Source organism: Leeia aquatica (genome assembly GCF_012641365.1).
Classification (GTDB): domain Bacteria; phylum Pseudomonadota; class Gammaproteobacteria; order Burkholderiales; family Leeiaceae; genus Leeia; species Leeia aquatica.
Genome location: NZ_JABAIM010000005.1, coordinates 56,801 through 111,695, shown reverse-complemented (window position 1 = coordinate 111,695; position 54,895 = coordinate 56,801). Strand labels below are relative to the sequence as shown.

62 protein-coding genes (2 of these 62 cut by a window edge) are annotated in these 54,895 nt (G+C 60.4%); 23 read left to right on the top strand and 39 right to left on the bottom strand.

Annotated elements, in window-relative coordinates:
- From hisH to HF682_RS16935, 18 genes are all read right to left on the bottom strand, one after another.
- On the bottom strand, window positions 1-8 hold the start of the coding sequence (hisH, locus tag HF682_RS17020; protein WP_168878542.1) for an imidazole glycerol phosphate synthase subunit HisH. The gene continues 646 nt to the left of window position 1, outside the view; 8 of the gene's 654 nt are visible here — the first part of the coding sequence; the start codon lies at window positions 6-8; its stop codon lies beyond the left edge, outside the window.
- Window positions 5-598, bottom strand: a complete 594-nt coding sequence (hisB, locus tag HF682_RS17015; protein ID WP_168878541.1) for an imidazoleglycerol-phosphate dehydratase HisB — start codon at window positions 596-598, stop codon at window positions 5-7. The genes hisH and hisB overlap by 4 nt, the downstream gene beginning before the upstream one ends.
- Window positions 599-602: 4 nt before the next feature.
- Window positions 603-1,682: a histidinol-phosphate transaminase gene (gene hisC, locus HF682_RS17010; protein ID WP_168878540.1), complete on the bottom strand. Its 1,080-nt coding sequence runs from the start codon at window positions 1,680-1,682 to the stop codon at window positions 603-605.
- A gap of 160 nt (window positions 1,683-1,842) precedes the next feature.
- On the bottom strand, window positions 1,843-3,135 hold the full coding sequence (hisD, locus tag HF682_RS17005) for a histidinol dehydrogenase (RefSeq protein WP_308418758.1): 1,293 nt from the start codon (window positions 3,133-3,135) through the stop codon (window positions 1,843-1,845).
- A gap of 16 nt (window positions 3,136-3,151) precedes the next feature.
- Complete coding sequence (gene hisG / locus HF682_RS17000) at window positions 3,152-3,793, bottom strand: ATP phosphoribosyltransferase (RefSeq protein WP_168878538.1); 642 nt, start codon at window positions 3,791-3,793, stop codon at window positions 3,152-3,154.
- Between the two features lie 6 nt (window positions 3,794-3,799).
- Window positions 3,800-4,177, bottom strand: coding sequence for a hypothetical protein (locus tag HF682_RS16995; protein ID WP_168878537.1), 378 nt, complete (start codon window positions 4,175-4,177; stop codon window positions 3,800-3,802).
- Between the two features lie 5 nt (window positions 4,178-4,182).
- Entirely contained in the window at window positions 4,183-5,436 is a 1,254-nt protein-coding gene (gene murA, locus HF682_RS16990; protein ID WP_168878536.1) for a UDP-N-acetylglucosamine 1-carboxyvinyltransferase, read from the bottom strand.
- Between the two features lie 48 nt (window positions 5,437-5,484).
- Window positions 5,485-5,622 (bottom strand): hypothetical protein, encoded by a 138-nt coding sequence (locus HF682_RS16985; RefSeq protein WP_168878535.1) that lies wholly within the window; start codon window positions 5,620-5,622, stop codon window positions 5,485-5,487.
- On the bottom strand, window positions 5,598-5,843 hold the full coding sequence (locus HF682_RS16980; RefSeq protein ID WP_168878534.1) for a BolA family protein: 246 nt from the start codon (window positions 5,841-5,843) through the stop codon (window positions 5,598-5,600). The genes HF682_RS16985 and HF682_RS16980 overlap by 25 nt, the downstream gene beginning before the upstream one ends.
- Before the next feature lie 20 nt (window positions 5,844-5,863).
- A complete protein-coding gene (locus tag HF682_RS16975) occupies window positions 5,864-6,619 on the bottom strand; it encodes an ABC transporter permease (RefSeq protein ID WP_168878533.1) in 756 nt (251 codons plus the stop codon).
- Window positions 6,616-7,527 carry an ABC transporter ATP-binding protein gene (locus HF682_RS16970; RefSeq protein ID WP_168878532.1) on the bottom strand — a complete coding sequence of 304 codons (912 nt, stop codon included), beginning with the start codon at window positions 7,525-7,527 and terminating at the stop codon, window positions 6,616-6,618. Before HF682_RS16970 ends, HF682_RS16975 begins: the two co-directional genes overlap by 4 nt.
- A 66-nt stretch (window positions 7,528-7,593) precedes the next feature.
- Window positions 7,594-8,346, bottom strand: coding sequence for an MlaA family lipoprotein (locus tag HF682_RS16965; RefSeq protein WP_168878531.1), 753 nt, complete (start codon window positions 8,344-8,346; stop codon window positions 7,594-7,596).
- 48 nt (window positions 8,347-8,394) lie between these two features.
- Window positions 8,395-8,700, bottom strand: a complete 306-nt coding sequence (locus HF682_RS16960) for an STAS domain-containing protein (RefSeq protein ID WP_168878530.1) — start codon at window positions 8,698-8,700, stop codon at window positions 8,395-8,397.
- A 1-nt stretch (window position 8,701) separates the two neighbouring features.
- Window positions 8,702-9,325, bottom strand: a complete 624-nt coding sequence (locus tag HF682_RS16955) for an MlaC/ttg2D family ABC transporter substrate-binding protein (protein ID WP_168878529.1) — start codon at window positions 9,323-9,325, stop codon at window positions 8,702-8,704.
- Between the two features lie 16 nt (window positions 9,326-9,341).
- A complete protein-coding gene (gene mlaD / locus HF682_RS16950; RefSeq protein ID WP_168878528.1) occupies window positions 9,342-9,812 on the bottom strand; it encodes an outer membrane lipid asymmetry maintenance protein MlaD in 471 nt (156 codons plus the stop codon).
- Window positions 9,812-10,603, bottom strand: a complete 792-nt coding sequence (mlaE, locus tag HF682_RS16945) for a lipid asymmetry maintenance ABC transporter permease subunit MlaE (RefSeq protein ID WP_168878527.1) — start codon at window positions 10,601-10,603, stop codon at window positions 9,812-9,814. Before mlaE ends, mlaD begins: the two co-directional genes overlap by 1 nt.
- Entirely contained in the window at window positions 10,600-11,406 is an 807-nt protein-coding gene (locus tag HF682_RS16940; RefSeq protein WP_205882146.1) for an ABC transporter ATP-binding protein, read from the bottom strand. Before HF682_RS16940 ends, mlaE begins: the two co-directional genes overlap by 4 nt.
- A gap of 105 nt (window positions 11,407-11,511) precedes the next feature.
- Window positions 11,512-13,494, bottom strand: a complete 1,983-nt coding sequence (locus tag HF682_RS16935; protein ID WP_168878526.1) for a monovalent cation:proton antiporter family protein — start codon at window positions 13,492-13,494, stop codon at window positions 11,512-11,514.
- Between the two features lie 129 nt (window positions 13,495-13,623).
- Here HF682_RS16935 and HF682_RS16930 point away from each other — a divergent pair, with 129 nt between their 5' ends.
- The 12 genes from HF682_RS16930 to HF682_RS16875 all read left to right on the top strand — a co-directional run bounded on the left by HF682_RS16930 (window position 13,624) and on the right by HF682_RS16875 (window position 22,537).
- Window positions 13,624-14,631: a KpsF/GutQ family sugar-phosphate isomerase gene (locus HF682_RS16930; protein WP_168878525.1), complete on the top strand. Its 1,008-nt coding sequence runs from the start codon at window positions 13,624-13,626 to the stop codon at window positions 14,629-14,631.
- Between the two features lie 11 nt (window positions 14,632-14,642).
- A complete protein-coding gene (locus HF682_RS16925) occupies window positions 14,643-15,179 on the top strand; it encodes a KdsC family phosphatase (RefSeq protein ID WP_168878524.1) in 537 nt (178 codons plus the stop codon).
- Window positions 15,180-15,181: 2 nt separating this feature from the next.
- Window positions 15,182-15,760 carry an LPS export ABC transporter periplasmic protein LptC gene (lptC, locus tag HF682_RS16920; RefSeq protein ID WP_168878523.1) on the top strand — a complete coding sequence of 193 codons (579 nt, stop codon included), beginning with the start codon at window positions 15,182-15,184 and terminating at the stop codon, window positions 15,758-15,760.
- Window positions 15,744-16,310, top strand: coding sequence for a lipopolysaccharide transport periplasmic protein LptA (gene lptA, locus HF682_RS16915; protein ID WP_168878522.1), 567 nt, complete (start codon window positions 15,744-15,746; stop codon window positions 16,308-16,310). The genes lptC and lptA overlap by 17 nt, the downstream gene beginning before the upstream one ends.
- 40 nt (window positions 16,311-16,350) lie before the next feature.
- Window positions 16,351-17,073, top strand: a complete 723-nt coding sequence (gene lptB / locus HF682_RS16910; RefSeq protein WP_168878521.1) for an LPS export ABC transporter ATP-binding protein — start codon at window positions 16,351-16,353, stop codon at window positions 17,071-17,073.
- A 9-nt stretch (window positions 17,074-17,082) separates the two neighbouring features.
- On the top strand, window positions 17,083-18,483 hold the full coding sequence (locus HF682_RS16905; protein ID WP_168878520.1) for an RNA polymerase factor sigma-54: 1,401 nt from the start codon (window positions 17,083-17,085) through the stop codon (window positions 18,481-18,483).
- Window positions 18,484-18,535: 52 nt separating this feature from the next.
- A complete protein-coding gene (gene hpf / locus HF682_RS16900; RefSeq protein WP_168878519.1) occupies window positions 18,536-18,871 on the top strand; it encodes a ribosome hibernation-promoting factor, HPF/YfiA family in 336 nt (111 codons plus the stop codon).
- A gap of 141 nt (window positions 18,872-19,012) precedes the next feature.
- Window positions 19,013-19,465, top strand: coding sequence for a PTS sugar transporter subunit IIA (locus tag HF682_RS16895; RefSeq protein WP_168878518.1), 453 nt, complete (start codon window positions 19,013-19,015; stop codon window positions 19,463-19,465).
- A 3-nt stretch (window positions 19,466-19,468) separates the two neighbouring features.
- Entirely contained in the window at window positions 19,469-20,413 is a 945-nt protein-coding gene (hprK, locus tag HF682_RS16890) for an HPr(Ser) kinase/phosphatase (protein ID WP_168878517.1), read from the top strand.
- On the top strand, window positions 20,410-21,294 hold the full coding sequence (gene rapZ / locus HF682_RS16885; protein WP_308418757.1) for an RNase adapter RapZ: 885 nt from the start codon (window positions 20,410-20,412) through the stop codon (window positions 21,292-21,294). The genes hprK and rapZ overlap by 4 nt, the downstream gene beginning before the upstream one ends.
- A 9-nt stretch (window positions 21,295-21,303) precedes the next feature.
- Window positions 21,304-21,924 (top strand): surface-adhesin E family protein, encoded by a 621-nt coding sequence (locus HF682_RS16880; RefSeq protein WP_168878516.1) that lies wholly within the window; start codon window positions 21,304-21,306, stop codon window positions 21,922-21,924.
- The gene (locus HF682_RS16875) at window positions 21,905-22,537 is read left to right on the top strand and encodes a flavin prenyltransferase UbiX (protein ID WP_168878515.1); all 633 of its coding nucleotides are present in this window, start codon (window positions 21,905-21,907) and stop codon (window positions 22,535-22,537) included. Before HF682_RS16880 ends, HF682_RS16875 begins: the two co-directional genes overlap by 20 nt.
- Before the next feature lie 25 nt (window positions 22,538-22,562).
- Here HF682_RS16875 and HF682_RS16870 read toward each other — a convergent pair whose 3' ends face one another.
- The 6 genes from HF682_RS16870 to flhB all read right to left on the bottom strand — a co-directional run bounded on the left by HF682_RS16870 (window position 22,563) and on the right by flhB (window position 29,833).
- Window positions 22,563-23,351 (bottom strand): flagellar motor protein, encoded by a 789-nt coding sequence (locus HF682_RS16870; protein ID WP_308418756.1) that lies wholly within the window; start codon window positions 23,349-23,351, stop codon window positions 22,563-22,565.
- The gene (locus tag HF682_RS16865) at window positions 23,324-24,055 is read right to left on the bottom strand and encodes an RNA polymerase sigma factor FliA (protein WP_168878514.1); all 732 of its coding nucleotides are present in this window, start codon (window positions 24,053-24,055) and stop codon (window positions 23,324-23,326) included. The genes HF682_RS16870 and HF682_RS16865 overlap by 28 nt, the downstream gene beginning before the upstream one ends.
- Before the next feature lie 16 nt (window positions 24,056-24,071).
- Window positions 24,072-24,956 (bottom strand): cellulose synthase operon protein YhjQ/BcsQ, encoded by an 885-nt coding sequence (locus HF682_RS16860; protein ID WP_168878513.1) that lies wholly within the window; start codon window positions 24,954-24,956, stop codon window positions 24,072-24,074.
- Window positions 24,949-26,472: a flagellar biosynthesis GTPase FlhF gene (gene flhF / locus HF682_RS16855; protein WP_168878512.1), complete on the bottom strand. Its 1,524-nt coding sequence runs from the start codon at window positions 26,470-26,472 to the stop codon at window positions 24,949-24,951. The genes HF682_RS16860 and flhF overlap by 8 nt, the downstream gene beginning before the upstream one ends.
- 81 nt (window positions 26,473-26,553) lie before the next feature.
- Complete coding sequence (gene flhA, locus HF682_RS16850; protein WP_240947328.1) at window positions 26,554-28,629, bottom strand: flagellar biosynthesis protein FlhA; 2,076 nt, start codon at window positions 28,627-28,629, stop codon at window positions 26,554-26,556.
- Between the two features lie 67 nt (window positions 28,630-28,696).
- Window positions 28,697-29,833: a flagellar biosynthesis protein FlhB gene (gene flhB, locus HF682_RS16845; RefSeq protein ID WP_168878510.1), complete on the bottom strand. Its 1,137-nt coding sequence runs from the start codon at window positions 29,831-29,833 to the stop codon at window positions 28,697-28,699.
- A 541-nt stretch (window positions 29,834-30,374) separates the two neighbouring features.
- Here flhB and HF682_RS16840 point away from each other — a divergent pair.
- Genes HF682_RS16840 through HF682_RS16825 form a run of 4 tightly spaced genes read left to right on the top strand, consistent with a single transcriptional unit; the run spans window position 30,375 to window position 34,063 of the window.
- Window positions 30,375-31,316, top strand: a complete 942-nt coding sequence (locus tag HF682_RS16840) for a branched-chain amino acid ABC transporter permease (protein ID WP_168878509.1) — start codon at window positions 30,375-30,377, stop codon at window positions 31,314-31,316.
- Window positions 31,317-31,335: 19 nt separating this feature from the next.
- The gene (locus HF682_RS16835; RefSeq protein WP_168878508.1) at window positions 31,336-32,565 is read left to right on the top strand and encodes an ABC transporter permease subunit; all 1,230 of its coding nucleotides are present in this window, start codon (window positions 31,336-31,338) and stop codon (window positions 32,563-32,565) included.
- A 2-nt stretch (window positions 32,566-32,567) separates the two neighbouring features.
- Window positions 32,568-33,350 carry an ABC transporter ATP-binding protein gene (locus tag HF682_RS16830; protein ID WP_168878507.1) on the top strand — a complete coding sequence of 261 codons (783 nt, stop codon included), beginning with the start codon at window positions 32,568-32,570 and terminating at the stop codon, window positions 33,348-33,350.
- Window positions 33,347-34,063, top strand: a complete 717-nt coding sequence (locus HF682_RS16825) for an ABC transporter ATP-binding protein (protein ID WP_168878506.1) — start codon at window positions 33,347-33,349, stop codon at window positions 34,061-34,063. The genes HF682_RS16830 and HF682_RS16825 overlap by 4 nt, the downstream gene beginning before the upstream one ends.
- 62 nt (window positions 34,064-34,125) lie before the next feature.
- Here HF682_RS16825 and aroG read toward each other — a convergent pair whose 3' ends face one another.
- The 4 genes from aroG to HF682_RS16805 form a co-directional block, all read right to left on the bottom strand.
- A complete protein-coding gene (gene aroG / locus HF682_RS16820; protein ID WP_205882151.1) occupies window positions 34,126-35,211 on the bottom strand; it encodes a 3-deoxy-7-phosphoheptulonate synthase AroG in 1,086 nt (361 codons plus the stop codon).
- 405 nt (window positions 35,212-35,616) lie between these two features.
- Entirely contained in the window at window positions 35,617-37,020 is a 1,404-nt protein-coding gene (hemN, locus tag HF682_RS16815; protein ID WP_168878504.1) for an oxygen-independent coproporphyrinogen III oxidase, read from the bottom strand.
- Window positions 37,021-37,125: 105 nt separating this feature from the next.
- Window positions 37,126-37,434 carry an Rdx family protein gene (locus HF682_RS16810; protein WP_308418755.1) on the bottom strand — a complete coding sequence of 103 codons (309 nt, stop codon included), beginning with the start codon at window positions 37,432-37,434 and terminating at the stop codon, window positions 37,126-37,128.
- A complete protein-coding gene (locus HF682_RS16805; protein WP_168878502.1) occupies window positions 37,424-37,819 on the bottom strand; it encodes an RNA-binding S4 domain-containing protein in 396 nt (131 codons plus the stop codon). The genes HF682_RS16810 and HF682_RS16805 overlap by 11 nt, the downstream gene beginning before the upstream one ends.
- A 53-nt stretch (window positions 37,820-37,872) precedes the next feature.
- Here HF682_RS16805 and HF682_RS16800 point away from each other — a divergent pair, with 53 nt between their 5' ends.
- Together HF682_RS16800 and HF682_RS16795 are read left to right on the top strand one after the other, a co-directional pair.
- The gene (locus tag HF682_RS16800) at window positions 37,873-38,412 is read left to right on the top strand and encodes a LemA family protein (protein ID WP_168878501.1); all 540 of its coding nucleotides are present in this window, start codon (window positions 37,873-37,875) and stop codon (window positions 38,410-38,412) included.
- A 66-nt stretch (window positions 38,413-38,478) separates the two neighbouring features.
- Entirely contained in the window at window positions 38,479-39,858 is a 1,380-nt protein-coding gene (locus HF682_RS16795; protein ID WP_168878500.1) for an esterase-like activity of phytase family protein, read from the top strand.
- Between the two features lie 65 nt (window positions 39,859-39,923).
- On the opposite strand, the gene HF682_RS16790 is transcribed toward HF682_RS16795, so the two are convergent.
- The 3 genes from HF682_RS16790 to creD all read right to left on the bottom strand — a co-directional run bounded on the left by HF682_RS16790 (window position 39,924) and on the right by creD (window position 42,296).
- Entirely contained in the window at window positions 39,924-40,511 is a 588-nt protein-coding gene (locus HF682_RS16790; protein WP_168878499.1) for an LURP-one-related family protein, read from the bottom strand.
- An 87-nt stretch (window positions 40,512-40,598) separates the two neighbouring features.
- Window positions 40,599-40,901, bottom strand: coding sequence for a hypothetical protein (locus tag HF682_RS16785; protein WP_168878498.1), 303 nt, complete (start codon window positions 40,899-40,901; stop codon window positions 40,599-40,601).
- 12 nt (window positions 40,902-40,913) lie between these two features.
- A complete protein-coding gene (gene creD, locus HF682_RS16780) occupies window positions 40,914-42,296 on the bottom strand; it encodes a cell envelope integrity protein CreD (RefSeq protein WP_168878497.1) in 1,383 nt (460 codons plus the stop codon).
- A gap of 141 nt (window positions 42,297-42,437) precedes the next feature.
- Between creD and HF682_RS16775 the strand changes: the two genes are divergently transcribed.
- Complete coding sequence (locus HF682_RS16775) at window positions 42,438-43,574, top strand: methyltransferase (RefSeq protein ID WP_168878496.1); 1,137 nt, start codon at window positions 42,438-42,440, stop codon at window positions 43,572-43,574.
- A 6-nt stretch (window positions 43,575-43,580) separates the two neighbouring features.
- On the opposite strand, the gene creC is transcribed toward HF682_RS16775, so the two are convergent.
- Entirely contained in the window at window positions 43,581-45,017 is a 1,437-nt protein-coding gene (creC, locus tag HF682_RS16770) for a two-component system sensor histidine kinase CreC (RefSeq protein WP_168878495.1), read from the bottom strand.
- A 1-nt stretch (window position 45,018) separates the two neighbouring features.
- On the bottom strand, window positions 45,019-45,690 hold the full coding sequence (gene creB / locus HF682_RS16765; RefSeq protein WP_168878494.1) for a two-component system response regulator CreB: 672 nt from the start codon (window positions 45,688-45,690) through the stop codon (window positions 45,019-45,021).
- A gap of 350 nt (window positions 45,691-46,040) precedes the next feature.
- On the opposite strand from creB, the gene HF682_RS16760 reads away from it, so the two are divergent.
- The gene (locus tag HF682_RS16760) at window positions 46,041-47,327 is read left to right on the top strand and encodes a WD40/YVTN/BNR-like repeat-containing protein (protein ID WP_168878493.1); all 1,287 of its coding nucleotides are present in this window, start codon (window positions 46,041-46,043) and stop codon (window positions 47,325-47,327) included.
- A 61-nt stretch (window positions 47,328-47,388) separates the two neighbouring features.
- Here HF682_RS16760 and HF682_RS16755 read toward each other — a convergent pair whose 3' ends face one another.
- From HF682_RS16755 to hppD, 3 genes are all read right to left on the bottom strand, one after another.
- The gene (locus HF682_RS16755) at window positions 47,389-48,375 is read right to left on the bottom strand and encodes a fumarylacetoacetate hydrolase family protein (protein WP_168878492.1); all 987 of its coding nucleotides are present in this window, start codon (window positions 48,373-48,375) and stop codon (window positions 47,389-47,391) included.
- A gap of 7 nt (window positions 48,376-48,382) precedes the next feature.
- A complete protein-coding gene (locus tag HF682_RS16750; protein ID WP_168878631.1) occupies window positions 48,383-49,525 on the bottom strand; it encodes a homogentisate 1,2-dioxygenase in 1,143 nt (380 codons plus the stop codon).
- Window positions 49,526-49,725: 200 nt separating this feature from the next.
- Window positions 49,726-50,835, bottom strand: coding sequence for a 4-hydroxyphenylpyruvate dioxygenase (gene hppD, locus HF682_RS16745; RefSeq protein WP_168878491.1), 1,110 nt, complete (start codon window positions 50,833-50,835; stop codon window positions 49,726-49,728).
- Window positions 50,836-50,990: 155 nt separating this feature from the next.
- Here hppD and HF682_RS16740 point away from each other — a divergent pair, with 155 nt between their 5' ends.
- Entirely contained in the window at window positions 50,991-51,482 is a 492-nt protein-coding gene (locus HF682_RS16740; RefSeq protein WP_168878490.1) for an Lrp/AsnC family transcriptional regulator, read from the top strand.
- A gap of 53 nt (window positions 51,483-51,535) precedes the next feature.
- On the opposite strand, the gene HF682_RS16735 is transcribed toward HF682_RS16740, so the two are convergent.
- Complete coding sequence (locus HF682_RS16735) at window positions 51,536-52,054, bottom strand: MarR family winged helix-turn-helix transcriptional regulator (RefSeq protein ID WP_168878489.1); 519 nt, start codon at window positions 52,052-52,054, stop codon at window positions 51,536-51,538.
- A gap of 66 nt (window positions 52,055-52,120) precedes the next feature.
- Here HF682_RS16735 and HF682_RS16730 point away from each other — a divergent pair, with 66 nt between their 5' ends.
- Both HF682_RS16730 and HF682_RS16725 read left to right on the top strand, forming a co-directional pair.
- A complete protein-coding gene (locus HF682_RS16730; RefSeq protein ID WP_168878488.1) occupies window positions 52,121-52,987 on the top strand; it encodes an EamA family transporter in 867 nt (288 codons plus the stop codon).
- A 33-nt stretch (window positions 52,988-53,020) separates the two neighbouring features.
- Complete coding sequence (locus HF682_RS16725; RefSeq protein WP_168878487.1) at window positions 53,021-53,635, top strand: nitroreductase family protein; 615 nt, start codon at window positions 53,021-53,023, stop codon at window positions 53,633-53,635.
- A 9-nt stretch (window positions 53,636-53,644) separates the two neighbouring features.
- On the opposite strand, the gene HF682_RS16720 is transcribed toward HF682_RS16725, so the two are convergent.
- Both HF682_RS16720 and maiA read right to left on the bottom strand, forming a co-directional pair.
- On the bottom strand, window positions 53,645-54,304 hold the full coding sequence (locus HF682_RS16720; protein ID WP_168878486.1) for a hypothetical protein: 660 nt from the start codon (window positions 54,302-54,304) through the stop codon (window positions 53,645-53,647).
- Window positions 54,294-54,895: the 3' portion of a maleylacetoacetate isomerase gene (gene maiA / locus HF682_RS16715; RefSeq protein ID WP_168878485.1), read on the bottom strand. The gene runs 40 nt beyond the window's last position; the window shows 602 of its 642 coding nt (coding positions 41-642); its start codon lies off the right edge, out of view; its stop codon occupies window positions 54,294-54,296. The genes HF682_RS16720 and maiA overlap by 11 nt, the downstream gene beginning before the upstream one ends.

Here is a 54,895-nt window from a genome sequence, read left to right as displayed (position 1 = left end):
GTGCTCATCCGACCAGCGTCCCCTTGGTCGACGGGGTTTGCCCGGCCATGCGCTCGTCCACCGCCACGGCCATGCGCAGCGCCCGGCCAAATGCCTTGAATACCGTCTCGGCCTGATGGTGGCTGTTGGTGCCGCGCAGGTTGTCAATGTGCAGGGTGACGGCAGCGTGGTTGACGAAGCCGCGGAAAAATTCCAGCAACAGGTCGACGTCAAACTGGCCGATGGTCGCCCGCGTAAACGGGATGTGGTACTCGATGCCGGGGCGGCCGGACAGATCCACCACCACACGGGACAAGGCCTCATCCAGCGGCACATAGCTGTGACCGTAGCGGACGATGCCTTTCTTGTCACCCACCGCCTGGGCAAAGGCTTGCCCCAACGTGATGCCAACATCCTCCACGGTGTGGTGGGCATCGACTTCCAGATCTCCCCTGGCCTGAATGTCCAGGTCGAACAGGCCATGGCGGGCGATCTGGTCCAGCATGTGATCGAAAAAGGCGACGCCGGTATCGAGCTGGCTCTGGCCTGTCCCGTCCAGGTTGAGGCTGACGGTGATCTGGGTTTCCAGGGTGTTGCGGGTGACGGTGGCTTGACGCATGGTTTCAGGCTTGTCGGGTCGCAAAAAAGTCACGGACGGCGGCCAGCAGGCTGGCGTTCTCTTCCGGGATGCCGGTTGAAATACGGATGCAGTGCTTCAGCAGCGGGTGCCAGTTGGTCAGGCGCACCAGGATGCGGCGCTCGTGCAGATAGTGATACAGCGCCTCGGCGTGTTCACTGCGCACCAGAAACATATTGGCCTGGCTGGGCAAAACCTTGAGCGACGGGAAGGTGGCGAGGTCGGCCATCAGCTGGTCACGGTCGCGGCGAATCTGCTGGACCTGCTGTTCAATGGCGTCATGGTGCTCCAGCAGGAAGCAGGCAGCGGTCTGCGTCAGGCTGTTGATGTTGTACGGCATGCGCAGCTTGTCGAGCTCGGTCAGCCAGGCGCGGCGACCAATCACATAGCCCAGGCGCAGCCCGGCGGCACCAATCTTGGAGAAGGTGCGCATCAGCAGCAGGTTGGGGTAGTCGTCCAGCAGATGGAGCATCGGCGCTTTGGCAAAGGCGATGTAGGCCTCATCCAGCACCACCAGCCCCGGCGCCGCTGCAATCAGGCGGCGCAGGTCTGCCTCGTCAAGCACATCGCCGCTTGGATTATTGGGCGAGGTGAGAAACAGTAGTTGCGGCTGGTGGGTGGCGATGGCGTCCAGCATGCGCTCGACATCCACTGTCAGGTCCGCCCGGCGTTCTACGCCGACAAACGTAACCCGACAGGCTTGTGCGGCCATGCGGTAGACCACAAAGGTAGGCTCAGCGGCCATCACCTTCACACCGTCTGCCGCGATGGCCTGCACCAGCAGCTGGATGCATTCGTCCGAGCCATTGCCAAACAGGATGTCGTACTCGTCCGCCAGTTGCAGATGTGCGCGCAGTCGTTGTTTTACTGCGCCGACGCTGCCATCCGGATAATGATGCAGGGCGACCTCGGCCAGACGCGCGGCCAAGGCTGTGCGTAGAGGCTGGGGCAAAGCATGCGGGTTTTCATTGGCATCAAGTTTAATGCAGCCGCTGCTGTCGTGGACCTGATAGGCGCGCATGGCGCGCACATCGTCGCGAATCAAGGCTTCCGGTGAAATAGGCATAACCAAGGCGAGGCGCGGTGAAAGAGTCGTTGAATCAGGCCATTGTAGCAGCCTGTCATCGCCTTGTGCCGTCCGAGGCTTAGATTTTGCGGCGCCATGCTTAGTCTGTGTCACCACCCGGCGGGTTGCCGGGTATGGCAGAGGCGGTGAAGCCGCTGGCTTAGCGACGCGTCCGGTAACGGGCGGCCAGCGCGTGCGCCATCAGGCCTTCGCCTTGCGCCAGCAGGTCGGCCACCTGTCCCAGTTGGTCCGCCCCCTTGGGGCTGACCTGGATCAGGCTGCTGCGCTTCTGGAAGTCGTAGACCCCCAGCGGCGAGGAGAAGCGGGCGCTGCGTGAGGTGGGCAGCACATGATTGGGCCCGGCACAGTAGTCACCGAGCGACTCGGTAGTATGTGCCCCCATGAAGATGGCACCGGCGTGGCGAATCTGCGGCAACAGCGCCTGTGGGTCGGCCACCGACAGTTCCAGATGCTCTGGGGCGATCTGATTGGCGATCAGGCAGGCCTCGGCCAGATCGGCCACTTCAATCAACGCGCCCCGGTTGGCCAGTGACTGACGGATGATATCCGCGCGCGGCAGGGAGGGCAGCAGGCGGGCAATGCTGGCCTCCACCGCGTTCAGATAAGCGGCATCCGGGCACAGCAGGATGGACTGAGCCACTTCATCATGCTCAGCCTGGCTGAACAGGTCCATCGCCACCCAGTCTGCCGGGGTTTGACCGTCGGCAATCACCAGAATTTCCGAGGGACCGGCGATCATGTCGATGCCCACCTGACCAAACACCTGCCGCTTGGCAGCCGCGACCCAGGCATTGCCCGGGCCGGTGATCTTGTCCACAGCGGGAATGGTGGCGGTACCATAGGCCAGTGCGGCGACGGCCTGGGCACCGCCTATGCTGAAGAAGCGGTGCACCCCGGCCAGCCAGGCTGCCGCCAGCACCCTATCCTGCTCGGCACCGCCACGCAGTGGCGAGACCATGATGATCTCACTCACCCCGGCAACCTGGGCCGGAATGGCATTCATCAACACCGAAGACGGGTAGGCGGCTTTGCCGCCGGGTACGTAGATACCGACCCGATCCAGCGCGGTGACTTGCTGGCCCAGCAAAGTGCCATCGTCATCGGTGTATTGCCAGGAGTCCTGCTTCTGTCGCTCATGAAACCGGCGGATGCGCTCTGCCGCGATGCGCAGCGCCTCTTGCTCTGCTTGTGGCAAACGCTGGTAAGCCGCTTCCAGCTCCGCAGCGGGCCATTCCAGTTCGCCGACATGCGCTACCTCGCGCTGGTCAAAGCGGCGGGTGTATTCCAGCAGCGCTTCATCACCCCGGCTGCGGATGGCGGTAATGATGTCGCGTGCTCCTTGTTCAACGGCAGGTGACAAGGCGGCGTCAAACGCCAGCAGTTGCGCCAGTTGGTCGGCAAAGTCGGCTTGGCGGGCGGAGAGGCGGCGAATGAGGGTCATGGTGGTATCAGGCGGCTGAGGTGACAGAGGCAAAGGCGTCGATGATTGGTTGCAGGCGATTGCGGCGAAGCTTCATGGCCGCCTGGTTGACGATCAGGCGGGAGCTGACCTCATAAATATGCTCGACTGCTTCCAGGCTGTTGGCCTTGAGGGTGCCACCGGTACTGACCAGATCGACAATGGCATCGGCCAGCCCGACCAGCGGGGCCAGTTCCATTGAGCCATACAGCTTGATCAAATCCACATGCACGCCTTTGGCGGCAAAATGGCGGCGGGCGGATTCGGTGTACTTGGTAGCGACCCGCAGGCGCGCGCCGCGTTGCACCGAGCCGTTGTAGTCAAAGCCTTTGGCCACCGCCACCATCAGCCGACAGCGGGCAATCTGCAGGTCGAGCGGCATGTACAGCCGATTGCCGCCATGCTCTTGCAGCACGTCCGACCCGGCAATGCCAAGGTCGGCCGCGCCATGCTCCACATAGGTGGGTACGTCGGACGCGCGCACGATCACCAGCTGCACATCGTCGCGGTTGGTGCCGATGATCAGCTTGCGCGACTTGTCCGGGTCGTCCAGTGGGGTAATGCCGGCTGCCGCCAGCAGCGGCAGGGTTTCTTCAAAGATGCGTCCTTTGGACAGCGCAAGCGTAATCATGGCGATCTACCACAGGGTCATCACGGCACCGATCAGGATCAGCACCGCAAACATTACAAAAGGCAGGGTCACGGCGTACAGGCTGCGTTGCAGGCCATGGCGCAATTGCGCGACCTGGGCCAGCTCACCAGCGGTGCGAGCGTGCGTGGCTAGCGCGTCCAGCAAGTGTTCTGCGGCTTCCCGGTTGCGGAACTTGGCGAGCGAGGCATGCTTGCCGACCAGCTGATACAGCTGGCTTTCCGCCTGCATGGTACGCAGGCGAAAGGCGGAGCGGCGAAATTTTTCCCGGTCGGTCGCATTGTCGCAACCCTCTGCATCATGATCCATGCGCTGGATCTGTTCAGAGAGCTGTGCCAGCAAGCGGCTATCTTCTGCTTGGGCCACGGTGTTTACTTCACCCGCTCGATCAGGCCGCCGACCCCACCCAGCTTGGCCTCGATGTGTTCGTAGCCACGGTCGAGGTGGTAGATGCGGTCCACGGTGGTGACACCGTCGGCGATCAGCCCAGCGATCACCAGTGAGGCGGAGGCGCGCAGGTCGGTTGCCATCACGGTGGCACCGGACAGACGTTCAACCCCCTGGATGATGGCGGTATTGCCTTCCACTTCGATATTGGCCCCCATGCGGCACAGCTCGGAGACGTGCATGAAGCGGTTCTCGAAAATGGTTTCGGTCACCTTGCTGGTGCCTTCGGCGATGGTGTTCATCGCCATGAACTGGGCTTGCATGTCGGTAGGGAAGGCCGGGTAAGGCGCGGTACGCAGGCTGACAGCCTTGGGACGCTGCTTCATGACGATGCGGATCCAGTCGTCGCCACAGCTCAGTTCGGCCCCGGCTTCCTTCAGCTTGTCCAGTACGGCATCGAGGGTATCCGGGCGCGCATGGGTGAGGGTGACATCGCCGCCAGCCATGGCGACGGCGCACAGGAAGGTGCCGGTTTCAATCCGGTCGGCCATCACCGCATGCTCGGCACCATGCAGGCGTTCCACCCCTTCAATGGTCAGGGTATTGGTGCCGATGCCACTGATTTTGGCTCCCATCTTCACCAGGCATTCGGCCAGATCGGTGACTTCCGGTTCTTGCGCGGCGTTCTCCAGGATGGTGGTGCCCTCAGCCAGCACCGCAGCCATCAGCAGGTTTTCGGTGCCGGTGACGGTGACCATGTCGGTGACGATGCGGGCACCTTGCAAGCGTGGGGCGCGAGCGTGGATGTAGCCGTGCTCGATGGTGATGGTGGCTCCCATCGCCTCCAGCCCCTTGATGTGTTGCTCAACCGGGCGCTGGCCAATGGCACAGCCACCCGGCAGCGAGACCCGTGCCTCACCAAAGCGGGCCAGCATCGGGCCCAGCACCAGAATGGATGCGCGCATGGTCTTGACCAGCTCGTAGGGGGCTTCCAGCTTGTCGAGGTGGGCGCAGGTCAGCTCGAATTCGTGTACGTTGTCGGTCATCACCCGCGCGCCCATGCCTTGCAGCAGCTTCTGGATGGTGTGTACATCCTTGAGCTGCGGCACATTGGTCAGGCGCAGGGTCTCTGGCGTCAGCAGCGCGGCACAGAGAATCGGCAGGGCGGCGTTTTTGGCACCGGAGATGCGGATCTGGCCGTTGAGCGGGCCATTGCCCGTGATATTCAGTTTGTCCATATTGCGTGGCCTGTAGGTCAAGCGTTGTATCAATGCGGAGGGTGTGGCTCAGCCGTATCGCCACAGCAACCAGGCCACCACGGCGATCAGCAGTGGCAGGTTGCTGAGCAAGACCAGTCCGGCCAGACCGGGTTCGCGTTTTTTCCGTCCCCGCTCCGGGGTCAGTTCGGGTTCTGTTTTTGCCATTCTTCCGGGCTGAAGGTTTGCATCGAAAGGGCATGAATCTCGGCGCGCATGCGATCGCCCAGGGCCTGATAGACGCGCTGGTGCTGGCGTACCCGGTTGAGGCCGGCAAATTCCGGTGACACGATCAGGGCTTCAAAGTGATGGCCATCACCGCGTACTTCCAGCCGGTCACAGGGCAGGCCAGCTTCAATATAGGCATGCAGTTGTTCGGGTGTCAGCATGAATCTCTCCAGTATCCGGCTCAGCGGCGCAGCTTGTAGCCGGACTTCAGCAGTTGCAAGGCCAGCACCGTCAACAGGGCGGTACTGGCAAGAATGATGGTAAAGCTGGTGGTCGGCGCGATGTCCGATGCGCCGATGAAACCAAAGCGGAAACCGTCAATCAGGTAGAAAAAGGGGTTGAGTCGCGACAGGGTCATCCATGCGCCCGGTAGGCTGTGGGTTGAGTAGAACACCCCGGCCAGGAAGGTGAGCGGCATGATGATGAAATTCTGAAAACCGGCCAGCTGGTCGAACTTGTCGGCCCAGATACCGGCGATCAACCCCAGGGTTCCCAGCATCAGACAGCCCATCAGCGCAAACAGCAGCGCCCACAGCGGGTGGGGCAGGGCGAACGGGAAGAACCAGATGGTGGCGACAAACACACCAGCACCGACTGCCAGCCCGCGCACCACGGCGGCCAGCACATAGGCGGCAAAGAATTCATGGTGTGCCAGTGGCGGCAACAGGATGAACACCAGATTGCCGGTGATTTTGCTCTGGATCAGGCTGCTAGAGGTGTTGGCAAAGGCATTTTGCAGCATGGCCATCATCACCAGCCCTGGCACCAGAAAGCTGGCATAGGGGATCTTGCCGTAGACCTGAACATGCTGACCGATGGCGTGCGCAAAAATGGTCAGATACAGCAGCGAGGTCACCACCGGGGCGAGGATGGTCTGGGTGCTGACTTTCCAGAAGCGCAGCACTTCCTTGTAGAACAGGGTGAGGAAGCCGGTCATGCTGCCACCTGCTGTGTCTGCATCATTTGCACGAATACCTGCTCCAGCGAGGGCTGGGTGATGCTGAGGTCTTGTATGGTCAGCGCGGCTTCACGCAGGTTGTGCAGCAGGGGTTCGAGCTGAGCCACATCGTTGAGCTCAAATGCCCAGTAGCCATCGGGCTGCTGCCCCAGGCTGCGCTGACGCAAGGCTTCCGGCAAGGGCTGTGCCAGCCGCAGCAAGACCTGACGCGGTGCGGCGCGGGACAGCAGCTTTTGCTTGTCTTCCAGTGCGAGTACCCGCCCTTGCTTCAACAGGGCGATGCGGCTGCACAGGGCTTCCGCTTCTTCCAGGTAATGGGTGGTCAGCACAATGGCGTGGCCCTGCCGGTTCAGGCGCTGGATGAATTCCCACAACGACTGCCGCAATTCCACATCCACTCCAGCGGTGGGCTCGTCCAGTACGATGACCGGTGGCTTGTGTACCAAGGCCTGCGCCACCAGCACCCGCCGCTTCATGCCGCCGGACAGGCTGCGCATATTGTGGTTGGCCTTGCTGTCCAGCCCGAGGTTGACCAGCAGCTCGTCAATCCAGGCCTCATTCTGTCGCAAGCCAAAATAACCGGACTGGAACTGCAGGGTTTCCCGCACGGTAAAGAAGGGGTCGAACACCAGCTCTTGCGGCACAATTCCCAGCTTGCGGCGGGCAGCACGGTAGTCACCCCGTACATCGTGCCCCATGACGTGGATGGTGCCGCTGTCTGCGCGGGTCAGGCCGGCCAGGATGGAAATCAGGGTGGTTTTGCCAGCGCCGTTAGGGCCGAGCAGGGCAAAGAATTCGCCTTCCTGTACGGTCAGGCTGACCTGGTCGAGCGCCTGCAACGCGCCAAAGCGCTTGCTGACGGACTGGATATCAATGGCGGCAGACATGGGGTGAAGGAAAGGCAAAAACCGATTCTACCCCATTTCTGCCCCAGCGGAACGGAGGATATCTACTCAGGGTGTTGCCGGTGTGGTGGTGGCAGGTTCCGGGGTCGGGCCGGGATCATCCTCGTCTGCCGTTGCGGGTGTGGCACCATCCGCAGCCAGACTGGCGCGGCGCTGCAGGTAGGCGTCACGGATGAAAGCGTATTCATCCAGCCCGCCCGCCTCGCTGATCACGTGGTCGACCCCCAGCAACTGGGCGCGAACATCCAGAATACGCAAAGCCGTGACGCCGTCACGGGTGGAGTGGTCCGGAATCATGTCTTGGTGCAGGGCATGCTCGGCGATCAGGTCGGTGCTGTCCCGCAAGGTGGTACTGCCCAAGAACGGCAGCACCAGATAGGGGCCATTGCCCACGCCCCAGACCGCCAGTGTCTGGCCCAGGTCTTCGTCGTGCTTTTCCAGGTCCATTTTGCTGGCGACATCCACCAGACCAGCGACGCCCACCGTGCTGTTGATCAGCACCCGCCCCCAATCAGACACAGCCGCCTTGGGCTTGCCTTGCAGCAGGTTGTTGATGCCGATCCAGATGTCGTTCAGGTTACCAAAGAAGTTATGCACGCCATGACGGGCAGGAGCGGGGACGACCGCGGTGTAGGCTTGGGACAGCGGGCGCAGCAAGGCTTGATCAACCGCCGTATTGAAGCGATAGATGGGGCGATTGATGCCCTCCAGCGGGTCATTCTGGTTTTGTGGGGTGGCACACCCGGCAAGGGCGGTGACCAGGATCAGGCTGGAGAGTGGTAAGCGGGCTGACATAGACATGATGAAGCAAATGGGGGTTATGTATTTACTTTAGCAGGGTTTGCAGGATCAGTCGCTGGGGCCTGGCTGGGGACTGTGCTGCAAGTCCGGCAGGTGGTAGAGGCTGATCAGCTGGGCCAGATTGCTCGGGATATGTATGATGGTCAAGGTGGTGCGTGCTTCATTGGCCAACCGATGCGCATGCAGCAGCAGGCTGACCGCAGACGAATCCACTTCCGTGACCTGCGCACAATCCAGCACCAGCGCATCTTGGTGATGGCGCAGGGCTTCCGCAAAAGCCGAGCCGAGCGCGGTTACCGTACTGAGGGTAACCCGCTCGGGCAGAAACAAGGTCTGGCCTTCGCGCTTGAGCATGTCAGCTACCCGTGGCCCCTTTGGCCAATTGCTGATTACGGTCTGTCAGCTGCTTGATCAGGCCATCCACGCCATGTTGCGCGATGGACTGGTTGAAGCTGTTGCGGTAAGTGGTGACGATGGACGCGCCAGCCACCATCACATCAAACACTTTCCAGCTATTCCCGCTGGGGGACAGACGGTAGTCAAGGGTAATCGGTTTCTTGCCACTGACCATCACCTCGGTCAGCACCGTGACCTCACCGTTGTCACCGGCGGCGGTGACCGGTTTGACGTTGATGGCATCGACCTTGTTGGCCGTCAGGGCGTTGGCGTAGCTGTAGATCAGTAGGGTTTTGAACTCCTGGGTCAATGCCTGCTGTTGCTGCGGGCTGGCACTGCGCCAGTGCTTGCCGACGGCAAGCCCGGTCATCCGGGTAAAGTCGAAGTGGGGCAGTACCCGGGCCATGATCTGGTCGCGCACGGCTTTCTCGTTGCCGGCACGGCTTTCACGCTTGAGGATGGCCAGCACGTCATTGCTGGTGGATTCCACAAAGGTCTCGGCCGGATGAGCGGCGAAGGCCAGGGAACTGCACAGCAACATGCAAACGGCAAAATACTTTCTGAGTGCGGCAAACAACATCATGAAACGTCCTGTTCGGTCAAGGCGACGGTTTGGCGTCCGCTGCCTTGTTCATTATAAGTTGGCTGATCAATTGTTCCAGTACCAGTGCATCACTGACATACTGGATGCGACCACCCGATTTCAGATTAGTTGCCTCGGCTCCGGTCGCCAGACCGATGTACTGCTCACCGAGCAGGCCAGAGGTCAGGATCTCGGCCGAGGTGTCGGTGCTGAAAGCGGCGGTGGTATTCAGGGTTAGGGTGACATCGGCCTGATGGGTTTTGGGGTTGAACTGGATGCGGTTCACCCGGCCGATGACCACGCCCGAGCTTTTGACGGGGGCGTTGACCTTGAGGCCCCCAATGTTATTGAACGATGCGTTCAGTATCAAGCTGGGTTCATCGCCAAAACCTGCCGGATTGCTTACCTTAAGGGCAAGAAACAGCATGGCACCCAGCCCGGCTGCCACCAGCAGGCCCACCCAAGTATCCATCACGGATTTGTTCATCAGGCATTTCCTTGAAACATGAATGCAGTCAGGATGAAGTCCAGCATCAGGATGACCAGTGAAGAGGTCACCACGGTGCGGGTTGTCGCAGCGGACACCCCTTCTGCGGTGGGGTGCGCATCATAGCCTTCAAACACGGCAATGAAAGAGACCGCAATCCCGAAAACTGTACTTTTGATCAGGCCATTGAGCAGGTCATGCTGCCAGTCGACATTGGCTTGCATCTGCCCCCAGAAGGCGCCGGCATCAATGCCGATGACCGGCACGGCAATCAGATAGCCGCCAAGGATGCCGATCATGTTGAACAGGCTGGCCAGCAGCGGCATGGTCAAGACACCCGCCCAGAAACGTGGCGCGACCACCCGTGCGACGGGTTCTACTGCCATCATCTCCATGGCCCGCAGCTGCTCCGTGGCTTTCATCAGGCCGATTTCTGCGGTCATGGCAGAGCCCGCGCGGCTGGCGAACAGCAAGGCGGCCAGTACCGGCCCGAGCTCTCGGGTCAGGGCCAAGGCTACCACGGTGCCAACGCCATCGCCGGAACCAAATCGCTTCAGGGTTTCGTACATCTGCAGGCCCAGTACCATGCCGACAAACAAGGCAGAGACGCTGATGATGACCAGCGACAGCACGCCACTGAAATACATTTCACGCACGGTGAGCGAGAAGCGGCGCAGGCTGGTACCAGACTGGCGCAACAGAAACAGCATGAAGCGAGTGGCAAAGCCCAGGCGCTCAATCATGCGCCGGGTGCGGCCGCCCAGCAAGGTCAACGGTTTGAGCGGGTTCATGGACGCAGCCCCAGTTCACTGAGGTAGTCCCCCGCCGGGACATGAAAGGGAACCGGGCCGTCAGGTTCGGCGTGGATGAACTGGTGCACGAAGGGGTCGTTCTCCTGCAGGATGTCAGCGGGCTTGCCTGCGGCCACAATGCGTCCCCGTGACAGGAAGTAAACATGGTCCACCAGCTGCAGGGATTCCTGCACATTATGGGTCACCAGAATGGCGCCGGTGCCCAAGGCATCGTTCAATTCGCGGATCAGTTTGGCAACGGTACCCAGGGAAATGGGGTCCAGCCCGGTAAACGGCTCATCATACAGCATCAGCAGCGGGTCAAGGGCGATGGCACGGGCCAGCGCTACCCGTCGTGCCATGCCGCCGGACAGCTCGTGCGGCATCTGGCGGGCAGCGCCCCGCAAACCGACCGCATGCAACTTCATCAGGACCAGGTCACGCACCATGACTTCGGGTAAATCAAAGTGCTCGCGTAAAGGGAACGCGATGTTGTCGTAGACCGAGAGGTCGGTGAACAGGGCGCCAAACTGGAACAGCATACCAATCTGTTTGCGCATCGCGTACAGCTGGCGATGGTTGAAACCGAGCGTGCTCTCGCCATTGAAGCGGATTTGCCCCTGCGACGGCTGCAGTTGCCCACCAATCAGACGCAGCAGCGTGGTCTTGCCGCTGCCGCTGCCACCCATCAGCGCGATCATCTGACCTCGCTCAAGACGCAGGCTGACCCCTTGCAGAACAGGGGTGGGGCCATAGCTGAAGCTGACGTCGTTCAAATCCAGAAGCGGAGCGGAAGGGCGCAAAGGTATTACCTGATCGTGGGGTCGGCTGCAATTCTAACGCAGAAAGCCGCGGCATAGCCTAAATGCGCGTCAGGCAAAATGGTAAAAAAGGGTAACCAAAGATGCTTACGGCCCTTGCAGCAGATAGCGCTCGGCGGCGGCCAGATTGTCAGCGCGGCCCAATAGGACCAGCGTGTCCTCAGCCACAATGCACAGGTCGGGTGCCGGGGTGAGTTGGCCGCCTTGCCGACGCCGCACTGTCCGGATGGACACTTCGAAAGGACTCAAATCCAGCTCGGCCAATGGTTTGCCCGTTGCATGCGCATGCTCGGGCAGGGTGACGGAATGCAGCTGTGCTTCACGCCAGTCCAGGCCGTCATGGCTGTCGCTCTCACCGACGAATATGCCCCGGAACAAAGCATACTGTTGCTCCCGCGTGTCGCGGATGCGGCGCAGTACGCGGGAGAGGGGCGTGCCCAGCAGCATCAGGGTGTGGCTGGCCAGCATCAGGCTGCCTTCGAGGACTTCGGCCACCACTTCGGCAGCACCGGCCTCGCGCAAGTGCTCGACTTCCCCTTGCCCCTGGGTGCGGACGATCACCGGCAGGCCAGGTTGCAGACTGTGTACATGGCTGATGATCTTGCGGGCCTGGTGGGTGTCATCAAAGGTCACCACCACTGCCCGGGCGCGTTTCAGCCCGGCGGCCAGCAGGGCTTCACGCTTGCCGGCGTCACCAAACACCACGGTTTCGCCCGCGGCAGTCGCTTCTGCTACCCGCTCCGGATCAAGGTCCAGCGCCATGAAGGGGACGTCTTCCTGACTGAGAATGCGGGACAGGTACTGCCCACTGCGGCCATAGCCACACAGGATGACATGACCGTCGTGTTCCATGCTCTGCATGGCAATGCGCGTGAGCTGCAGCGACTGGCTCATCCATTCCGAACGCACCAGCCGCAGCACCAGCTTGTCGCTACGCTGGATCAATAGCGGCGCGGTGAACATGCTGAGCACCATGGCGGCCAGCAAGCCCTGCTGGATGGCGGGGGGCAAGAGGCTGTGCCCCTCGGGTGTGGCCAGTGCCAGCAACACAAAGCCGAACTCGCCCGCCTGGGCCAGGTGCAAACCAGTGCGCAACGCTACGCCACTCGGGTGTCGGAAGAGTCGGGACAGGCCGCTGATGATCAAGAGTTTGCCCGGCTGCAGCAGGGCGAAGAACAGTAGCACCCATGGCCAGACATGCCACAGCTGGCGCAGGTCCAGCCGCATGCCAATGGTGACAAAGAACAGCCCCAGCAGCACATCGCGGAACGGGCGAATGCTGTCCTCCACCTCAAAACGATACTCGGTTTCCGAGATCAGCATGCCGGCAAGGAAGGCCCCCAGCGCCAGCGATAGTTGCGCCAGCGATGTCAGCCAGGCAATGCCCAGTGTGACCAGCAAGACATTGAGGATGAACAGTTCACTGGAGTGTTGCCGTGCCACCAAGTGAAACCAGCGTCGCAGCAGCTTGTCGCCAAAATAGAAAATAGCGGCCAGCACCACCACGGCCTGCAGGGCTGCAATACCCAGCTGCTTGAGCAGGGCGGGTCCGCTGGGTGCCAGGGTCAGTGCCGGCACCAGGATCAGCAAGGGCACCACGGACAAGTCCTGGAACAGCAACACCCCAAACACTTGCCGGCCATGGGGACTGTCCAGCTCACGGCGCTCACTCAGTAATTTGCTGACAATGGCGGTGGAGGACATCGCCAGGATACCCCCCAGCGCCAGTCCGGCTTTCCAGTCCAGCTGTAGCAGCATGGCCAGCAGCGGGGTGATCGCGAGGCTGAGCAGGACCTGTGCGCCGCCCAGCCCGAGCACACTGCTGCGCATGCTTTTCAGACTCGACAAGCTGAATTCCAGTCCGATGGAGAACATCAGAAACAGGACGCCCACCTCGCCGAGGATTTCGGTGCCTTCGCTTTCCGGCATCCAGTGCAGCAAGTGCGGGCCGATCAATACCCCAACCAGCAGATAGCCCAGAATCGGCGGCTGCTTCAGCAAACGGCAGGCCACCACTACCAGCACCGCAATGGCCAAGAGCAGCAGGACGGGTTGCAGGGCACCACTCATGGATCAGGCCAAGGGTCAGGTTGCAGACCATTTCAGCTTAACACAGCTCATGCGACGGCCAAGCAATAATCCGGCCAGATGCCGTGTGCACATTGGGAGGGCGCGCGCATGCTGCTATACTGTGTACCCATGAGTGATTATTCCTCCCTGTCCGCCATGCCGGCGGATGACGATTCCTTGCTGGCGACGACGCGGCGCGTACTGCGGGTCGAGGCCGAGGCGCTGACCGCACTGGCCGATCGGCTGGATGGTCAGGTACTGCGAGCTTTGCAGGTGCTGCGGGATTGTCGTGGTCGAGTGGTGGTCAGTGGCATGGGCAAGTCCGGCCATATCGCGGGCAAGATTGCGGCGACCTTGGCGAGTACCGGTACGCCCGCATTTTTCCTGCACCCGGCAGAGGCCTGCCATGGCGACCTGGGGATGCTGACCCAGGATGACGTGCTGCTGGCGCTGTCCTACTCCGGCGAGAGTGATGAACTGCTGGCCCTGTTGCCCTATCTGAGACGGCAGAAGATTCCGCTGGTGGTGCTCACCGGTAATCCCGGCTCCAGTCTGGCCAAGGCCGCCGAGGTGGTGCTGGATGCCGGGGTACGGGAGGAGGCCTGTCCATTGGGATTGGCGCCCACCACCAGCACCACGGCTGCACTGGCGCTGGGTGATGCGCTGGCGGTGGCGCTGCTGGAATGGCGCGGGTTTGGCGTCGATGATTTCGCCCTGTCGCACCCCGGTGGACGGCTGGGGCGGCGGCTGTTGATTCAGGTGGCCGACCTGATGCACGCGGGTGAGCACTTGCCGATGGTGCGCATCAGCGATGTGTTGCCGCAGGCGCTGGAAGTGGTCACCCGCAAGCGTCTGGGGTTTGCCGCGGTGCTGGATGATGCGGAAGCCCTGGTAGGCATCTTTACCGATGGCGACCTGCGGCGGGCGGTCTCCCGCTTTGCGGATTTGCGCAGCGTGACCGTGGGGGAAGTCATGACCCCGAGGCCGCGCTGTGTGCAGGCGGATACCCTGGCCGTCGAGGCGATAGCCTTGATGGAACAGGCACCCAAAATCACCAGCTTGCTGGTGCTGGATGAACAACAACAGCTGGTCGGCGCCATACACCTGCACGACCTGCTGAATGCGGGCTTGCTGTGAGCCGGAACACGATGACTGATTTTTCCCCAGAACTGCGTAGCAGAGCCCAGGCCATACGGCTGATGGCGTTTGATGTTGATGGCGTGTTGACCGATGGCAAGCTCTATCTGAACGACGCTGGCGAAGAAATGAAAGCGTTCAATACGCTGGACGGGCATGGGCTGAAGATGCTGCAGGCCAGCGGTGTGGCGGTGGCCATCATCACCGGACGTCGCTCGCGCACGGTGGAACTGCGGGCGACGAATCTCGGAATACAGCACGTGTTTCAGGGCGTGGAAGACAAGCGCAGCTGTTTTCTGGCGCTGTTGGCAGAGTTGCAGCTAAGCCCGGCACAGGCCGGTTTCATGGGGGACGATGTAGTGGATTTGCCGCCCATGCGTAGCAGTGGGCTGGCGGTGTCTGTGCCGGCAGCCCCGGCGGTGGTGCAACAGCATGCCCACTGGGTGACCCGGCGGGCGGGCGGCGAGGGCGCGGCGCGGGAACTGTGTGAGCTGATCATGGCCGCGCAAGGCACGCTGGATGCGCAACTGGCGCGGTATCTGGACTGAGCATGCCACAGTTCCTCAAGGGTGCGCCCTGGTTTCTGGTGCTGGTGCTGGCCTTGCTGTCCGGGCTGGCTGCCTGGCTCGAACGCGTGGTCAACGCGCCTGCCGCGGCACGGGATGGCAGCAGCCGGCATGACCCGGATTACATCATTGAGCAGTTTGAAGCACAGCGCTACGGACCCGCTGGCAATCTGGAGTACCGGCTTGCTGCTGCGCATCTGGAGCACTACCCGGATACCGACAGCAGCGAGCTGCGCGATGCGCGCCTGGTGCAGATGCTGCCGAATCAGCCACAGCTGGTGATTGTGGCCAGCCGGGCGACGCTGGACCGGAGCCAGAAGCGGGTCATCTTCAATGAAGGTGTGATCATTACCCAGGCCGCCTGGCAAAAGCAGCTTCCCATTACCCTGACGACGCGCAACCTGACGGTATGGACAGACCGCAAGCTGGCACAGACGGAAGCACCGCTGCAGCTGGTGCAGGGCAGCAGCAGGGTGGATGCCGTAGGGATGGTGATGGATCAGCAGGCGCGCAAGATCACCTTGAAACATCATGTGAGGGCAAATTATGTACAAGCGAAGTAAGGGGGGGCTGGCGTCCGCCTGTGGCCTGATGTTGCTGTCGCTATGGGCGCACGCCGAGACGGCGGACCGGGACAAACCCATCAATATCCAGGCAGATACCGTGACGCTGGACATGAACAAGGGTACCCGGCAGTTTATTGGCAATGTCCTGATCGTGCAGGGCACCCTGCGGGTGCAGGCCGAGCGGATTGATGTGACCACCAATGATGTGGGCGACATGAAAGCCGTTGGCGTGGGCCGGCCGGTGCAGTTCCGCCAGAAGCAGGACAACGTGGATGAGTATGTGGAAGGGTATGGCGACCGGATGGAGTACGACAGCGCCAAGAACCAGCTGCAATTGCTGGGCAATGCCCGAGTGAAGCGGGGTCTGGATGAGGTGAAAGGGGCCAGTATCTTTTATGACTCGGTCACGCAGCAATATTCCGTCAAAGGCGGCGCCAGTACCACCACCAGCCCTGAAGGGGGCGGCCGGGTCACGGTGACCATCACGCCGAAGCCGCGCCCCGCTGCACCTGCTGCGACCCCGGCACCCGCTCCGGCTCCTCAATGACAGCCGGGCGCAGGGGCCCGCATACTGGTATGATGATTTCATGAGCAAGCTGCGCGCAGAACAATTGCAGAAACGCTACCGCGGACGCACCGTGGTGCATGATGTCAGCCTCTCGGTAGAGAGTGGCGAGGTGGTCGGTCTGCTGGGCCCCAATGGGGCAGGCAAAACCACCAGCTTCTACATGATCATCGGTCTGGTGCCCGCCAATGGTGGGGCGGTGTATTTGGACGACAAGGACATGCGCCACTGGCCGATTCACCGCCGGGCGCGTGCCGGGCTGGGCTATTTGCCGCAGGAGGCTTCCATTTTCCGCCGCATGACGGTGGCGGAAAACGTGCTGTCCATTCTGGAACTGCACGAGCCTAACGAAAAAAAGCGTATGGCGCGGCTGGAAACCCTGCTCGGCGAGCTGCATGTCACCCACTTGCGTGACCAGATGCCGCAGAGCCTGTCGGGCGGGGAACGACGACGGGTGGAGATTGTGCGGGCACTGGCCAGCAACCCCAAGTTCATCTTGCTGGATGAGCCGTTCAACGGTGTGGACCCGATCGCCGTGGCCGATGTGCAGCGGATGATCGGCTTCCTCAAGGATCGCGGCATTGGCGTGCTGATCACCGACCACAAGGTGCGTGAAACGCTGGATATCTGCGACCGGGCTTACATCATCGCCGAAGGCAAGGTGCTGGCCGATGGTCACCCGGAACAGCTGGTCGCCAATGAGGCGGTCCGCAAGGTGTATCTGGGTGAAAGCTTCACCCTGTAGCGGGCAGCAATGAAACCGACCCTGCAACTCAAGCTGTCACAACAGCTGACCCTGACACCGCAGCTGCAACAGGCCATCCGCTTGCTGCAGCTCTCCACGCTGGACATGCAGCAGGAGCTCGATCAGTTCATCGAACTCAACCCGATGCTGGAACGGGCTGATGGGCCGGATGATGTTGCGGAGCCTGTGGCGGAAGGCGATTCGGTCGAGCTGAATGACGCCTGGCAAGCCGCAGGCGAGGCACTGGGCGAGCTGAGCTGGGCCGCTGCGGGCAATGGCAGCCCGGACGATGAGGATGAAGAGCGGGACTGGATGCAGCAAACGCCGGAGTCCATCTCCCTGCGCGAGCATCTGCTGGCCCAGCTGGGGGAGATGAAGCTGCCCCAGCGCGATGCAGTATTGGCCAGCCTGATCGTGGAGGCGCTGGATGAGGACGGCTACCTGCTGGGCGGGCTGGAGGAGCTGATCGACCTGGGTCCGGACGAATGGGAGGTCGACGAAGAGGAATGGCGCATCGCACTGCGCTATGTGCAGCATTGTGAGCCCGCAGGAGTCGCCGCCCGCGCATTGCCTGAATGTCTGCAACTGCAACTGCTGCGTCTGCCGGATTCCGACGTACGGCAGATGGCCCTGACCTTGGTACTTGATCATCTGGACTTGCTAGGCGCGCGAGACTATACCAAACTGAAGAAACGGCTACAGTGCGATGAAGACATGCTGCGGCAGGTGCAACAGCTGATCGGCAGCCTGGATCCGAAGCCGGGGCGCCCCTTTTCGACGGAGAAGCCACGCTATGTGGTGCCGGATGTGGTGGTGGTCAAGCAAAAAGGTAAATGGGTGGCGCATTTGAATGCTGATGCCGTCCCCAAGCTGAAAGTGAACCAGTTGTACGCCAGTATCCTGACCCAACATCGCGGTGCCGACGGCAAGGGCTTGCAGGAGCAACTGCAGGAAGCGCGCTGGATGGTGAAAAACGTGCAGCAGCGTTTTGCCACCATATTGCGTGTGTCACGAGCCATCGTAGAGCGGCAATGGCGATTCTTTGAGCATGGCGAGGTGGGCATGGTCCCCTTGGTGCTGCGCGAGATCGCAGACGAGCTGGACTTGCACGAATCTACCGTCTCCCGTGTCACCAACCAGAAATATTTGCTCTCCCCCCGCGGAATTTTTGAACTCAAGTACTTCTTTGGCAGTCGATTAGAGACAGATACCGGTGGTGCCTGTTCGGCCACAGCCATACGGGCGCTGATCAAGCAATTGATACAAGCGGAGGACCCAGCCAGACCCTTGAGTGATAGTCAGTTGTCGGACATGTTGGCAAATCAGGGGGTAGTGGTTGCTCGCCGCACGGTGGCGAAATACCGTGAAGCGATGCACATTGCACCCGTCAATCTGCGCAAGGCGCTATAGGGCAGAGCCGGTTGAGCGGTGTCTGACCCGAGTTTTCCCCAGGAGGTAAACCATGAATCTGACCATGAGCGGACACCATCTTGAGATCACCCCGGCCATCCGGGAATACATGACCTCCAAGCTGACGCGGGTGACGCGCCACTTTGATCATGTGCTGGACGTGAATGTGATCATGTCGGTGGACAAACTGGTCCAGAAAGTGGAGGCCACGCTCCATGTGCGCGGTAACGACATCTTTGCCGAATCAAGCGACAGTGATCTGTACGCAGCCATTGACGCCCTGATCGACAAGCTGGACCGTCAGGTCCTGAAACACAAGGAAAAGCGGGCTGATCGTCGCCATGATGGCGGTTCGTTGAAGCATCTCCATGGTGAGGCGGCTGAATAAGCGTCGCGCCGAAGCGGTGCAAACAGGAGTACAATGCCACGGCGAGGCAGGGGTTCCCTGCCTCGCCGTTTTGTTTTGCACCGTACCCGGGGAGAATGTGCTCCCGAGGTTGAGCGTGCCGCCCACAGGCGAGCTTAATTCATGAGTTTTTTACACAAGATATTACGTCCCGGCCATGTTGTGCTGGATCTGGATGTCAGCAGCAAGAAGCGGGTGTTTGAGCAGGTTGGTCTGCTGGCCGAGAATGACTATCAGATTGCCCGCAGCAAGGTGACAGACAGCCTGTTTGACCGGGAAAAACTGGGCTCAACCGGCCTCGGACAAGGCGTGGCCATTCCGCATGGACGGATCAAGGGTCTGAAAGAGGCGGTCGGCATTTTCGTGCGTCTGAAGGCGGCCATCCCGTTCGATGCGCCGGATGGCAAGCCGGTGCAACTGCTGTTTGTGCTGCTGGTGCCGGATCATGCCAGCGAGCTGCATTTGCAGATCCTGGGCGAGCTGGCTGAGCTGTTCTGTAGCCGTGCGCTGCGCGAGCAATTGCTGCAGTCGGCGGACCCGGGCCAGGTTTACCGCATGCTCAGTGGACAGGAATGATCCATGCCCCGTATCAGCGTTGCCCAACTGTATGACGACAATCGTGAAAAGCTGGATCTCAGCTGGGTTGCGGGGCGATCCGCCACCGATAGCAACCTGTCGAATGACGACGTAGACCGTGCTTCGCTGGCCCTGGTGGGCCACCTGAACTTCATTCACCCCAACCGCATCCAGGTGCTGGGTCTGGCGGAGATGAACTACCTGCGCAGCCTGAACTTTCCCTCGCTGCATGCTTCCATTACCCGCTTGTTTGCCAACCCGATGGCGGCGATGATCGTCGCCAATGGCGAACAGGTACCGCCCATCCTGATTGAATTCTGCGAAAAGCATCAGATCCCGCTGCTGTCCTCCCCGGAGCACAGCCCCTACCTGATGGATGTCTTGCGGGCCTATCTGGCCAAGGCCCTGGCGGTGTCGACGACCCTGCACGGCGTATTCCTGGATGTGCTGGAAGTCGGCGTGCTGATCACCGGTGAATCGGCCATGGGCAAGAGCGAGCTGGCGCTGGATCTGATCAGTCGCGGCCATGGTCTGGTGGCGGATGACATTGTCGAGGTCTACCGGGTGGCGCCGGAGCTGCTGGAAGGACGCTGCCCGCAGCTGCTCAAGGATTTTCTGGAGGTGCGCGGTCTCGGCATCCTCAATATCCGTACCGTGTTTGGTGAAACCGCCATCCGTCCACGCAAGACCCTCAAGCTGATCATTCATTTGCAAAAAGCCAGCGGTGAGAACCTGGCCGCGCTGGACCGGTTGGAAATGGATGCGCAGACGCAGGATGTGCTGGATGTGCCGGTGCGCAAGGTGGTGCTGCCGGTGGCGGCCGGACGTAACCTGGCGGTACTGGTGGAAACCGCCGTGCGTGCCTATATCCTGCAATTACGGGGCATTGACAGCACCCGTGAATTTATCGAACGGCAGCAGCGCCTGCTGGAAGCGGGAGGGGAGTGACTGTGGTCGAGCTGCAGAACAAGGACTTCCAGCTGGTACTGCTGTCCGGGCTGTCTGGGTCCGGCAAGAGTGTGGCGCTGGCGGTGCTGGAGGACTCCGGTTACTACTGCATCGACAACCTGCCGGCGCATTTCCTGCCGCAAGTGGCCGAGTTTCTGGCGGCGCAAGGCTACCAGCGCGCTGCGATCAGCATTGATGTCCGCAGCGGCCACAGCGTCTCATCCTTGCCGCAATACCTGCAGGCTTTGCGTATCGGTGGGCTGGATGTGCGCCTGCTGTTTCTCGAGGCGCGCACGGAGACGCTGGTCAAACGCTTTTCGGAAACCCGGCGGCGGCACCCGCTGTCGGAAGGGCAGCGTACCGTGGCCGAGTGCATTGAGCTGGAGCGCGAAGAGCTGTCTGATGTGGTGGATTTTGCCCACCACATTGACACCAGTGACATGCGGGCCAATACCTTGCGGGCCTGGATCAAGCTGCTGGTGGGGGTGTCGCGCAGTGAGCAGTTGACGCTGGCCTTCCAGTCCTTTGGCTTCAAACATGGTATTCCGCTGGATGCCGATCTGGTGTTCGATGCCCGCGCCTTGCCCAACCCGCATTACGATCCGCAATTGCGCCCGCTGACCGGCAAGGACCAGCCCGTCGCGGCGTTTCTGCAGGCCGCGCCTGCGGTGCAGACCATGTATGAAGACATCCGGTCGCTGGTCGAGAAATGGCTGCCCGCCTATCGTGAAGAGAATCGCAGCTATCTGACGGTGGCGGTAGGCTGTACCGGTGGTCAGCATCGCTCGGTCTACCTGGTGGAAATGCTGGGGGCCTGGTTCCGTGCCCAGCAGACCGTACTGGTGCGGCATCGGGAGCTGCACGATAGCCGTTTGCTCTAGGGGCCTGTGATGGTCTCCCATGGCTTGGCACGCTGCAAAACCCTGCTTACGGCCATGGCGCTGGCTGGACTGACAACTTCCGCCCATGCGGCAGACTGGCAGCGGCTGCCGGTGGGGGGCGATACCGCGATACACAGTTTTGATGCCAGCAAGCTGGTGTTTGAGCTGGACGAGGTCAGCTACTGGCGGCGGGTACAGTTTGCCACGCCGGTAGAGACGGCCAAGGGCAGCGTGGTGACCGCCTTGTTTCGCGAGCGCATTCAGTGCAAGGTACACACCATTCTGCAGCTGAACTGGCTGCTGTATGACGGACAAGGACGCTTGCTGGATCAATTGCCCGCCAGTGAAACCGATCCTCATTCGATTGTGCCGGATTCGATAGGGGATGCCTTTGCCGAGAAGCTGTGCCCGATGCGACCGGTCAGCCCCAACGCGCCGGGTGCCTCGGATGATACGGGATTGACCGTGGTACCCCGCAAGCCGTTGACCCCGGTACCTGCACCCAAAGCACCGCTTGCGCCGAGCAAGCCGCAACTGACACCTGCCAAACCGGCGACACCCCCTGCGCCTGCCCCGAATGGGGCCGATAACCTGATTGTGATTCCTGGCAATGGCGAACCCAAACCCTGACCCGCAGCCGCCCTATACCGTGTGTGTTGCGCTGACCGGTGCGTCCGGCATGCCGTATGCACTGCGACTGATTGAATGCCTGGCCGAGCTGAAGGTCCGCCAGTACGTCCTGACCTCACAGGCTGCCCAGGTGGTGCTGCGGCAAGAGCTGCCCGACCTGGCGATCCCGGGGCGAGCCGCGGAGCTGGCGGACTGGCTGCGACAGCGCTATGCGGTAGATGAGGCCTTGCTGCAGGTCTTCGGGCGGGAGGAGTGGTTTGCCCCGGTGGCCAGTGGCTCCAACCCGGCGGACGCCATGGTGGTGTGCCCGTGCAGCATGGGCACGCTGGCGGCCATCGCCATGGGCAGCAGTGATAACCTGATTGAACGTGCGGCGGATGTGATGATCAAGGAGCAGCGCAAGCTGATCCTGCTGCCACGTGAAGCGCCGCTCTCTGCCATTCATCTGGAAAACATGCTGAAGCTGGCGCGGCTGGGGGTGGTGATCATGCCACCGGCCCCGGGCTTCTACCATCATCCCAAAACGATTGAGGACCTGGTGGATTTCATGGTCGCCCGCCTGCTGGATCATATGGGCTTGTCTCACCCGATGATCCGCCGCTGGGGCCACTGACGACGGTGTGCTGGAGGTCGGCCACTCAGCGGGGGCTGCCGAGGTAGCCACGCAGCTTGGCCTCAATGATGCGCGGGTTCTCGCCATTGGCAATGGCGCACAGCCCTTCGATATACATTTCCCGCTGTACGCTTTCTTCCTGCACCAGTTGCTTCAGTTTGTTGGCGATAGGCAGGAACAACAGGTTGGCTGAGCCGACGCCATAGATGGTCGCCACGAAGGCCACGGCAATGCCTGCGCCCAGTTTGGACGGGTCCGACAGGTTTTCCATCACGTGGATCAGACCCATCACCGCGCCGAGAATGCCGATGGTCGGGGCATAGCCGCCTGCAGACTCCCACACCCGTGCTGCGCGTTTGGCGTTGTCCTGCCGGGTCTCCAGTTCGATCCACAAGGTCGAGCGCAAGGCATTCGGCTCCACGCCGTCGACCAGCAGTTGCAGGCCTTTGCGGTTGAAATCATCCTTTTGGTCGGTGATGCGGGGTTCCAGTGCCAGCAGGCCGCCGCGACGTGCCAGCTGGCTCCAGGTCACCAGATTATTGAGCAGGGCAGGCAAATCGTATTGCGGTGGGCGTACGATCCAGCGCAGCATGCGCACGCCCTGCCAGAAAATGGGCAAGGGATATTGCAGCATCACGGCGCCGGTGGTGCCCCCCAGGACGATCAGAAAGGCGGTCAGCTGCAGCAAGGAGCCAATATGACCGCCTTCGAGCAACTGGCCGCCCAGGATGGCGACAAAAGAGAGAAGGATGCCGGTGAGGCTGAGGTAGTCAAAGCGCATGGGGGTCAGTTCCGGCGGGGTTCGCTCAGCCACTCGCGCATGCAGGCCCGTAAACGACTGATGGCCTGGGTGTGCAGCTGGCTGACGCGTGATTCGGTTACGCCCAATACCTCGCCGATTTCCTTGAGGTTGAGTTCCTGTTCGTAATAGAGGCTCATCAGCAATTGCTCCCGTTCCGGCAGGCGGCGGATGGCATCGATCAGCGTCTGGCGGAAGCCGTCCTCTTCCAGCAGGGTATGCGGGTTGGCGGCATGGTCGGGCAGCAGGCGGTCGATCAGCGGGTTGTCATCGTCCACCGCAAAATCATCCAGATACAGCAACTGATGCCCGCGCCCATCATCCAGTGTTCTTTGCAAATCGGCAAGGGGCATGCCGAGATGGCGGGCCAGCTCCGACTCGCCTGCCGGGCGACCCAGCTGGTGTTCCAGCTGGGTCATCGCGGATTCCACTTCCTTTAACTGGCGGCGAACCTGGCGTGGTAGCCAGTCGAGCTGTCGCAGTTCATCGAGCATGGCGCCGCGGATGCGCTGGCCTGCAAAGGTTTCGAACTGCACGCCCAGTGTCTCGTCAAAATGCTGTGCGGCCTCCATCAAACCCATCAAACCCACCTGGATCAGGTCATCCACTTCTACATTGGCAGGCAGCCGTACCATCAAATGGTGTGCGATCCGCTTGACCAGCGGGGCCAGAGCGGTGACCCGTTGTGCAATCAGATCCTGTGGGCTGGGTTTGTACATGGCGGGATAAGGCGTTTCACGGCTGCTGTGACGGGAGGAAGGCGCGGTTGCATTCGATCCAGCGGTGTACAAAGGCATCGGGCGGTGTCAGGCTCACCGGCACCAGCCGCTCCAGTACCTCGGCCAGCTGCAGGCAGGCATGGCTGGCCTCGGCATCCGCAAAGGCAGGCATGAGTGGTTGCAGCAGGTGATTGGCACGATGCAAGGTTTCATCCTCCGGCACAAAGCCCAACAAGCGCACGTCGGCCTGGGTATGGCGGCGTGCCACGCGGGCCACCCGTTCGAACAGTTGTTTGGCTGCAGTGTAGTCCGGCGCACGGTTGACCAGCAGCAGGAAATCCCGCTTGGCAAAATCGCGGCTCAATAACTTGATGAAAGTATAGGCATCGGTAATGGCTTCTGCCCGGTCTGCCAGCACAATCAAGCGTTCATCGGTTGCCAGTGCCATGCTGGGCTGGTCGGGGCTGTGTATGGGTGCGGCATCGACCAGCAGAAAATCCACATCCGCTAGCAGGTCGGCAAACTGTTGGGCAAAGCGCGCTTCGCTGTCGGCGTCCAGTCGTGCCAGCTGGCTGGGTTGCACCGAGAGCGGCAGAATCTGCAAATCGGTCGCGGCATCCAGGACCAGGCTCTCCAGTGGTGCGTCGCCTCGCAACACGTCGCCCAGACGTTGGCGGGCACGCATGCCCAGCCGCGCCGCGACATTGCCGGAGCTGTTGAACTCGTCGATCACCAGCACCCGGTTGCCACGATGTACCAGCGAGGTGGCCAGGTTGATGACCAGACTGGTTTTGCCAATGCGTCCCCGGCCTCCGATCAGGCTGATGCTGCGCTGGCTGCGCGCTTGCATCAACTGGCGCAGGCCGGTGGCCTGATCCTGCCGCCACCGAGCTTCAGCCAAGCGACGGGCCTTTGCGATTGGAGCGCAGCACCTGGGCCAGTGGCGTCATGGGTGCGGCGGGTGCGGTCGCTGGGGCAGGTGCAGCCGGCATCGCTTGATGGTTGCTGGGCTGTGCCGCCATGTACAGCGGGTATTCTTCTTGCCGCAGGGCAAAGGTGTCGCTGTCGGCCTGATTCTTGAAGGCGCGGTCGATCAGGTAGAGCGGATTGGGCAGGTGCAGGTCTTCCGGCACGCGCTGACCATTGGTGACATAGTGCAGGGGCAGGCGGTAGCGCAGAATGGCGTCCAGGCTGGCACCCAGGCTGAGTGACTCATCAATCTTGGTCAGCACGCAGCCGATCAGGCCGTGCGCATGCTCGCCGCTATAGCGCCGCACCACATCGTCCAGCGTACCGGCCTGGGTGTTGGCTGCCATCAGCAGCAGTCGCTGGATGCGCTCACCCTGGCCGCTGAGCATGGCAATCTGCTCCACCAGCCGCTGGTCGCGCTGACTCATGCCGACGGTGTCGATCAGGATCAGGTGGCGGTTGGTGAGGTCGGCCAGGGTCAGTTGCAGGTCGTCCTCATCCTTGACCGAATACACCGGTACATTGAGGATCTTGCCGTAAATGCGCAACTGATCGTGGGCACCGATCCGGTAGCTGTCGGTCGAAATCAGCGCAACATGCTGCGCGCCGTATTTCAGGGTATATCGTGCGGCCAGTTTGGCCACGGTGGTGGTTTTCCCCACCCCGGTCGGGCCGACCAGCGCCAAAACACCGCCCCGATCCACCAGCTCGTCTGCGGCGGTGCTGACCTGCAGCTGCTGCTGTAAGGATTGGCGCAACCATTTGTTGATCTGGCTGCCGTTGAGCCCCGGAGGCAGGGGCTCCATCAATTCTCGAGCCAGCCGGGGGCTGAAGCCAGCCGCCAGCATCTGCCGCAGCGCATCCAGCCGTTCCGGATGCTTCTGGCTGAACTCGCCCCAGGCAAAACCGGCCAGCTGGCCTTCCAGCAGCGCGCGCAGCATGCGCACTTCATTGAGCACGTCTTCCTGTGCCGGGTCGGGCCGGGCGCTGGCCGCCGGTGCGGAAGCGGGCGGTGCCTCAACAGACTCAGGGGTGACCTCGTGGTTATCCAGCCATTCCGGTGCGACGTAGCGCTTGGGGGCGGGCGGGGGCGCTGCGCGCGGGGGGGCGGAGTGGCTGATCAGGAAGGGTTCTTCCCGATCCAGGGCCGGAGAAGGCTCGCGGCCACGGCGGCGGGTCACCTGCGGCCAATCAGGCTCGCGTGCCTGCAAGGCGGCATCTGCCTGTGGGGCATGTACCTGGGCTGTGCGGTCCTGTGGTGTCGCCGGGGCCAGCTGCCCTGGGCCGCTGGTCAATTGCGCCACATCGGTGTCGGCGACAGCCATGATCTCGATCCCGCCCCCCGGTACTTGCCGGTTGGAAAGGATGAGCGCATCCGGGCCCAGTGCATCACGCACCTGGCGCAGCGCCTCACGGGTATTGTTGCCGTAGAACTTTTTGACCACCATGGTGCGCACTCTAGCCGATGGCTGCCAGAACGGGAAGGGCGGCGCGCAGATTCAACGCGTAATATGTTGTGTGAATGCGCATCAGCTGCGTCCGCCTATCACGGCCACCACCTGGATGGCTTTGTTATCGGGGATTTCGGCATGCGCCAGAATCTTCAGTTGCGGGATGGAGCGCCGCAGGAAACGCGACAGGATGTTGCGCAAAGGGCCGGGCACCATCAGCACCGAAGGTTGACCTTGCTGCTCACGCTGCTGCACCAGTTCACTCGTCTGCTGCAGCAGGTTTTCAGCCAGGCCAGGCTCAAATCCGGCGCCTTCACCGCCACGGGTTTGCGTCGCTTGCAGCAGCAGGGTTTCCAGATTGGGATCAAGCGCCAGTACCGGCAGGGCGTCCTGCTCTTTGTAGCCGAAGCCGCTATAGGCTTGCTGCACGATGGAGCGTGCCAGCGCGATGCGCACTTGCGCAGTCAGCTCTTCCACATCCTGAGTGCGGGGTACCCATTCGGCCAGGGTTTCAATGATGCTGCGCATGTCGCGGATCGACACATCCTCGCGCAGCAAGGCTTGCAGTACCCGGTGCAGTACCCCGATCGGGATGACCTTGGGCACCAGCTCTTCCACCAGTTTGGGGAACTCCTTGGCCACATGATCGACCAGCTGTTGCACTTCCTCGCGACCCAGCAGCTCGGCCGCATTGGCCTGGATGATGCTGGAGAGGTGGGTGCCAATTACCGTGCTGGCATCGACTACGGTATAACCCAGTGCCTGCGCTTCGTCGCGGCGGCTGGCCTCAATCCAGACCGCGGGCAGGCCAAAAGCTGGATCGCGTGTCTCGTTGCCCGGCAGTGGGCCTAAGACACGACCTGGATTGATGGCCAGATACTGGTTGGCATAAGCCTCACCCTCCGCCACATCGACACCCTTCAGGGCGAGGCGATAGACATTGGGCTTGAGCTCGAGGTTGTCCCGGATATGCACGGCGGGCACCAGAAAGCCGACATCCTGCGCCATTTTCTTGCGGATACCTCGAATGCGCTTGAGCAATTCGCCATCCTGATTACGGTCTACCAGTGAAATCAGCCGGTAGCCAACTTCCAGCCCGATCATGTCAACCGGCTGCACGTCCGCCCAGCTGACCTCAGGCGCCGCAGCGGGCGCGGGTGCGGCTTGCTCTGCCGCTTGTGCTGCCTGCTGGGCCTGCTCTTGCCGTTGGTCCAGCATATAGCCGAGGCCTGCTGCCAGCGCAGCAAAGCTGAGAAAAGCGACATGCGGCATATTGGGGATGACACCAAACAAGGCCAGCAAAACTGCGGTGATGTACAGCACCTGGCCGCGGCGGAACAGCTGGCCGATTAACTGGGTGGAAATGTCTTCATTGGTATCGACACGGGTCACCACAATGCCGGCGGCGGTGGAGATGATCAGCGCCGGTATCTGCGCCACCAGACCATCGCCAATGGTCAGCAGTGTGTAGGTCTTGGCGGAGTCGGCAAAGCTGAGGTCATGCTGCAACATGCCGACGAACAGACCGCCGCCGACATTGAGCAGCATGATGATGATGCCGGCGACAGCATCACCGCGTACAAACTTGGAGGCACCATCCATGGATCCGAAAAATTCGGCTTCCTGCGAAATGGTGGTACGCCGTTTGCGGGCCTCTTCCTCACCGATCAGGCCCGCATTCAGATCTGCATCGATGGCCATCTGTTTGCCGGGCATGGCGTCCAGCGTGAAGCGGGCGCTCACTTCTGCAATGCGCCCGGCGCCCTTGGTCACCACCGTGAAGTTGATCACCACCAGAATGATGAAGACCAGAATACCGATGGCGTAGTTGCCGCCTACCAGAAAGTGACCGAAAGCCTCGATCACCTTGCCAGCGGCGTCCCCCCCGGTATGCCCTTCCAGCAGGATCACCCGGGTGGACGCCACATTCAGTGACAACCTCAGCAGGGTGGTCAGCAGCAAGACCGTGGGAAAGGCCGAGAATTCCAGTGGCTTCTGGGTGTACAGCGCCACCAGCAGCACAATCAGCGACAGCGCAATATTGAAGGTGAAGAACATGTCCAGCAGAATCGCCGGCAATGGCAGGATCATCATCATCAGAATCATGATGATGAGTACCGGTCCGGCCAGTCGGTTCAGGTTGAACTTCTGCATGGTGCTCATGGGCGTGGGGCTTGACCCGTCATTGTAGCGGATTCTGTCGCATCAGGCCTGCGCGGGCTCAGGCATCCATTGCGGGAGGCACCATATCGGCCGGAACGGACAGCTCTTCCGGAAACACGGGCGCTACGCCGCCCACCTGCTGGTAAGTTTTCAACTGGTAGACATAGGCCAGTACTTCCGCCGCTGCGGTATACAAGGGCGCTGGGATGTCCTGCTCCAGTTCGGCGTGCTGATAAAGTGCACGGGCAAAGGGCGGGGTGCGCAGGGTAGGGATGCGGTGCTCGCGACCGATTTCCATGATCCGCTCGGCAATGATGCCCATGCCCTTGGCGATAACGCGTGGGGCACTCATGCCTTCCTGATACTGCAAGGCCACCGCGTAGTGCGTCGGGTTGGTGACAATCACGTCGGCCTTGGGGATGGCGCTCATCATGCGGCGCCGAGCGGCCTCGCGCTGCAAGGCGCGGATGCGTCCCTTGATTTGTGGATCGCCTTCCGACTCTTTGGCCTCATCCTTGATTTCCTGCTTGGTCATGCGCAGGCTCTTGGCGTACTGCCACAACTGGTAGGGCACGTCGACAGCGGCGACCAGCAGCATGCCGCCCAGTGCATACAGCAGCACCTTGATGCCCAGCGTCCAGACGATGCCGATCCCGGTGTTGAGCTCCACACTCAGCAAACCCACCAGCGTTTCTTTTTGTCGCCACAACACCCACAGCGCCGCGCCACCGATCAGTACTGACTTTAATACCGCCTTGAGCAGCTCTACCGCGCTTTGTGCCGAGAACAAGCGTTTGAGCCCATTGAGCGGGCTGACCCGGCTGAAGTCTGGTGCAATGCTTTGCCAGGTAAACAGCCAGCCATGCAGCAGCAAGGGTGCCAGGACTGCTGCAACCGCCACCAGCGCTAGCCAGGGCAGGCTGGCGATCAGCATGTCCAGTGACATCCGGTAGAGCTGCTCCAGCATGGCTTGCGGTGTGCTGTTCTGCGACCATTCAAAGTCCAGCCCTTTCTGCAGCACGGTGGAGAGGGCATGCAACAAACCGGGGCCCAGCATCATCAACCCGGCGACGCCCGAGGCCAGGCTGACCAGGGTGGCCAGCTCCCGCGAGTTGGGCACTTGCCCTCGCTCGCGGGCTTCGCTGATGCGTCTGCCGGTGGCAGGTTCGGTACGTTCGAGGTCTTCTTCAGCCATGGCGTGCCAGGGTCAACAAAGGAGGGGCAAATCCAGCATGGGGCGTAGTTTTGCTACAGCATGTTGGACCAGTAGCTGACAAAATACGACACAAGTCATGAAACTGCACTTTTTTATGCGGACAAGGCTACGTAATACTACGTAGGCAAATAAAATTGCTGCATTGCAATATCAAATTTAAGTTATTTAAAACAATGTTTTTGAGCATATGAATGTTGCAAGGCCGCAATTTTGGTCATCATTGACACACCTATGGGTGCTCCGGATAATCGCCCGTCACACAGGGGTGCCCCCCATGCTTCTCTGTGTGTTTTGCCTTTGTAATCAAAATAATATATGAGGAGCAACATGTTTTGTAACCGTGGCAAACCTCACCGGCATCGCCTGATGCCGCAGTCGGACTGAGTCGCCTGGCGCACAACGCTGGCCCGAACGGATCCGCTTATTATTAGGTAAACCTGATATCGCCGCCTATACATAAGAAAACGGGATCACCATGCATGGCTTGCCATGCAGTAATCGCTAGTGAGGAAACAAATCCGTGGATGAACTCTTACATCAGATTCCCCAGCAGGTCGCCAATGGCCTGGTCAAAGGGAGTCTTTACGCACTGGTCGCCCTGGGTTACACCATGGTGTACGGCATTATTGGCTTGATCAACTTTGCCCATGGCGAAGTGGTGATGATCGGTGCCATGCTGACCATTACCCTCTTGAACCTGTTTGTCAGCATGGGCATTCACCTGCCGGGCGCCGTGCTGGTGCTGATGGCGCTGCTGATCGCCATGCCATGCTGCATGTTGCTCGCCTTTGGCATGGAACGTATCGCCTACCGCCCGCTGCGCAAGGCCCCGCGCTTGGCACCGCTGATTACCGCCATCGGCATCTCGTTGATGATGCAGTATGGCGCCGTGATGTTCTGGACCAGTACCCCCAAAACCTTCCCGCTGGTCATCGACATCCAGAGCGTGACCATTCTGGGCGCTGCGCTGGACAATGTGAAAGTCACCATCATCGTGACCGCATTCGCCATGATGCTGGGCCTGTGGTATCTGGTGGAACGTACCAAGCTGGGTAAAGCCATGCGCGCGACGTCGCTGAATCAGGAAGTGGCCGGGCTGATGGGCATCAACATCAACTATGTGATCTCCATGACTTTTGTGATTGGCGCTGCCCTGGCTGCCATCGCTGGGGTGATGCAGTCTGCCAACTATGGTCAGGCCAGCCCGTTCATGGGGGTGGAGCTGGGTCTGGCAGCGTTCTCAGCTGCCGTGCTGGGCGGTATCGGTAACATCTTTGGTGCCATGGCCGGCGGTATCCTGCTGGGGTTGATTGAAACCCTGGGCATCATGACCCTGTCGATTTTGACCAATGGTGCCATCGGCTCGCATTACGAGCGTGTGTTGTCCTTTGTCGTGCTGATCATGGTGCTGGTGTTCCGCCCGAATGGTTTGTTGGGCGAACGCGTCGCCGAGCGCGCTTGAGTTACCGGAGAGACAACAGATGAACAACAAGATTTTGCGGGTCTCCGCGCTGCTGGCTGCGCTGGCCATCCTCCCCTTCATTGTCAATATCCTGCCCTTCATGGGTACCGGCTGGGTGCGCATTCTGGGCAACACCATGCTGTACGTGATGCTGGCGCTGGGCCTGAACATCGTGATCGGCTACGCCGGTCTGCTGGATCTGGGCTATATCGGCTTCTATGCCGTGGGTGCTTACATCTATGCGTGGGTGTCTTCACCACAGCTGCAAAACATCGGGTTGATGTCCTCAGTGCCGCAATGGTCGATCTGGGTCATCATCCCGTTGGCCGCGGTGCTGGCCGGGGTGGCTGGAGCCTTGCTGGGTGCGCCAACGCTGAAGTTGCGTGGTGACTATCTGGCCATTGTGACCCTGGGGTTTGGTGAAATCATCCGTATTGTGATGAACAACAACCCTGGTGGCGTGACCAGTGGCCCGCAAGGGATTCTGGGCATTGAGCCTATCCACCTGTTTGGCTGGTCCTTGAGTACCAACTGGACCCTGTTCGAGTTTGCCAAGTCGGATGGCTCTACTTTGACAGTCGGCGGTAACAACGTCATCAACCATTACCTGTTTTTCCTGGCGGTGACCGCGTTTGTGGTGCTGTTGATCAGCCGTCTGGAAAACTCCCGTGCTGGCCGCGCCTGGATGGCTTTGCGTGAAGATGAAATTGCCGCTGAGGCGATGGGTCTGAACAAGCGCAATGTGAAGCTGCTGGCTTTCGGTATGGGTGCGTCCTTTGCCGGTATCGCCGGTGCGCTGTTTGCCAGCTACCAAGGCTTTATCAGCCCGGAATCCTTTGTGCTGAACGAGTCGATCATGGTCCTGGCCATGGTGGTGCTGGGTGGCATGGGTTCCATCCGTGGCGTGATTCTGGGTGCCGTGATGCTGCAGGTACTGCCGGAATTGCTGCGCTACTTCCTCGGCTGGGTGCAACCGAAAATCATCGAAAACGTTTCCTTCATCCCGGAAGAGGTGGTTCGCAGCTTCCTGGACCCGAACACCCTGCGCATGTTCCTGTTTGGTCTGGCGCTGGTGCTGGTGATGCGTTTCCGTCAGGAAGGTCTGTGGCCGTCGGTTCGCCGTCGCCAGGAATTGCATGACAATGATGACTCCCCGTTCCCGAGTGCGCATCATCTGAACCAGACCGCGCATGCCAAGATCTCGGAAGATGAACCGAATAACCGAGCCAATACCGGGGAAGGACGCTAATCATGTCAGACGTATTGCTGGAAATCAGTGGCATCAACAAGCGCTTCGGCGGCTTGCAAGCCCTCTCTGACGTGGCCTTGACCATCAAGAAGGGTGAAATTCGTGGTTTGATCGGTCCGAACGGGGCAGGCAAGACCACCCTGTTCAACGTGATGACCGGTTTGTATCAGGCCGACTCCGGGGTGATGACCTTCAATGGCAAGCCGCTGGAAGCCACCAAGCCGCACAAGGTGGTACAGGCAGGTATCGCGCGGACCTTCCAGAACATCCGTCTGTTCCACAACATGACGGCGCTGGAAAACGTGATGGTAGGTCGCCATGTGCGGACCAGTGCGACGGTGATTGGCGCCATGCTGCGCCTGCCTTCCACCTTGCGCGAAGAAAAAGAGATCCGCGAGCAAGCCGAATACTGGCTGGAGTATGTGGGTATTCGCCGCTTTGCCAATGAATCGGCCAAGAACCTGTCTTATGGCGATCAGCGCCGACTGGAAATTGCCCGTGCCCTCGCGACCGATCCCATGCTGGTGGCGCTGGATGAGCCAGCTGCCGGCATGAACGCGTCAGAAACCGAAGGTCTGCGCGCCTTGATGGCCAAGATGCAGAAGGACAACAAGGCCGTGCTGCTGATCGAGCACGATGTGAAGCTGGTGATGGGGCTGTGTGATCGGGTGGCGGTGCTGGAGTTTGGCAAGAAGATTGCCGATGGCGTACCGGCCGAAGTACAAAGCAACCCGCGTGTGATTGAAGCCTATCTGGGCTCCGAAGCAGGAGACGCAGCCGCATGAGCAACATTCTCGAAGTCAAAGACCTGAAGGTGGCTTACGGTGCCATTCAGGCCATCAAGGGCATGTCCTTCCACATCAAGCAAGGCGAAATGGTGGCCTTGATCGGGGCCAATGGTGCTGGCAAGACCACCACGCTGAAGACGCTGGCAGGCATGCTGCGTCCGGCCGCCGGTGAGATCCTGTATCAGGGCCGCCCGCTGTCCAGCATCAAGAACTATGATCTGGTGCGGCATGGTCTGGCGCTGGTACCGGAAGGCCGTGGCATTTTCAGTCGCCTGACCGTGACTGAAAACCTGGAAATGGGTGCCTACTCTCGTACGGACGACAAGGCTGCCATCCAGGCGGACATGGACCGCATGTTCAACATCTTCCCGCGTCTGAAAGAGCGGGCCAAACAGTTGGCCGGCACCCTTTCCGGTGGTGAGCAGCAGATGCTGGCGATTTCACGTGCCTTGATGAGCCGCCCCAAGCTGCTGCTGCTGGATGAGCCGTCGATGGGCTTGGCCCCGATCATCGTGCAGAAGATTTTTGAAACCATCCGTGAGGTGGCCAAGGAGGGCGTGACCCTGCTGCTGGTAGAGCAGAATGCCAAACTGGCACTGCAAACCTGCCAGCGCGCCTACGTGATGGATGGTGGCAAGATCACGCTGGAAGGGGAAGCGCAGAAGCTGCTGCACGACGAAGCCGTGCAGAAGGCCTACCTCGGCGAGTAAGCGCAGCAGTATCAAACAAAAAGGGATGCCTCGGCATCCCTTTTTGTTTGGCGGGGGAAGGATTACTCGCCGCGCGTACGCTTCAGCCGCCGCGCACGCACCCCTTCTGCCAGCAGGGTCATCAGTTCACGGCTATTGTCCCAGTCGATGCAGGCATCGGTAATGCTTTGGCCATAGGTCAGCGGCTGGCCGGGGATCAGGTCCTGGCGGCCGGCACACAGATGGCTTTCCACCATCACGCCGAAGATACGTTCGTCACCCGAGGCCAGCTGGTTGCTGACATCCGCGCCGACGTCCATCTGACGCTGGTACTGCTTGCTGCTGTTGGCATGCGAGAAGTCGATCATCACTTTCTGCGCCAGACCGGCGGCCGAGAGCTGCTGGCAGGAGGCATCCACGCTGGCAGCATCGTAGTTCGGTGTTTTGCCGCCACGCAGGATGACGTGGCAATCCTCGTTGCCCATGGTCGAAACGATGGCGGAGTGCCCCGCCTTGGTCACCGACAGAAAGTGGTGTGGCGCATTGGCAGCCTTGATGGCATCCACTGCAATGCGAATATTGCCGTCGGTACCATTCTTGAAGCCTACCGGGCAGGATAGCCCGCTGGCCAGCTCGCGGTGTACCTGGCTCTCGGTGGTGCGAGCGCCGATGGCGCCCCAGCTGATCAGGTCAGACAGGTATTGCGGGGTGATCATGTCCAGGTATTCTGTCGCCGCTGGCACACCGGCATCGTTGATGTCGTGCAGCAGCTTGCGCGCCAGACGAATGCCTTCATTGATGCGGTAGCTACCGTCCAGCATCGGATCGTTGATCAGGCCCTTCCAGCCGACGGTAGTGCGCGGCTTTTCGAAGTAGACCCGCATCACCACCAGCAGGTCCTGCTCATGGCGCACCTTCTCTTCCTGCAGGCGGCGGGCGTACTCCATGGCGGCGTCGTAGTCATGGATGGAGCAGGGGCCGATGATGACCAGCAGCCGGTCGTCCGCACCGTGCAAGATACGGTGGATGGCCTGTCGGGTTTCCAGGGTCAGCTGCGCGGCGCCTTCGGTGATGGGGTACTCACGCAGCACATGGGAGGGCGGGGCCAGCTCCTTGATTTCCTTGATGCGGGTGTCGTCAGTTTTGGCGATATGGCGTGTCTGGTTCATGGCAGGATGTCCAATCAGATGTTGAATGCGTTGTGTGGCCGCGTGCGGGTCCAGCGGCAGCCCGATCTGGGGCTGGTCCAGCCAGAACGGGGGCAATCCGCAGGCGATTTCGATCTTGCGTGACAGTTCCTCGCCCAGATTGCGCCCGCCGCTGCCGTCCGTCGACAGCAGGCGCGACACATAAGAAGATTGAGCGATGCCCACCGTGCGGGCGAAATCCACCTGGCGACCACCAAAGCGGTGCGCTATCAGGAGCCGCAGATTCTGGCGGCGAATATCAGGGATGGCTTGCATACCTGTATTACACCACAGACATTACCTTATTGGTAATTTTTTTTGAAAGATGGTTGATGTGGTGAAAACCATCATTATTACCTATATGGTAACAATGATGGCTTTGCCGGGCTAAATGGTCTTGGAGTAGCGCTGCAGCACCTGACCCTGACCCAGATAGTGGTCAAACAGCATGGCAATATTCCGTACCAGCAGGCGGCCACGCGGCAGAATGCGCAGGCTATCCTCATCCATGTGCAGCAAGCCTTCCTGCTGGTAGTGCGCGAGCTTGGGCAGAATATCGGAAAAGTATTGCTGGAACTCGATCTGCCACTGTGCCCGGATCTGGCTAAAGTCGAGCGCAAATTCGCACATCAACTGCTGGATCAGGTCGCGGCGGATCACGTCATCCTGCTGCAGGGCAAAGCCACGAAACTGGGGCAGGCGGCCTTCATCCAGCGCGGCGTAGTATTCCTCGGTGGTGCGCACATTCTGGCTATAGCTGTGGCCGATCTTGCCGATGCCGGATACCCCCAGCGCCAACAGATCAATATCGTCATGGGTGGAGTAACCCTGGAAGTTGCGGTGCAGGGTGCCTGCGCGCTGGGCAATGGCCAGTTCATCATCCGGCAGCGCAAAGTGGTCCATGCCGATATAGCAGTAACCTGCTGCCTGCAGCTTGTCGATACACAAGCTGAGCAGGTCCAGCTTTTCACTGGCGCTGGGCAGGTCCGCCTCATTGATGCGGCGCTGCGGCTTGAACAGGTGAGGCAGGTGGGCGTAGTTATAGATGGAGAGCCGGTCGGGCCGGGCGGCGATGACTTTGTCCAGCGTGGCGGTAAAGCCGGCTACGGTTTGCTTCGGCAGCCCATAAATCAGGTCGATGGAGATGGAGTGAAAACCACACTCACGCGCCGCTTTCAGGACAGACAAAGTCTCCGCTTCACTCTGGATGCGGTTGACCGCCTGTTGTACCTCCGGGTCAAAATCCTGTACCCCAAGGCTCATCCGGTTGAAGCCCAGCTCTCGCAGCAGCTGGATGGTTTGCGGCTGCACCTTGCGCGGGTCGATCTCGATCGAAAACTCACCCTCATCATCCGGTGCGAACGGAAAGGCGGCGCGTAGGCGCTCCACCAGCCAGCGCAACTGCTCATCGCTCAGGAAGGTGGGGGTGCCGCCGCCGAAGTGCAGCTGCTCGACCCGTGCGCCGGCAAACAGGGGGCGCTGCAAGGCCAGTTCCTTCTCCAGATACTGCAGATAGACTTCGGCCTTGCCGGTATCTTTGGTAATGATCTTGTTGCAACCACAGTAGTAGCAAATGGTGTTGCAGAACGGAATATGCACGTACAGTGACAGTGGCCGATTGACGCCCGGTACAAAACAGGACGATGCCACCTGGCGGTAGTCCTGCTCGGTAAAACCGGCGTGGAAACGGTCTGCCGTCGGGTAAGAGGTATAGCGTGGACCGTTGCCGGCCAGCCGCTCAATCAGCGCGCGGTCAAACTGGAGGTTCTGTACATCAAGGTGGGCAGACATGGTCGTTAGCGTCCGGGGCAAACAGGATACCCGGAGACTAGCAGTGAACTGCAGCGTGGGCTTTGATGCCCATCAAAGGCCTATGGGGTGGCCCGGTATCAAGTGTCAGTGGTTTGACGGGGCGTCCGTCTGGCGGTCGCTATGACCCAAGGAACGCTCCGGTGCCACCCGGTCACGGATGCGCTGCTTGATCTCTTTAGCCTCGGGAAAACGGTCTTCCTGCTTGCGGTCCCAGATCACCTCGCCGTCCAGCGTTAGCCGGAAAATGCCGCCGCTGGAAGGCACCAGCGCGACTTCAGTCAGCTCGTCCGTATCAAAGGTGGTCAGGACTTCCTGCGCCAGCCAGGCGGCACGCAGCAGCCAGCGGCACAAGGTGCAATATTCAATGCGCAGGATGTGGGAATCAGTAGCCACGGAGTTTTCCGATCTGTCTGCGGTCGCGTTTGCTGGGGCGGCCGCTGTCTTCATGCTGGGCCTCATAACGCGGTGCCAGGCTTTGCTGCAACTGGACCGCTTCACGTGCCTGCACGCTCTCAGGGGTTTCCTGATAGAGCGATTGTGCCAGTGTCGCACTGCCGCGCTGTTCGGCCAGGGCCTGTACCACCACTTCAAACAGGCCATGCGCCACCTGAATATGCAGGGTGTCGCCCACTTTGACGCTACGAGCGGGTTTGCTGCGCTGGCCATTCAGGCGCACGTGTCCGGCATCAACAGCCTGGCTGGCGAGGCTACGGGTCTTGAAGAAACGGGCCGCCCACACCCATTTGTCGAGGCGAACTTCGGTGAGCAAGTCAGGCATGATATGGTTTAATGCTGAATTCATACGGCAGGCGAGAGATGAAGGAGATTGTAATGCGAATCCGGGCAATGCGGGGTGTTGCGCTGGCCTTGTTGCTGTCGCTGGGCTTGGCAGGGTGTGGCTTTGGTGAGCTGCGCTCGCAACATGCCGCAACGGAGCGTGCCTGGCGCGATGTGGTGGAGCAGGATCAGCGCTGGCTGGCGGTGTTGCCCAAGTTGCTGCAATTCTGTCAGGGCAAGGGCAGCATGGCACCCGCACTGGTACAGCTGCAGGCGTATCTGGGGCGGGTACCCAATGCAGACAAAGCAAAAGGTTTGCTCGACGATGCCGTTGCCTTCCAGCAGTACCAGGCCCTGAAGCAGGCCCTGCACGGTACGGTGCTTCAGCTGGGTCAGCAAGTGCAGCAGCAATCCCCTGATTTGTTGATTGACCCGCATTATCGTGACTGGATGTGGCAGGCCCGGCAGATGCAGCAAGAGCAGCAAATGGCCTGGCAGCATTACCGCAGCGAAGCCGATCAATTCAACCAGACGGCGGATCATTTCCCGAAGAGCTGGAGCGCGACCTTGCTTGGTTTGTCCAAGCGCCCCTGAACGGTGTGTCACGCAGGCGTCACATCGGGCCACTAAGCTGCAGCTTTTTCTGCTGGAGTTCCTCGCATGAAGCTGCATCGTGCCTTGCTGGCGCTGTCCTTGGGGTATGCCTCGACCCTGTCTGCCGCACCGCTGACCGCTGAAGAGGTGACCGTACGCCGCCTGCAGGTGCAGGTACCGTCCACCTTTGCCGTGAAGTCTGATGCCATGTCGGCCGAGGTCAAGGCGGCCTTTCCTGGGGGCTTCCCGCAAAGTCTGGGTTCCGGCCTGGCATTGAAAGTGGCCAAGGCAGGCAAGCTGCAATTCTGGGTGCTGAATGACCGTGGCCCGAATGGTGACTCTCCGCTGTGGCAAGACGGTACGCAGCGTATGTCGAGCAAGGTGTTCCCGGTGCCGGACTTCGCTCCTGCTTTCGGTGTGGTGGAAGTCAGCGAGGAAGGCGCACGCCTGCTGGAGATGCAGCCCCTGCGCGATGCGCAAGGCAAGGCCCTGAGTGGCCGCCCCTTGCCACCGGGCAGCGTAGGCAGTTCACTGGAAATGCCCTTGACCGATCGCCTGCAGGCCCTCAGTTATGATGCGCAAGGTGTGGATCCGGAGGGCATCGTGGATGCCGGTGACGGCACCCTGTGGCTGTGCGATGAGTATGGCCCCTTCCTGCTGCAGGTCGAAGCCAAGACCGGGCGCGTGCTGCAACGGCTGGCGCCGGGCAGTGGCTTGCCGGACATTCTGCGCTATCGTCGTCCCAATCGCGGTTTTGAAGGTGTCGCGTTTGACCATGGCAAGGTCTATGGTTTGGTGCAAAGTACGCTGGACATCGAGGGCAAGACGGAGGACGCGACCTTTGTCCGCCTCGTGGAATACGATGCCCGCAGCAAGCAAACCCGTAACTTTGCCGTCCCGATTGAGCCGGTGTACAAAAAAAACCGTGATGCCAAAATGGGTGACCTGCTGGCACTGGGGCAGGGTCGTTTCCTGATGGTGGAGCAGGGCAAGGGTGCGGACGGGGTGATGCGCAACAGCGTGTTCCTGCTCGACCTGAATGGTGCCAGCGACCTGCAACAACGCACGGTGGAGGGCAAACCGCTGGAGAGCATCAATAGCCGCCAGGGCCTGCTGAGCCAGGGTATCCAGCTGGTGCGCAAGGAAAAGCTGCTGGAAATGCGCGATCTGGGCTGGATGGAAGAAAAGCTGGAGGGGATCACCCTGCTGCCGGATCGTCAGACGCTGGCAGTGGCCAACGACAACGACTTTGGCTTGAAGGCCAGCCTCGGCAAGCAGAAAGACTGGGAAAAGGTGGTAGCCGACAGCAGCGGCCAGGTGAAAGACCTGAGCGGCAAGGTGCTGGAAGAGCGCTACAAGATCGAAGCCCAGGCCGCTTCTGACAGTCGCAGCCGCCTGTGGCTGGTGAAGCTGCCGAAGAAAGTGGATCAGTACTTCGGCTTCTAAACAAGGTGACCGGGGCAGCATCCTGCCCCGGTCGCTGGCCTAATACCGCACAAGGGGCCGAGCGCTTATTCCTTCAGCACCATGTCGATGCACATCACCGCCGCCATGATCAGCAGGCGTACCGGATCTTCCTTGCTAACCCCATCACTGATGCGCAGCATGTAGTTGTCCGCACTGGTGAACAATTCCTTGCCTGCCCCCGCCCACTTTTTACTGACGTGGGCCAGTTCACGTTCACCCTGCATGAAGCGGAAATCCCAGCCGGTCCATTTGCCTTTCAGGGTGCAGATTGGCTCACCCATCGGGTTGAGGATGGTGAACTTTCCGCCGATGGTAAGCAGTCGCTGCCGAAATAGCCCCACCTCACGGCCTTGCTCATCCAGTACGGCCACTTTGGAGCGCAACAGGCTGATACCGCGTTTGACGGTCAGGATGGGCTGGCCTTCCGGCGTGCGCAGCACCACCTCAAACGGCGTCATGCGCTTGTAATCGGTAAAGCGGAACAGTTTGGTCATGAACCCCAGATGGGGTTCCCGGCACTCGATCAGTTTCTGCCCGTTTTCCGGGCAGTAAACGTCAAAATTGTTGGCCGCCTTGAACATGCCAACGTGTTCTTTGACCAGAAACAGATTGCGCTGCAGTACAGCATGCATGGGGATGATCCTCTCGGTATGCGGGGCAGCCCACGCGGGCTGCCCCATTGTTTATACCTGAGCCGGATGACAGCCGCAAATCATGGGCTATGGGTGGTGCAAGGTGTGCGGCGGCTCGGCAGGGGTATCACTGCGCAACACCCAGCGCACCGCCAGCCCGACCAGATGAGCGATGCTGTAGATCACCAGCACCTCCCGCCCCAGCTGGCTGAGCAGGGGGCTGACGCGGAACAGGGTGATGCTGTGCTGCAGGGTGAATTCCAGCCAGCTGAGCAGCAGCAGGGTGCTGATGGTGACTGCATAGACCCGGAAGGGCCCTCGCCACACCAGCATTGGGCAGATCAGGATCAGCATCAGCGGTACACCGAGAATGTAGAGGGCGTAGGTCATGGCGGTCTCCGGTTAGCGGACTTCGTCCGGGTTGGATGGGTCAAGCATGCTGGTTCGGGTTCTGGCCTGGGTTGCCGTGGGTGCGACTGCAGGCTGCGGGGTAGGCGCACCGACCTGATACCAGTCGAGACGGCGGGTTAGCAGCATGATGGTGGTGAGCACAGCGAACAGCAGCAAGGTACCCAGCAGCAGGGCGGACTCCTCCGATTGCAGCAGGCCGTACAGCGCGCCGTACAGGATGGAGAGCATCAGGAAGAAGCCCAGCGCCCGGGCCCGGCTGCCCAGCATGTAGCGGCTGTAGTAGGTGATCAGCCCGACGCAGGCCACACTGGCGGTACTGTAGGCCTGCGGGAAGCCGATATGCTCGGCCAGCGCCAGCAGCAGCAGGAAGAACATCGCCAGCGCGGTGCCGACCAGTGCGTACTGGATCGGGTGGATGCGCACCTGGTACAGGGTTTCCATCAAAAAGCAGGCGACGAAGGTCAGCAGTACAAACAACACGCCGTACTTCACCGCACGCACCGCTTGCTGGTAGACATCGCCCGGTTCCACCAGGGTGACGCCAAAGTTCATGTCGGTCGGCAGCTCAGCGCGCTCTTTGCCCGAGACGGCTTCCAGTACGCGCTGGTTCAGGTTGGTGGCGAACCAGGAGGTTTGCCAGTCTGCGGTAAAGCCGCTGCGGGTGACATTGCGGGTGGTCGGCGACAGATTGCCGTCAAACGAGGGGTGCGGCCAGTCACTCTCCAGGCTGACACGGGTATCCCGGCCAAGTGGGGTGAACTGCAAGGATTCGCTGCCACCCAGCTGCAGGTTGACGGCAAACTGGTAATCTGCGGCGGCTTTCAGGTTCAGGTCCGGCAGGGGGACATGAATGCCATTGCTCAGCATCGGCAACGGCGAGCCCGGCATGAAGGCGCGGCCCTGACCTTGCCACAGCAGCTCCGGCTGATTATGGATGCCGCGCGAATCGCTGACCCCCACCACCAGATACGGCACCCCCAGCTTCAAGGTATTCGATTCTGCTGGCAGATCGGCGGGCTCCAGCCGGAACTGGCCGGACAAATCGCCATCCATCGCAAAGCGCCGTACCCGGTACAGGCTCCGGTACAGCACATCGCTCTTCAGCTTGCCCTTGACGGCCAGCTGCTGCGGCAGGATGACATGCTGACGCGTGGTCACCGTACCATCGGACGGGTTGAGTACATCATAGGGCACCACCAGTATCGGCCCGGTGACGGTCTGCGGCAGGTTGCCGCTTTGCATCAGGCTGCTGCGTACTTCATGGCGGTGCTCGGCGCGTTCCATCACCAGCCGCTCTACGGCAGTCAGCGGTAACAGCAGGAGCAGGAACAGGCTCCCGATCAACATCAGTTTGATGAACAGGGTTCGTGACATGACAGACAGGCTCCGTGGGGAAGATGGCGCCAGTCTGCGGTGCGTCTGTGTGAGCATGATGCGCTGAATATGTGCGCTGTGTGTGCAGGGTAGGGCACACAGGCTGGTACACTGTACGGCAAGCCGCAACAGGAGCAGGGTGTGACCGCAGTAACCGTAAATTGGCTGGATCGCCAGGGCCAGCCGCAGCAGGCGCGCTGGCAATCCGAGAATGGCACCCCGGCACCGGGCCAGCTGCAATGTGTCGACGACCAGCTCTCGGCCAGCGAGGCCTTCCGGCTGGTGTCCAGCGGGGTCGGTTTGCTGTGGCAAGGGGATTACCACAATGCCCGCCAGCTCTTGCAAGCGCTGTCCCGCCGGGTAGACAAGCCACCGCGCAATCCGCCGCCTCCGGCCAAAACGCCGGGCGAGGCTTTCCAGCGGCAGCGGCAACAGTTGGCACGTCGTGCCGGGTTGCTCTCCTTGCTGCTGATCCAGATTGAAGCTGACCACCGCATTGCCTTGCGGCGCGCGCAGGATGTGCAGCAAGCCTGCCTGGAGGCGTATGGCGAGCAGTCCGGCCCCTATGTGCTGTCGCTGCGGGAACTGCTTGGGGTGATTGGCGCCCACGAATGGCGCAAGAAAGGGGTGTCGGTGCCTGCGCTGGGCGGCGATGCCATTCACCCGCACTACGGCGTATTCTCGCCGGTACGCGGTGAGTATGTCGATCTGGTGGCGCAAACGCCATTGCCCGCCGGGGTGGAGCAGGCGTTCGACATTGGCACCGGCAGTGGCGTACTGGCAGCGGTACTGGCGCGGCGTGGCATCCGTCAGGTCATCGCTACCGATCAGGACCCACGTGCGCTGGCCTGTGCTACTGATAATCTGCAGCGGCTGGGGCTGGCGGCACAAGTCACTGTCATGCAGGCTGACCTGTTCCCGCCCGGGCACGCCCCGCTGGTGGTCTGCAACCCGCCCTGGCTACCGGCACAGCCCAGCTCGGCGGTTGAATACGCGGTGTACGACCCGGATAGCCGCATGCTGCGCGGCTTTCTGAACGGGCTGGCAGCGCACCTTACCCCGCAGGGCGAAGGCTGGCTGATCATGTCAGACCTCGCCGAGCACCTCGGCCTGCGGCAAGCGGGGCAGCTACAAGGCTGGATTGCGGATGCCGGCCTCAAGGTACTGGGCCGACTGGACACCCGCCCCCGCCACGGCAAGGCGCGGGACACGAGCGACCCGCTGCACCAGGCCCGTACTGCCGAAGTCACCACTCTGTGGCAGCTAGGGCGAGGGTAAGCGAGTTCAGCTGCCTTGACGTAAGGGCAGGCTCACCACTACTTCCACCCCGCCCTGCGGGTGGTTGTGCAGGTCAACCTGGCCGTGATGCAGGTCGATCACTTCGCGCACAAAGGGCAGGCCGAGGCCGGTGCTTTTCTTGCCGCTGTCCGGGCGCGGCAGGGAGTAGAAGCGCTCGAAGAGGCGCGGTAGTGCGTAATCCGGGATGCCACTGCCGTGGTCGCGCAGGGTGAGCTGTAGTTGCGAGCCCTGTGCTTGCCAGCCCAGTTCAATGCGGCCACCCTGCGGGCTGAAGTCGATGGCATTGTCCAGCAGGTTGCCTAGCGCCTGCCCGAGCAGGAAGCGGTCCCCTTCGAGTTTGAGAGCGGGGGTATCGGGCAGCACCAGCAGGAGCTGCCGCTGCTGCAGGCGGGGGCTGCGTGATTCGGCCAGCTCCGCCAGCAAGGCGGGCAGGTCGATGGCCTCCACCCGCTGCAAATGCTGCAGGGATTCCACACTGGCCTGCCCCAGCATCTTGTCGATCAGGTCCTGCAGCCGTAGCGTTTGCTCTGAGACATGCTGGGCGAAGCGCTGGCGTTCAGCCGGTGGCAGATCTTCATGCAGCAGCTCCGCCGCGCCACGGATGGCGGCCAGCGGGCTCTTCATCTCATGGGTGAGGGTGTGGACGTAATGCTCCACATACTGCTTGCCTTCCAGCTTCTCGCGCATGGTGGCGAGTGCCTGGCTCAATGAGGCCAGCTCGCTGCTGCCGAGCGCGGGTGGCGTAGCCCGCTCGCCGCGGCTGACCAGGGTGGCGTATTGCACCAGCTGGTTGAGTGAGCCGGTGATCCATAGCGAGAACAGGATGCCAATGGCGAGTGACAGCAGCAGCAACCACAGCCCGCCACGCACCACCGACTGCTGGCTCTTGTCGACGAAAGGTTGCACGGTGGAGATCGGTTTGGCGACGGTCAGCACCCCCAGCAGGCCTTGCGCATCGCGAATCGGGGCGGCCACGTGCATCACGCTGCTGCTCTCATCGTCTGGATTGCTGCGGGTGCTGCGCGCACCGTATTTGCCGCGCAGGGTGAGGTAGACATCGTTCCAGCGCGAGAAATCCTTGCCGACATCCTTGTTGTCAGAATCAAACATCACGATGCCACGGGTATCGGTGATGTAGACCCGATAATCAATCTGCTGCTTGCGCACCCCCCAGATCACCGCCTGCGGCTTCCACTGCCGCATCTCATGCAGCGCGGCGGCAAAGTTGCCGTCATGCAATGTTTGCTTGCGCAGCTCCGGCGCCGCCATATGCGCCAGCAGATGCGCGGTATCGTTCAGCCCGTCTTCCATCGACTGGCTGATGCCCGGCTTTACCTCATCGCGGAAAGTGTTCATCACAAACCACGCGCCCACCGCCACGATCAGCACATAGCTCAGCAAAATACGCAGGCTGACCCGCATCTCAGCCCGCCAGACTCAGGCTGTAACCCAGACCACGATGGGTCTGGATCGGGTCACGCTCGGCATCCACCTCGCGCAGCTTGGCACGCAAGGTCTTGATATGGCCATCCACCGTCCGCTCCAGCGTCTCGGTACGGTCCTGCCACACCTGATCCATCAGCTGCGCGCGGCTGAACACCTGCTCCGGCCGCGCCAGCAGCGTGGCCAGCAATTGATACTCGAAGCGGGTAAGCAGCAACCACTGGCCGCAATAGCGGATACGTGCCGCCGCTGCATCATGCTCAAACAGCGCAGGCGGCGCACTGCGCACCCGCGTGCGCTTAAGGATGGTCTTCACCCGCGCGCAGACCTCACGCGGGCTGAAAGGCTTGGTCACATAGTCGTCCGCCCCAATCTCCAGCCCCACCACCCGGTCGATCTCGCTATTGCGCGCGCTGAGGAAGAGGATGGGCACATCGGAATGCTGGCGAATCTGCTTGCACAGCTCAAAGCCATTGCCATCCGGCAGGCCAATATCGAGGATCAGCAGATCAAACGCCTGTTGCTGCTGCGCCACCAGTGCATCCCGCACCAGGCTGGTGTGCTGCACGGCAAAGCCATCAGTCTGCAAGGCATAGATCAAGGAGTCCGCAATCGCGGCCTCGTCTTCCAGTAACAGGAGGGAAGGTTTCATGGCGGTGACTGTACGGGAAAGCGGCGGGAGTGCCAAGGTAGTTTAAAGTTCTGGTAGAGAATATTTTATCAAGGTCAGGCATAATTATCATATGTCGGATTTTTACTAATAGTCAGAAAGATTGGAAGATGATATTTCGATTTGCATTTTTCATAATATCATGTCTGCAGCTTGTGGGTTGCGTGACTAATAATAGGATAACTAGTCCAAATCAAGGGGCTGTTGTCGTTAAGCTGTCTTTGTCAAGTCCAAGAGTTAATAATGGTGTAAATACTTCACCAGAGATATGGGTTAGACGAATTTCTGGAGAGGGTGGCAAGGGTAGTGCCATCCTCATACCAGCCATAAACATGGCAAACAAGCCTACCCCTATTCATGCAGCAGCGCTTATGGAGGGGGTCTATGAAGTTGAAACTATTGGAGCAAGGCTTGGCTGTATCAACATGCTGGTTTGTAAAGGCTATGATGTACTGATTGATGATAAGAGTTTTCGTTTTTCCATTGAGCCGGGTAAATTAACGGATCTTGGAATGATCGTGGTGGGTTTGCCTGATGAGGCAGATAGGGTGCTGGCTACGCATCAGGTTGCGAAAGGTATCAAATCTGAGAGTTATTTAAGAGAGTTGGTTCCGGGTTTGACTAGCGCTATTAATGGTAAGGCTTTGTCATGGTCCGATCCTGCCTTGGAAGGGCGCGGGGTAGCACTTGCCAAGATTAAGCGTGATGATTTTTTACTTGGCAACTTAAAACACCTTAATGATTCGAATTATTTGGCTGTTGGGCCCGATGTTGTCTACAAGGTCAATATTAACAATGGGCGTGTTAATGTAATTGATGTGGGGGCGGGAGCCCCGCTAGACACAATACTGCCAGTATCAGACCGTGTCTGGCTGGCAGGTGGCTTTGGGGAGCTTGTGCAGACAGATGACGCTGGAGCTTCGTGGCATTCTGTTTTGGAAAATCTGCCTTTGGGTTTTGTGGTGGACTTGAAAAAATGGAAGGAAAATTTGATTGTTACGTTACTTCGTAATGGTAATGTTGAGATATATGGCAAACCTATTTCAAGCGGTAAATGGGAGCTTTGGGCGAGTTACCTAGGGAAGCCTGATAACTTGGATGGGACCGGTTTGGCGTGGATTGATCCGATATCGTTTATCATTGAAGATAAATTAGTAACCACTGTTCCCGGGGCGGAAATGGCAATTCTTGATATACTCAGCCGAAAGAGTCGAGTATATCCTTTGCCGGGAAAGGCATTGCAATTTTCAGTGTCTGGTGATGGACGCTTGAGGTGTCAGTGCATGCCATGGGTTATTATTAATCAATATGAAAGTATGGATATTGGAGGGACGTGGCAGGGGTCATCATATTCTCACTTAATGAATATTCCTTTCTTCAAGGACAAGATGCATGGTGTCGGCTATGAAAAGGGAATAATGTTTCGTGGAAAGTTGAAATACACTGAAGATGGTGGTTTGACATGGAAGGAGAGTCAACAGCCAGAGTTTACTGCTAATGAAATTTTCTATAATAGTGCGAATAATAGTTTTTATGCTACAACGCCCTATCATGGGTACTTGATTAAATCAAGCGATGATGGTAAGACGTGGAGTACGGTAGCTATTCATGCTCAGTAATAATTAAAAAAAGGGCGCCTTGCGGCGCCCGAGTGGCTGAATGGGGGGAGGGTATTCGGGGTCAGCCGGGGTAGGCTTGCACGGTCTGTTCAATGGCTCCGAAGAGGGACTGGCCTTGGCCGTCCAGCATTTCAATGCGTACCGTGTCGCCATATTGCAGGTAGGGGGTGCTGGGTTTGCCATCGGCCAGCGTTTCCAGCATGCGCTTCTCCGCGATGCAGGTATAGCCCTTGCTACGGTCTACATTGGAGATGGTGCCGGAGCCGACGATGGAGCCCGCTTCCAGCTCACGGGTCTTGGCCACGTGAGCGATCAGCTGCGGGAAGTCGAACACCATGTCCACGCCGCATTCCGGTGCGCCCACCAGCGTGCCGTTGATACTGGCGCGCAGTGGCAGGTGTACCTTTTTGCCATCCCAGGCGGTGCCCAGCTCGTCCGGCGTGATGGCGACCGGGGAGAAGGCGGTGGCCGGTTTGCTCTGGAAGAAGCCGAAGCCCTTGGCCAGCTCGGCCGGGATCAGGTTGCGCAGGGTCACGTCGTTGACCAGCATCAGCAGGCGGATGTGGGGCGCGGCAGCTTCTGCACTGGCACCCATCGGCACATCACCTGTGATCACCGCCACTTCGCCTTCCAGGTCCACGCCCCAGCTGGTATCGCGCACCCAGATGGGTTCGCGCGGGCCGAGGAAGCTGTCGGAGCCGCCCTGGTACATCAACGGGTCAGTCCAGAATTCCGGCGGCATCTCGGCACCACGTGCCTTGCGTACCAGCTCGACGTGGTTGACGTAAGCTGATCCATCGGCCCACTGATAGGCGCGGGGCAGCGGCGAGTGGCAGGCGGCGGGGTCGAAGGCGATGCTGCTGGCGACTTCGCCGCGATTGAGCGCCAGATAGATTTCCTGCAGGCGGGGTGCCACGCTGTCCCACTGGTCCAGCGCGGATTGCAGGGTGGTGGCGATCTGCGGTACGGCTACCGCACGGCTGAGGTCACGGCTGACCAGAACCAGGGTGCCGTCACGGCCGCCTTGTTTGAGGGTGGCGAGTTTCATGGTGTGCTCAGGCCTTGGGTTTCCAGGAGTGGACGTATTCCTTGACTTCGACCCGGCGGGCGCCGTCAAGGATATCTACCGGGAAGCGGGTGTCGATCATTACCGCCACTTCGTCGGTTTCCTTCTTCGGCGCGGTTTGCGAGAGCGCAAAGGCTTTCGGGTGCGGGCCGTGGGTGAAGCCGTAGGGGTGCAGCGTCAGCATGCCGGGGTGGATGTTGTCGCGGCTGAAGAAGTTGCCCCGGTGGTAGAACAGGATTTCGTCGTAGTCGTCGTTGTTGTGATAGAACGGCACCTTCAGTGCGCCGGGATCGGATTCGATCGGGCGCGGTACAAAGGTGCAGACCACAAAGTTGCGGCCAATGAAGGTGCTGTGCGCGCTGGGCGGCAGGTGGTAGCGATGGCTCATCAGCGGGCGGATATCGCGCCAGTTGAGCCGACAGGCCATCAGGTCACCGTGCCAGCCTACGGTATCCAGCGGGTTGAACGGGTAGGTGATGACGGAGAGCTCGCCACGGCGCTTCAGTACCACGCGCCATTCACCATTGCCATCGAAGCTGGTGGTTTTCTGTGCCTCAAAGGCTTCGTCCAGCTTCGGGGTATCCAGCACCATCGGGTCGAAAATGGCTTGCGGGCCGAGGATGCCTTTTTCCGGTACCTGGTAGGCACCATTCACCGCTTCGATCAGCAGCAGCTGGGTGGGGGTGCGGGGCACCAGGCGCCACATGGCACCCCGTGGCAGCAGCAGGTAGTCACCATCGCGGTAGGGCAGGTGGCCCCAGTCGCAGAACAGCGCGCCTTCGCCTTCGTGGATGAACAGCAGCTCGTCGCCATCGGCGTTGCGCACCAGATGGTCCATCGGTGCGTCCACTTTCCAGTAGCGGATATGGGTGTCGCCATTGCCAAACAGGCCGTGGGCATCCCACGGGCTGCTGCCGGAGGGCGGCAACTCTACCGTATCAAAGGCGTGCGGTTGCAGCGGGCCTTCGAACTTGACCCAGCCGGTCGGCGGGTTGGCATGGTGGAAGTGGGCAGTGGGGCCAAAAAAGCCTTCCTTGCCCATTTCGCGCTCATAGGTACCGCTTGGCAGGTCGCAATGGGCTTGCCGGGAATAGGTACCTTCGGCGCGGGGGTAACTCAACCAGCGACGCATCATGGTCTCCAGGTCAGTCTGTCAAGCCGGGCTGGTGGGCCCGGCATCTGGTTCAAGAACTTGCTTCCAGTCTGCTACGCGACGGCGATACGGCGTTGGAAACCACTTCGGAATGCTCATTTACACCCAGTAAACTCCGCTTCCTTAGTCATTTTCGCCTTGTTTCACCCTCGCTCGCGAGACGATAAGCCGCTTCTTGCTCAAGCTGCGGCCGGGTCTTCCAGCACGCCACGGCGAATCTGGTCGAGCTCGATCGAGTCGAACAGTGCCTTGAAGTTGCCTTCGCCAAAGCCTTCGTTGCCCTTGCGCTGGATCAGCTCGAAGAAGATCGGGCCAATCACCGTTTCGGTGAAGATCTGCAGCAGGTAGCCCTGGCCTTCGCTCGGCGCACCGTCGATCAGGATCTTGTGCAGCTTCAGCTTGGCAACGTCTTCCTGATGACCGGCCACGCGGGTATCCACCGCCTCGTAGTAGGAATCCGGCGTATCGAGGAATTTGATGCCATTGGCCTTCATGGCTTCAATGGTGGCGGCAATGTCGTTGGTACCCAGCGCAATATGCTGGATGCCTTCTCCATTATAGGCACGCAGGTATTCTTCGATCTGGCTCTTGTCGTCGGAGGACTCATTGATCGGAATGCGAATCTTGCCGCAGGCGCTGGTCATGGCTTGCGACTTCAGACCAGTCAGCTTGCCTTCGATGTCGAAGTAGCGAATCTCGCGGAAGTTGAACAGCTTCTCATAGAAGCCGGACCACACCGACATGCGACCACGATGTACGTTGTGGGTCAGATGGTCGATATAGGTCAGGCCTGCGCCCACCCATTCTGCACTGCCGTCGTCTTCCAGCGGTACAAAGTCCACATCATAGATGGATTGCTTGCCGTAGCGGTCCACCAGATAGACCGGGCAGCCGCCGATCCCCTTGATGGCGGGGATATTCAGTTCCATCGGGCCATATTGCTGCACGAAAGGCTCTGCACCCAGGCTGATGGCGCGGTCGTAAGCGGCCTTGGCATCCTTGACGCGAAACGCCATGGCACAGGCCGAAGGGCCGTGCACGCGGGCAAAGCTCTGTGCAAAGCTGTCCGGCTCGGCGTTGACGATGAAGTTCACTTCGCCTTGGCGGAACAGGGTCACATCCTTGGTGCGGTGTTTGGCAACCGCCTTGAAGCCCAGCTGGCGGAACAGGGTTTTCAGCTGTTCGGGGTCCGGTGCGGTGTACTCCACGAACTCGAAACCGTCTGTACCCATCGGGTTGTCCCACAGCGCGGGCGGGGTGTTGTGCTGGGACACGAATTGAACCGACATGGTGTGCTCCTCATTGATCTGGGTCAAGGCGATGTCATGTCATCGCAGTGGAGAGTATGTTACGCCCCTGCCTTCAAAATTAGATGCCAAATATTGTTTGCATCTGATCAATGTAAGCAACAAAATAGAAGCCTTGTTCCTAATGAAGCAATGAAATGTCAAAGACTGTCAGACTCGATAAAACCGACCGTCGCATCCTCATGGTATTGCAGCAGGAGGGGCGGATTTCCAATATCGAGCTGGCACGAAGGGTGTCACTTTCCCCCTCGCCCTGTCTGCGACGGCTGCAGCGGCTGGAAGAAGAAGGGGTGATCGACCGCTATGTGGCGCTGGTCAACCCGGAAAAGCTTGGAGTGGGGCTGCTGGCCTATGTCAACGTGTCGCTCGACAAGCGCAACCCGCAAGCCACTGATGCCTTCAAGCAGGTGGTGCACCACTGGCCGGAAGTGACCGAATGCTACGCCATGACCGGCGAAATGGACTATCTGCTGCGGGTGATGGTCACCGACCTGCAGCACTTCTCCCGCTTTGTGATGGACAAGGTGCTCAAACAGGCCGGGGTGCTGGACGTGAAATCCAGCTTCGCGCTGGAGGGGGTCAAACGCACCACGGCCTTGCCAATCGAGGCGCTGGCAGAAGAGGACTAAGACCCGCCTTGTGTTCTGCTGTGCTCCGGGGTACTACGCAGGCCACTAATCGCCTATTGGGCAGGGCCTTCCAGCGCCTGCAGCAGGGTGGACAACTGTTCGGTCAGTGTCTGGATTACCGGCTCGGGCAGGGTAGACAGGATACGGTGCTCATTGGCGACATGGGCTTCCAGCGCACGCTCGATCAGCTCGAACCCTGCCTGATTCAGCTGGACCAGCATGCTGCGGGCGTCCTGCGCATTGGGGATGCGCTCAATCAACCCTCGTGCTTCCAGACTTTTCAGCCGGTGCGTCATGGTGCCAGAAGTTACCATCAACGTGGAAAACATTGCGGTGGGGCTAAGCCGGTAGGGCGCACCTGAGCGGCGCAAGGTCGCCAGCATGTCAAACTCCCAGGCACACAGGCCAAAGTCGGCGAATATCACCTCCAGCCGGGCTTCCAGCAGGGCCGCACTGCGCATGATGCGCCCGATGGTGCCCATTGGGCTGGTATCCAGATCAGGCCGTTCGCGTTGCCACTGCGCAAGGATGTGATCAACCGCATCCCCCATGGATGGATTTTTTTTGTCCATATGCCTTGACTTCAAGATAAATGCAAACGCACAATATGTGCATTATAACTTGATTTGAAGATAAACATGACAACAATACTGCGCTATTGGCGTGATGTGATTTCAACTGCATTGGCGCCCACCATCTGGGGTTCCACTTACTTGGTCACCACGCAGTTTTTGCCGCCAAACCGTCCATTTACCGCGGCCCTGCTCCGTGCACTACCCGCTGGCCTGCTGTTATTGCTGTGGACCCGCCGCTTGCCGTTGCGCACCGAGTGGGGGCGTCTCTTGATCCTGGCTGCACTGAATATCGGTTTCTTCCAGGCCTTGCTGTTTGTGGCGGCCTATCGCTTGCCAGGTGGATTGGCGGCAGTGCTGGGGGCCATTCAGCCCTTGCTGGTGATGCTGCTGGCGTGGGGGGCAGATGGGCGCGCACCCGCGCGAGCCACGCTCGCCGCTGCCGCCGCGGGGGTTGTAGGCATGGCGGTACTCCTGCTCTCACCGCAAACCCGATTTGAACCCATCGGCATGGTGGCCGCTTTGCTGGGGGCGGTATGCATGGCCAGCGGGGTATGGCTTACGCGACGCTGGAAAATGACCTTACCCGTGCTGTCCCTGACGGGATGGCAATTGTTGCTCGGTGGTTTGATGTTGGCACCACTGGCGATGGTGCTTGACGTGCCATTGCCGCCGTTAAGTGTGAAACAGTGGTCCGCCTATGCCTACCTGTGCCTGGCTGGTGCTCTGCTGGCCTATGCCCTGTGGTTTCGCGGGGTATCCCGGCTGCCTACGGTAGCGGTGGCGTCACTCGGCTTGCTAAGCCCGCTGACGGCAGTGGTATTGGGGTGGCTGTGCTTGTCTCAGCGCATGACGGGGACATCACTGCTTGGCTTGCTGATGGTACTGGCGAGCGTGTTTGTGGTGCAGTGGACTTCCATCCGGACGCGGTGACATTTTTGACTTTATCAGAAGGGTAATACATCCATGCAGACGATCGAACAGCTCATCAACGCTCGCGTATCCGTTAACCATTTCCAGGCAGGTCGTCCTTTAGCCACGGAGACCATTCATCAGCTGGTGGCCTTGGCAACGCGTGCGCCGACGGCGTTCAATATGCAGAATTGGCGTTTTATTGCGGTCCAGTCAGCTGAGGCCAAGGCGCGCTTGCTGCAGGTGGCCAATGGCCAGGTCAAAGTGGTGGAGGCGTCGGTTTCATTCATTGTGTGCGGAAAGCTGGCAGGCTACCAGCAATTGCCCGAGGCGCTGTCTGCGAGTGTGCAGGCCCGGATCATGCCTGCACAGGTTGCCGCAAGCTGGGCTGATCTGGCGAGTACGTCACATCGCCATGATCCGGCATTGCAGCGGGACGAGGCTTTTCGCTCCGCCTCATTGGCCTGCATGACGTTGATGCTTGCTGCGGAAGGGATGGGGCTGAGCAGTTGCCCCATCAGCGGGTTTGATGCCGACCAACTCCGTACCGCGTTTGAACTGGAACCGACTGAACTGCCTGTGATGATTATTTCGGTTGGCTATCCCGCCAGCGGCAACTGGCCGCAGAAACTGCGCAAACCGGTAGAGGAGGTCTTGTCACTGGTCTGACGGTCAGACTCAACCCGACAGGTCGGTGAAGTTCCAGCGCGCGCAATATTGCTGGAAGAGTTGTGGATGGAGGGCTGACAGGAACAGGCCGTCAGGCGCAAAACCCTCTGGGTCCGGCAGGCACCAGAGCAGGATGGGGCCTGAGCCCAGCCAGATGCGCAGTCCGTCGACGGCTACGGCTGGCCTCGCGGCAGCGGGGTGCAGCTGCCGGATCTGCTCCTCTGCGGTCACCGCTGCCGGTAAGTATCGCTGGGCGCAGTAGGGGTAGCCCCCTTGCGCCAGCTGATAGTAAAGCAGGGTGTGCAGGAAGCACTCAAGCGGCTGGGGCTCGGGGTAGGCCTCCGCCTCGCCAAGGTCGGGTATCTGAAAAACCGAGCCAGCATGATCCACACTCCAGTAACAGACTTGTTGGTGTTCCTCCAGAAAAACGATGCGACCTTGATGAAGACTCAACTGCTGTGGACTGGCAAAGCGCTGAAAAGACTCCGTCAGCATCTCGACCCGCCCCAGGTGCTGATAAAACAGGCGTAGTGCAAAGGGAAGGAAGATGCCCAGACGCGTTTCTGCCTGCCTTAGTTCGACCTCAGGAAGACCGTCCTCGACGCTCAGAGGGCGATCGAGAAGCACCCTGGCTTCGTCCAGAAGTGCAGCGAAAGGCTCAGGCAGCATCTGCCTGTTGCTCCGGCGCCGCATCGTGGAAGGCGGGCAGGCTCAGGCAGTGCTGCTCGATGCGGGCGAGGGTTGGCCAGTGCTGTGCCGGGTCCAGCTGGTAGCGCCGGGCGTTATACAGCTGCGGGATCAGGCAGAGGTCGGCCAGCGTGGGCTGGTCGCCTACGCAGCAGCACCCGGCCTGTGGCGCGATCTGGGTTTCCAGTGCGTCCAGCCCGAGGCGGAGCCAGTGCAGGTACCAGTCGGTTTTCTGGGCATCGCTGACCTTGAGCGTGTTGCTAAGGTATTGCAGGATGCGCAGGTTGTTGACCGGGTGAATGTCGCAGGCAATGCTCAGTGCAATGGCGCGGATATGGGCGCGCTGGGCGGCATCACCCGGCAGCAGCGGCGGCTGCGGGTGGCATTCGTCCAGGTATTCGCAGATCGCCAGCGACTGGGTGAGGGCATGCGGGCCATCCACCAGTGTAGGCACCAGCTCCTGTGGGTTGAGGCTGCGGTAGGATTCGCCATGCTGCTGGCCGCCGTCTTTCAGTAAATGCACCGGGATGTGTTCGGCAGTCAGCCCTTTGAGATTCAGCGCAATGCGCACGC

Excerpts from the sequence above, each read along its gene's own strand:
- HF682_RS16865 (WP_168878514.1), bottom strand. The coding sequence starts at position 24,055 with ATGTACAAACCCAGCCCACAGGATCTGATTGCACAACGGGTCACCGCT.
- murA (WP_168878536.1), bottom strand. The coding sequence starts at position 5,436 with ATGGACAAACTGAATATCACGGGCAATGGCCCGCTCAACGGCCAGATC.
- HF682_RS16720 (WP_168878486.1), bottom strand. The coding sequence starts at position 54,304 with ATGCTGCCTGAGCCTTTCGCTGCACTTCTGGACGAAGCCAGGGTGCTT.
- hprK (WP_168878517.1), top strand. The coding sequence starts at position 19,469 with ATGCCCCGTATCAGCGTTGCCCAACTGTATGACGACAATCGTGAAAAG.
- HF682_RS16755 (WP_168878492.1), bottom strand. The coding sequence starts at position 48,375 with ATGAAACTCGCCACCCTCAAACAAGGCGGCCGTGACGGCACCCTGGTT.
- HF682_RS16875 (WP_168878515.1), top strand. The coding sequence starts at position 21,905 with ATGGCGAACCCAAACCCTGACCCGCAGCCGCCCTATACCGTGTGTGTT.
- HF682_RS16835 (WP_168878508.1), top strand. The coding sequence starts at position 31,336 with ATGAACAACAAGATTTTGCGGGTCTCCGCGCTGCTGGCTGCGCTGGCC.
- HF682_RS16785 (WP_168878498.1), bottom strand. The coding sequence starts at position 40,901 with ATGACCTACGCCCTCTACATTCTCGGTGTACCGCTGATGCTGATCCTG.
- HF682_RS16760 (WP_168878493.1), top strand. The coding sequence starts at position 46,041 with ATGGCAAACAAGCCTACCCCTATTCATGCAGCAGCGCTTATGGAGGGG.
- HF682_RS16905 (WP_168878520.1), top strand. The coding sequence starts at position 17,083 with ATGAAACCGACCCTGCAACTCAAGCTGTCACAACAGCTGACCCTGACA.
- lptB (WP_168878521.1), top strand. The coding sequence starts at position 16,351 with ATGAGCAAGCTGCGCGCAGAACAATTGCAGAAACGCTACCGCGGACGC.
- lptA (WP_168878522.1), top strand. The coding sequence starts at position 15,744 with ATGTACAAGCGAAGTAAGGGGGGGCTGGCGTCCGCCTGTGGCCTGATG.
- aroG (WP_205882151.1), bottom strand. The coding sequence starts at position 35,211 with ATGAACCAGACACGCCATATCGCCAAAACTGACGACACCCGCATCAAG.
- HF682_RS16955 (WP_168878529.1), bottom strand. The coding sequence starts at position 9,325 with ATGATGTTGTTTGCCGCACTCAGAAAGTATTTTGCCGTTTGCATGTTG.
- hisC (WP_168878540.1), bottom strand. The coding sequence starts at position 1,682 with ATGCCTATTTCACCGGAAGCCTTGATTCGCGACGATGTGCGCGCCATG.
- HF682_RS16975 (WP_168878533.1), bottom strand. The coding sequence starts at position 6,619 with ATGACCGGCTTCCTCACCCTGTTCTACAAGGAAGTGCTGCGCTTCTGG.
- creC (WP_168878495.1), bottom strand. The coding sequence starts at position 45,017 with ATGCGGGTCAGCCTGCGTATTTTGCTGAGCTATGTGCTGATCGTGGCG.
- HF682_RS16935 (WP_168878526.1), bottom strand. The coding sequence starts at position 13,494 with ATGAGTGGTGCCCTGCAACCCGTCCTGCTGCTCTTGGCCATTGCGGTG.
- hemN (WP_168878504.1), bottom strand. The coding sequence starts at position 37,020 with ATGTCTGCCCACCTTGATGTACAGAACCTCCAGTTTGACCGCGCGCTG.
- HF682_RS16895 (WP_168878518.1), top strand. The coding sequence starts at position 19,013 with ATGAGTTTTTTACACAAGATATTACGTCCCGGCCATGTTGTGCTGGAT.
- HF682_RS16740 (WP_168878490.1), top strand. The coding sequence starts at position 50,991 with ATGTCAAAGACTGTCAGACTCGATAAAACCGACCGTCGCATCCTCATG.
- HF682_RS16800 (WP_168878501.1), top strand. The coding sequence starts at position 37,873 with ATGCGAATCCGGGCAATGCGGGGTGTTGCGCTGGCCTTGTTGCTGTCG.
- HF682_RS16925 (WP_168878524.1), top strand. The coding sequence starts at position 14,643 with ATGACTGATTTTTCCCCAGAACTGCGTAGCAGAGCCCAGGCCATACGG.
- HF682_RS16880 (WP_168878516.1), top strand. The coding sequence starts at position 21,304 with ATGGTCTCCCATGGCTTGGCACGCTGCAAAACCCTGCTTACGGCCATG.
- flhB (WP_168878510.1), bottom strand. The coding sequence starts at position 29,833 with ATGGCTGAAGAAGACCTCGAACGTACCGAACCTGCCACCGGCAGACGC.
- creD (WP_168878497.1), bottom strand. The coding sequence starts at position 42,296 with ATGTCACGAACCCTGTTCATCAAACTGATGTTGATCGGGAGCCTGTTC.
- HF682_RS16830 (WP_168878507.1), top strand. The coding sequence starts at position 32,568 with ATGTCAGACGTATTGCTGGAAATCAGTGGCATCAACAAGCGCTTCGGC.
- HF682_RS16980 (WP_168878534.1), bottom strand. The coding sequence starts at position 5,843 with ATGCTGACACCCGAACAACTGCATGCCTATATTGAAGCTGGCCTGCCC.
- HF682_RS16985 (WP_168878535.1), bottom strand. The coding sequence starts at position 5,622 with ATGGCAAAAACAGAACCCGAACTGACCCCGGAGCGGGGACGGAAAAAA.
- HF682_RS16965 (WP_168878531.1), bottom strand. The coding sequence starts at position 8,346 with ATGTCTATGTCAGCCCGCTTACCACTCTCCAGCCTGATCCTGGTCACC.
- HF682_RS16960 (WP_168878530.1), bottom strand. The coding sequence starts at position 8,700 with ATGCTCAAGCGCGAAGGCCAGACCTTGTTTCTGCCCGAGCGGGTTACC.
- lptC (WP_168878523.1), top strand. The coding sequence starts at position 15,182 with ATGCCACAGTTCCTCAAGGGTGCGCCCTGGTTTCTGGTGCTGGTGCTG.
- hpf (WP_168878519.1), top strand. The coding sequence starts at position 18,536 with ATGAATCTGACCATGAGCGGACACCATCTTGAGATCACCCCGGCCATC.
- HF682_RS16735 (WP_168878489.1), bottom strand. The coding sequence starts at position 52,054 with ATGGACAAAAAAAATCCATCCATGGGGGATGCGGTTGATCACATCCTT.
- HF682_RS16730 (WP_168878488.1), top strand. The coding sequence starts at position 52,121 with ATGACAACAATACTGCGCTATTGGCGTGATGTGATTTCAACTGCATTG.
- HF682_RS16970 (WP_168878532.1), bottom strand. The coding sequence starts at position 7,527 with ATGTCTGCCGCCATTGATATCCAGTCCGTCAGCAAGCGCTTTGGCGCG.
- hppD (WP_168878491.1), bottom strand. The coding sequence starts at position 50,835 with ATGTCGGTTCAATTCGTGTCCCAGCACAACACCCCGCCCGCGCTGTGG.
- flhA (WP_240947328.1), bottom strand. The coding sequence starts at position 28,629 with ATGCAGAAGTTCAACCTGAACCGACTGGCCGGACCGGTACTCATCATC.
- hisG (WP_168878538.1), bottom strand. The coding sequence starts at position 3,793 with ATGATTACGCTTGCGCTGTCCAAAGGACGCATCTTTGAAGAAACCCTG.
- mlaD (WP_168878528.1), bottom strand. The coding sequence starts at position 9,812 with ATGAACAAATCCGTGATGGATACTTGGGTGGGCCTGCTGGTGGCAGCC.
- HF682_RS16795 (WP_168878500.1), top strand. The coding sequence starts at position 38,479 with ATGAAGCTGCATCGTGCCTTGCTGGCGCTGTCCTTGGGGTATGCCTCG.
- HF682_RS16750 (WP_168878631.1), bottom strand. The coding sequence starts at position 49,525 with ATGCGTCGCTGGTTGAGTTACCCCCGCGCCGAAGGTACCTATTCCCGG.
- flhF (WP_168878512.1), bottom strand. The coding sequence starts at position 26,472 with ATGGTGGTCAAAAAGTTCTACGGCAACAATACCCGTGAGGCGCTGCGC.
- HF682_RS16930 (WP_168878525.1), top strand. The coding sequence starts at position 13,624 with ATGAGTGATTATTCCTCCCTGTCCGCCATGCCGGCGGATGACGATTCC.
- hisB (WP_168878541.1), bottom strand. The coding sequence starts at position 598 with ATGCGTCAAGCCACCGTCACCCGCAACACCCTGGAAACCCAGATCACC.
- HF682_RS16805 (WP_168878502.1), bottom strand. The coding sequence starts at position 37,819 with ATGCCTGACTTGCTCACCGAAGTTCGCCTCGACAAATGGGTGTGGGCG.
- HF682_RS16790 (WP_168878499.1), bottom strand. The coding sequence starts at position 40,511 with ATGCATGCTGTACTGCAGCGCAATCTGTTTCTGGTCAAAGAACACGTT.
- mlaE (WP_168878527.1), bottom strand. The coding sequence starts at position 10,603 with ATGAACCCGCTCAAACCGTTGACCTTGCTGGGCGGCCGCACCCGGCGC.
- HF682_RS16725 (WP_168878487.1), top strand. The coding sequence starts at position 53,021 with ATGCAGACGATCGAACAGCTCATCAACGCTCGCGTATCCGTTAACCAT.
- creB (WP_168878494.1), bottom strand. The coding sequence starts at position 45,690 with ATGAAACCTTCCCTCCTGTTACTGGAAGACGAGGCCGCGATTGCGGAC.
- HF682_RS16825 (WP_168878506.1), top strand. The coding sequence starts at position 33,347 with ATGAGCAACATTCTCGAAGTCAAAGACCTGAAGGTGGCTTACGGTGCC.